At 72.1% G+C, this 57,671-nt stretch carries 40 protein-coding genes and 1 riboswitch (2 of these 41 cut by a window edge); of the genes, 13 read left to right on the forward strand and 27 right to left on the reverse strand.

Annotation, left to right across the window (positions count from 1 at the left end; translation table 11 throughout):
* Window positions 1-297: the final stretch of a Scr1 family TA system antitoxin-like transcriptional regulator gene (locus tag ACIGXO_RS23960; RefSeq protein WP_399790330.1), read on the forward strand. It extends 498 nt beyond the left edge of the window; only the last 297 of its 795 coding nucleotides appear in the window; its start codon lies beyond the left edge, outside the window; it ends in the stop codon at window positions 295-297.
* Window positions 294-482 carry a DUF397 domain-containing protein gene (locus ACIGXO_RS23965; RefSeq protein WP_399790332.1) on the forward strand — a complete coding sequence of 63 codons (189 nt, stop codon included), beginning with the start codon at window positions 294-296 and terminating at the stop codon, window positions 480-482. The genes ACIGXO_RS23960 and ACIGXO_RS23965 overlap by 4 nt, the downstream gene beginning before the upstream one ends.
* Here the strand turns inward: ACIGXO_RS23965 and ACIGXO_RS23970 are convergent, their stop codons facing one another.
* Window positions 483-1,238 (reverse strand): GNAT family N-acetyltransferase, encoded by a 756-nt coding sequence (locus ACIGXO_RS23970; protein WP_399790640.1) that lies wholly within the window; start codon window positions 1,236-1,238, stop codon window positions 483-485.
* Between the two features lie 190 nt (window positions 1,239-1,428).
* Here ACIGXO_RS23970 and ACIGXO_RS23975 point away from each other — a divergent pair, with 190 nt between their 5' ends.
* Entirely contained in the window at window positions 1,429-2,247 is an 819-nt protein-coding gene (locus ACIGXO_RS23975) for an alpha/beta fold hydrolase (protein WP_399790335.1), read from the forward strand.
* A 466-nt stretch (window positions 2,248-2,713) separates the two neighbouring features.
* A complete protein-coding gene (locus tag ACIGXO_RS23980) occupies window positions 2,714-3,067 on the forward strand; it encodes a hypothetical protein (protein ID WP_030254273.1) in 354 nt (117 codons plus the stop codon).
* A 158-nt stretch (window positions 3,068-3,225) separates the two neighbouring features.
* On the opposite strand, the gene ACIGXO_RS23985 is transcribed toward ACIGXO_RS23980, so the two are convergent.
* Window positions 3,226-4,401: an NlpC/P60 family protein gene (locus ACIGXO_RS23985; protein ID WP_399790338.1), complete on the reverse strand. Its 1,176-nt coding sequence runs from the start codon at window positions 4,399-4,401 to the stop codon at window positions 3,226-3,228.
* Window positions 4,402-4,408: 7 nt separating this feature from the next.
* Window positions 4,409-4,583, reverse strand: a riboswitch (cyclic di-AMP (ydaO/yuaA leader).
* A 288-nt stretch (window positions 4,584-4,871) separates the two neighbouring features.
* On the opposite strand from ACIGXO_RS23985, the gene pcrA reads away from it, so the two are divergent.
* Complete coding sequence (gene pcrA, locus ACIGXO_RS23990; protein WP_399790341.1) at window positions 4,872-7,340, forward strand: DNA helicase PcrA; 2,469 nt, start codon at window positions 4,872-4,874, stop codon at window positions 7,338-7,340.
* An 86-nt stretch (window positions 7,341-7,426) separates the two neighbouring features.
* Here the strand turns inward: pcrA and ACIGXO_RS23995 are convergent, their stop codons facing one another.
* Window positions 7,427-9,151, reverse strand: a complete 1,725-nt coding sequence (locus tag ACIGXO_RS23995) for a M23 family metallopeptidase (protein ID WP_399790343.1) — start codon at window positions 9,149-9,151, stop codon at window positions 7,427-7,429.
* 265 nt (window positions 9,152-9,416) lie between these two features.
* Window positions 9,417-10,571, reverse strand: coding sequence for a lipase family alpha/beta hydrolase (locus ACIGXO_RS24000; protein WP_399790346.1), 1,155 nt, complete (start codon window positions 10,569-10,571; stop codon window positions 9,417-9,419).
* A 588-nt stretch (window positions 10,572-11,159) separates the two neighbouring features.
* Here ACIGXO_RS24000 and ACIGXO_RS24005 point away from each other — a divergent pair.
* On the forward strand, window positions 11,160-11,570 hold the full coding sequence (locus tag ACIGXO_RS24005) for a cobalamin B12-binding domain-containing protein (RefSeq protein ID WP_030254259.1): 411 nt from the start codon (window positions 11,160-11,162) through the stop codon (window positions 11,568-11,570).
* A 179-nt stretch (window positions 11,571-11,749) separates the two neighbouring features.
* Here ACIGXO_RS24005 and ACIGXO_RS24010 read toward each other — a convergent pair whose 3' ends face one another.
* Both ACIGXO_RS24010 and ACIGXO_RS24015 read right to left on the reverse strand, forming a co-directional pair.
* Window positions 11,750-13,660, reverse strand: a complete 1,911-nt coding sequence (locus ACIGXO_RS24010) for a DUF5691 domain-containing protein (RefSeq protein ID WP_399790350.1) — start codon at window positions 13,658-13,660, stop codon at window positions 11,750-11,752.
* Window positions 13,661-13,875: 215 nt separating this feature from the next.
* Window positions 13,876-15,435 carry an SWIM zinc finger family protein gene (locus ACIGXO_RS24015; RefSeq protein ID WP_399790644.1) on the reverse strand — a complete coding sequence of 520 codons (1,560 nt, stop codon included), beginning with the start codon at window positions 15,433-15,435 and terminating at the stop codon, window positions 13,876-13,878.
* A gap of 174 nt (window positions 15,436-15,609) precedes the next feature.
* On the opposite strand from ACIGXO_RS24015, the gene ACIGXO_RS24020 reads away from it, so the two are divergent.
* The 5 genes from ACIGXO_RS24020 (at window position 15,610) to ACIGXO_RS24040 (ending at window position 23,362) form a co-directional block, all read left to right on the forward strand.
* Window positions 15,610-16,755 (forward strand): AAA family ATPase, encoded by a 1,146-nt coding sequence (locus ACIGXO_RS24020; RefSeq protein WP_399790647.1) that lies wholly within the window; start codon window positions 15,610-15,612, stop codon window positions 16,753-16,755.
* Window positions 16,752-19,292, forward strand: a complete 2,541-nt coding sequence (locus tag ACIGXO_RS24025; protein ID WP_399790353.1) for a DUF5682 family protein — start codon at window positions 16,752-16,754, stop codon at window positions 19,290-19,292. Before ACIGXO_RS24020 ends, ACIGXO_RS24025 begins: the two co-directional genes overlap by 4 nt.
* The gene (locus ACIGXO_RS24030) at window positions 19,289-20,599 is read left to right on the forward strand and encodes a VWA domain-containing protein (protein ID WP_399790356.1); all 1,311 of its coding nucleotides are present in this window, start codon (window positions 19,289-19,291) and stop codon (window positions 20,597-20,599) included. The genes ACIGXO_RS24025 and ACIGXO_RS24030 overlap by 4 nt, the downstream gene beginning before the upstream one ends.
* Before the next feature lie 336 nt (window positions 20,600-20,935).
* Window positions 20,936-21,805, forward strand: a complete 870-nt coding sequence (locus ACIGXO_RS24035) for a hypothetical protein (protein WP_399790358.1) — start codon at window positions 20,936-20,938, stop codon at window positions 21,803-21,805.
* A gap of 156 nt (window positions 21,806-21,961) precedes the next feature.
* Window positions 21,962-23,362 (forward strand): hypothetical protein, encoded by a 1,401-nt coding sequence (locus ACIGXO_RS24040; protein WP_399790361.1) that lies wholly within the window; start codon window positions 21,962-21,964, stop codon window positions 23,360-23,362.
* 195 nt (window positions 23,363-23,557) lie between these two features.
* Here ACIGXO_RS24040 and ACIGXO_RS24045 read toward each other — a convergent pair whose 3' ends face one another.
* The 20 genes from ACIGXO_RS24045 to ACIGXO_RS24140 all read right to left on the reverse strand — a co-directional run bounded on the left by ACIGXO_RS24045 (window position 23,558) and on the right by ACIGXO_RS24140 (window position 54,246).
* Entirely contained in the window at window positions 23,558-24,523 is a 966-nt protein-coding gene (locus ACIGXO_RS24045; protein WP_399790363.1) for a peptidoglycan-binding protein, read from the reverse strand.
* Between the two features lie 121 nt (window positions 24,524-24,644).
* Window positions 24,645-26,264: a DUF6519 domain-containing protein gene (locus ACIGXO_RS24050; RefSeq protein ID WP_399790366.1), complete on the reverse strand. Its 1,620-nt coding sequence runs from the start codon at window positions 26,262-26,264 to the stop codon at window positions 24,645-24,647.
* A gap of 73 nt (window positions 26,265-26,337) precedes the next feature.
* The gene (locus ACIGXO_RS24055; protein WP_399790369.1) at window positions 26,338-28,521 is read right to left on the reverse strand and encodes a hypothetical protein; all 2,184 of its coding nucleotides are present in this window, start codon (window positions 28,519-28,521) and stop codon (window positions 26,338-26,340) included.
* A complete protein-coding gene (locus ACIGXO_RS24060; RefSeq protein ID WP_399790371.1) occupies window positions 28,521-32,312 on the reverse strand; it encodes a putative baseplate assembly protein in 3,792 nt (1,263 codons plus the stop codon). The genes ACIGXO_RS24055 and ACIGXO_RS24060 overlap by 1 nt, the downstream gene beginning before the upstream one ends.
* The gene (locus ACIGXO_RS24065; RefSeq protein WP_399790374.1) at window positions 32,309-35,527 is read right to left on the reverse strand and encodes a putative baseplate assembly protein; all 3,219 of its coding nucleotides are present in this window, start codon (window positions 35,525-35,527) and stop codon (window positions 32,309-32,311) included. Before ACIGXO_RS24065 ends, ACIGXO_RS24060 begins: the two co-directional genes overlap by 4 nt.
* Window positions 35,524-35,910 (reverse strand): GPW/gp25 family protein, encoded by a 387-nt coding sequence (locus tag ACIGXO_RS24070; protein ID WP_399790376.1) that lies wholly within the window; start codon window positions 35,908-35,910, stop codon window positions 35,524-35,526. Before ACIGXO_RS24070 ends, ACIGXO_RS24065 begins: the two co-directional genes overlap by 4 nt.
* Window positions 35,907-36,251: a hypothetical protein gene (locus ACIGXO_RS24075; protein WP_030254228.1), complete on the reverse strand. Its 345-nt coding sequence runs from the start codon at window positions 36,249-36,251 to the stop codon at window positions 35,907-35,909. Before ACIGXO_RS24075 ends, ACIGXO_RS24070 begins: the two co-directional genes overlap by 4 nt.
* 90 nt (window positions 36,252-36,341) lie before the next feature.
* A complete protein-coding gene (locus ACIGXO_RS24080) occupies window positions 36,342-36,869 on the reverse strand; it encodes a phage baseplate assembly protein V (RefSeq protein ID WP_399790379.1) in 528 nt (175 codons plus the stop codon).
* Window positions 36,870-36,914: 45 nt separating this feature from the next.
* Entirely contained in the window at window positions 36,915-38,057 is a 1,143-nt protein-coding gene (locus tag ACIGXO_RS24085; RefSeq protein ID WP_399790382.1) for a hypothetical protein, read from the reverse strand.
* Window positions 38,050-38,430 carry a hypothetical protein gene (locus tag ACIGXO_RS24090; protein ID WP_399790384.1) on the reverse strand — a complete coding sequence of 127 codons (381 nt, stop codon included), beginning with the start codon at window positions 38,428-38,430 and terminating at the stop codon, window positions 38,050-38,052. The genes ACIGXO_RS24085 and ACIGXO_RS24090 overlap by 8 nt, the downstream gene beginning before the upstream one ends.
* Window positions 38,431-38,432: 2 nt before the next feature.
* Complete coding sequence (locus ACIGXO_RS24095; protein WP_399790387.1) at window positions 38,433-39,098, reverse strand: hypothetical protein; 666 nt, start codon at window positions 39,096-39,098, stop codon at window positions 38,433-38,435.
* Complete coding sequence (locus tag ACIGXO_RS24100) at window positions 39,095-39,793, reverse strand: hypothetical protein (RefSeq protein ID WP_399790390.1); 699 nt, start codon at window positions 39,791-39,793, stop codon at window positions 39,095-39,097. The genes ACIGXO_RS24095 and ACIGXO_RS24100 overlap by 4 nt, the downstream gene beginning before the upstream one ends.
* A gap of 5 nt (window positions 39,794-39,798) precedes the next feature.
* Complete coding sequence (locus ACIGXO_RS24105) at window positions 39,799-46,929, reverse strand: DUF4157 domain-containing protein (RefSeq protein ID WP_399790392.1); 7,131 nt, start codon at window positions 46,927-46,929, stop codon at window positions 39,799-39,801.
* The gene (locus ACIGXO_RS24110) at window positions 46,926-47,222 is read right to left on the reverse strand and encodes a hypothetical protein (RefSeq protein ID WP_399790394.1); all 297 of its coding nucleotides are present in this window, start codon (window positions 47,220-47,222) and stop codon (window positions 46,926-46,928) included. The genes ACIGXO_RS24105 and ACIGXO_RS24110 overlap by 4 nt, the downstream gene beginning before the upstream one ends.
* A complete protein-coding gene (locus ACIGXO_RS24115) occupies window positions 47,213-49,270 on the reverse strand; it encodes an ATP-binding protein (RefSeq protein WP_399790650.1) in 2,058 nt (685 codons plus the stop codon). The genes ACIGXO_RS24110 and ACIGXO_RS24115 overlap by 10 nt, the downstream gene beginning before the upstream one ends.
* 32 nt (window positions 49,271-49,302) lie before the next feature.
* Window positions 49,303-50,250 carry a DUF4255 domain-containing protein gene (locus ACIGXO_RS24120; protein ID WP_399790397.1) on the reverse strand — a complete coding sequence of 316 codons (948 nt, stop codon included), beginning with the start codon at window positions 50,248-50,250 and terminating at the stop codon, window positions 49,303-49,305.
* A 46-nt stretch (window positions 50,251-50,296) separates the two neighbouring features.
* Entirely contained in the window at window positions 50,297-51,034 is a 738-nt protein-coding gene (locus ACIGXO_RS24125; protein WP_399790400.1) for a hypothetical protein, read from the reverse strand.
* Complete coding sequence (locus ACIGXO_RS24130) at window positions 51,027-51,782, reverse strand: hypothetical protein (RefSeq protein WP_399790403.1); 756 nt, start codon at window positions 51,780-51,782, stop codon at window positions 51,027-51,029. Before ACIGXO_RS24130 ends, ACIGXO_RS24125 begins: the two co-directional genes overlap by 8 nt.
* 47 nt (window positions 51,783-51,829) lie before the next feature.
* On the reverse strand, window positions 51,830-52,354 hold the full coding sequence (locus ACIGXO_RS24135) for a phage tail protein (protein ID WP_030254205.1): 525 nt from the start codon (window positions 52,352-52,354) through the stop codon (window positions 51,830-51,832).
* Between the two features lie 44 nt (window positions 52,355-52,398).
* Complete coding sequence (locus ACIGXO_RS24140; protein WP_399790405.1) at window positions 52,399-54,246, reverse strand: phage tail sheath C-terminal domain-containing protein; 1,848 nt, start codon at window positions 54,244-54,246, stop codon at window positions 52,399-52,401.
* Window positions 54,247-54,952: 706 nt separating this feature from the next.
* Between ACIGXO_RS24140 and sucC the strand changes: the two genes are divergently transcribed.
* Both sucC and sucD read left to right on the forward strand, forming a co-directional pair.
* Window positions 54,953-56,131, forward strand: a complete 1,179-nt coding sequence (gene sucC / locus ACIGXO_RS24145) for an ADP-forming succinate--CoA ligase subunit beta (RefSeq protein ID WP_030254201.1) — start codon at window positions 54,953-54,955, stop codon at window positions 56,129-56,131.
* A 21-nt stretch (window positions 56,132-56,152) separates the two neighbouring features.
* A complete protein-coding gene (gene sucD, locus ACIGXO_RS24150) occupies window positions 56,153-57,037 on the forward strand; it encodes a succinate--CoA ligase subunit alpha (RefSeq protein WP_399790409.1) in 885 nt (294 codons plus the stop codon).
* A 143-nt stretch (window positions 57,038-57,180) separates the two neighbouring features.
* Here sucD and ACIGXO_RS24155 read toward each other — a convergent pair whose 3' ends face one another.
* Window positions 57,181-57,671, reverse strand: partial view of an RNA polymerase sigma factor gene (locus ACIGXO_RS24155; protein ID WP_399790412.1) — the 3' portion only. The gene runs 394 nt beyond the window's last position; only the last 491 of its 885 coding nucleotides appear in the window; the start codon falls outside the window, past its right edge — the gene reads right to left on this strand; its stop codon occupies window positions 57,181-57,183.

Below are 57,671 nucleotides of genomic sequence, written 5' to 3' on the forward strand. Positions count from 1 at the left end.
GACGTGATGCGGGACCAGTTGCACCACTTGCTCGAGGTCGGCAGGCTGCGGAACGTATCGATTCAGATCCTGCCGTTCGGACGTTGCGGCGGGTTGGCCCTCAACGGGTCCGTGGTGCTGCTCGAGACCTCCGAGCACGACCGCTACGCCTACGTAGAAGCGCAGGAGACGAGCGTGCTCCACGCGGACGCCGAACGGCTCAGCTCGCTGACACAGCTGCATGGCATGATCCGAATGCAGGCCCTCACCGTGGAGGAGTCGGCCGCGTTCATCGAGAAGGTGGCGAAGGAGCTATGAGCGATCGTCTTACGTGGTTCAAGTCCAGCTACAGCGACTCACAGGGCGGCAATTGCGTCGAGGTCGCCGAAGACGGGGCACGCGTACTCGTTCGGGACTCAAAGGCGGAGCCGGACGGCCCCCGTTTGGCGATAACCCCCGTCGCCTGGGCGGCGTTTGTCGGGTACGCCGCCGTACGCGGATAGTCATCGCGAGCCCCGTCTACGGAGTACCGCCGTGGTCACCGGGGAGTGGAGCTCCCAGCCCATGGCCCGGTACAGGGACAGACCGTCGTCCCGGGCCACCAGGACCCCCTGCGTCGCGCCCTGTTGCGCGGCGCGGGCGGCCAGGGCCGTCATCACGACCCGGCCCAGCCCCTGGCGGCGATGCGCAGGATCCGTCCGCACGCGGTCGAAGACCGCCACCGTGCCGGCGAGCGCGACCCGGCCGCCCGCGGCGACCTCCCCGGTCGCACTGAACGCGCGCGCGTCGACGAGGCCGCCCTGGGCGACCGTCTCGACGACGTATCCACCGGGCAGCACGGCCGGATCCGGCGGTGGCGCGGGCGCGGCGCCGGGCACCAGCCCGTCCCGCAGCCCGTCGGGTACCCCGTCGTGCATCCCGGCGCGCATGCTCAGCGCGCGCCCCAGCGGGGCGGTCATCAGGTACTCCGGGGCCTGGAATTCCCAGGACGCCGGCAGCGCGGGCTCGACGGCCGAGCGGGGCGCGCAGACCTTCAGCCACAGGCCGGGTGTGATGAGCGCGACGGACAGGCGGCGCAGCGCGGCGGGGTCGGCCGCGGGCAGGACGTACCGCGCGACCTGGTCCGTGCGGCCGACGGCTATCCGGAAGCCGCCCGGTACCGCGACCGCGCCGTCCGTGCCGCGCGAACGTACCCAGCCGTCCACCCAGGCGCGTACGACCTCCGGCCGTGCCACAGGCACGCGGTGGTGCTCGGTCATTGTGTCCACGGACCCGATCGTATTGCGAGAGCTTCGCAATAGTGACGGTGGAATTCGGCCCCCTTGCATAACGCTGCCGGGGCCACCCCAATCCTTTGAAAATCAGGCTACTTGAGAGAGGTCAAGGGCCGTGCGGGTACATATCGGTGATGGTGTTCGGCTCTACTTCGATGTGGAGGGAGCCCAACTGGTGACGGACGGCCCGGACATGGCCGAACGGCCGACGATCGTGCTGCTCCACGGGGGGCCGGGGGCGGATCACACCCTGTTCAAACCGGAGCTTTCCGCCGCGGCCGGTTTCGCTCAGGTCATCTATCTGGACCAGCGCGGAAGCGGGCGTTCCGTGCGCGGCGGGCCGCTGCACTGGACGTGGGAGCGGTGGGCGGACGACGCGATCGACTTCTGCGACGCGCTGGAGATCGAGCGGCCCGTTCTCGTCGGTACGTCCAGCGGGGGCTGGGTGGCGCTGCTGGCGGCCATCCGGCACCCGGACCGGTTCGCGGGGCTGGTGCTGGACAGCGTGATGCCCGGCGACGCGCAGGAACGGCTGGAGATGTTCGAACGGCTGGGAGGCGCGGAGGCCCGGGACGTCGCGCTGCGCTACTGGGCGGGCGACACGGGCGACGAGATGACCGACGCGTGGGAGCGGGTCTGCCTGCCGCTGTACTCGCAGCAGGCGGGCGGGGACGGGGTCGGCCGGGACCGGCTGCGCCGGGTGCGCTGGAACGACGACGTGCTGGATCACTTCCGGCTGGTACTGGCGCGGGAGTTCGACCCTTGGCGCGGGCTGGACCGGCTGGCGTGCCGGACGATGATACTGGCGGGCGAGCACGACCCGGTGGCGACCGCGTCGGCGGCCCGCCGCTTCGCGCACCGGCTGAGCCATACGGATGTGCGGCTGCACGTACTGGCCAAGGCGGGGCACGGCGTCTTCCGCGAGGCGCCGAAACGGGCGATGGACCTGCTGCGGGACTTCGTGGTGAGCGGCCATGTACCGCGGCTGCATTAGGAATTCCGACCGTAGGGTCGAATTCCGCGGCGGAATTGATTGACCGGATCGTTGACCGCTGGATCGTTTTCGTTACTGGTGTGGCACCAGTTGTCCCGCGTTCCTCCTCGCGCCAGCAAAGCACAAAGGGGGCTCCTGAGGCGGGGCGCCGCTCGCGATCCGTGCGGTACGGCGGCGGTCCGTAACAAGGGGGAGCGGGCCGCCGCCGTACCTCGGCGGGGGCGGCCGACGGCCGCCGGGGCGGAACCGACGGCGATGGGGAGCCGACCGCCTGAACGAGGACGCTAAACCTCCCGGCGGGCATTAGGCGGGGCATTGCCGGTACTTGTCTCTTCCGTTGCCGTGGACTGCTCGCTTTCGGTCACCGGGTGGCAGGTACCGATCGGTGGCGACTGGTGACGGACCGGGACAACGACGGCAGCCCTGCCCGATGGCCCGGCCGGGGGCGGGGCTACGATCGACCACTATGGACGTAGTGATCAATGTGTTCGTCGCCCTGCACATCATCGGCATCGCCTCGCTGCTCGGCGGCTTCCTCACGCAGATGAAGGCGATGGGCGCGGGCACCGCCCGCTTCGTGCCCGCGATGCTGCACGGCGCGATCACGATGCTGGTGACCGGCGTCATCCTGGTCGGCCTGAACCAGATGCAGGACTACTCGGTCAACAACATCAAGATCGGCGTCAAGCTCGCCGTCCTGATCGTGATCCTCGGGCTGGTCTACGTGAAGCGCGACGAGGAGAAGGTCGAGAAGCCGCTCTTCGGGCTCGTCGGCCTGCTCACGGTCGTCAACATCTTCATCGCCCTGCTCTGGACCTGAGCGGGCCTGAGCGGACCTGAGCCGCCCCGCACACCGGCGCGACGAACCGCGCGGCCGCCTCGTTCCCGGGGCGGCCGCGCGGTTCGTCGTTTCCGCGCCGTGCGCCGTGCGCCGTGCGCCGTGTGCCGTGCGCCGTGTACCGGGTGCCGTGCGCCGGGTCAGGCCGGCCGCACGCTCCCGTAGATCGGCATGTAGTAGATCGACTCCACGCGTACGTTCGCGCCCGGCTTCGGCGCGTGGATCATCTTGCCGTCGCCGATGTACATCCCGACGTGGCTGATGTCGTCGTAGAAGAACACCAGGTCACCGGGTTGCAGATCGCCCGTCGCGACCCGCGTGCCCACCTTCACCTGGTCCCAGGTCGTCCGCGGCAGCGAGACGCCCGCCGCCTTCCACGCCGCCTGGGTCAGCCCCGAGCAGTCGTACGACGTGGGGCCGGTCGCGCCCCATACGTACGGCTTGCCGAGCTGCGCGCGGGCGAAGGCGATCGCCTTCTCCGCCTTCGTCGCGTACGAACCGTCGGGCAGCCCGGAGCCCGTCCCCGTCCCGGACCCGGTATCACCCCCGGACCCGGACCCGTCGTTCGTACCGCCCGACCCGCCGTCCTGCTGCTCCTGCCGCTCGCGCTCGGCCTGTTCCCGTGCCAGCCGCTCGGCCTTGCGCCGCGCCTCGGCCTCCTTCCGGCGCTCCAGCTCCGCCAGCCGCGCCTTCTCCTGCGCGGTCAGCCGGGACAGCAGCTGCCGGGCCTCGGTCAGCTTGTCCTGGACGTCCCGCTTGGACGTCTTCAGCGTCTCCTGGGACTTCTGCAGCTCCTCCAGGCTCCTGATCGCCTGCGCCCGCTTGCGTCCGGCCTGCGCCTGCTGGTCCTGGTAGTCGGCGACCGCCTCCTGCTGGCGGCCGCTGAGCCGCTCCATCAGGTGGTTGCGGTCCACGAACTGCTGCGGGTCCCGGGCCAGCATCAGCTGCGCGGTCGGGCTCAGCCCGCCGGAGCGGTACTGCGCGGAGGCGAAGGTGCCCAGCTCGCGCCGGGCCTCGTTCATCTTCTCGGTCCGCCGGGCCGCGTCCTCGCGCAGCTCGTCCACCTTCTCGCGCTGCGTGCCGGCGCGCTCCTTGGCGGCGTTGTACTTCTGGGTGGCGACCTCGGCCTGCCGGTACAGGCCATCGACCTTCTTCTTGACCTCTTCTATGGAGGGCTTGGGGTTTCTGGGTGCCGCGTCCGCGCTCTGGGTGAGCAGCGTGACGGAGGCGAGCGCCGCGGTGGTGAGCCCGGCCGCCGTACGGCGGTGCGCGGGCACGGCGAGGATGCGGGTGCGCGGCTTGCGATGAGACGCCAAGGCCGGCGACTCCTTCCGTGGACCGCCTACCGGGTTAGCTGTCGGGTTCGGGCGTGTGCCGCGTGCTGCGGCGTACTACGGAAGGTGCCCTACGGCCGTACGGATCGCTCCGTAGCGGCCGATTCACCCCGGTGGTACGTGTGGGTCCCCGGCTCCGGCCGCTCTGGGGGCGGTGGTCCGGACTCGGCGGGGCGGCCCGTGCCGGCGCTTTCGCCGGGCGGTGGGGCGGGCTGCCCGGTCGGCACGGTAGCTAACTCGTGTGACTTCTGTGAAGGCTGATGTTCGTTTTGCCCGATACCTTTTCGTGATCTCGTCGTGTCCGGGGCGATGCCGGACCGGTTCTGACCACGGACTGTCCGGTGCTGTTGTCTGTCCGTGAGGGCCGGGTGGCGTGCCGTACGCTCCCCCTCCCCCCGGAATTCCACGGTCCGGACCGCGTTGTCAGTGGGGCGGCCTAGACTCGGTGGGCGATGAGCAGCCTCTTTGACGACAGCTTCCTGGCGGACCTCGATCCCAAGGACGAGGAGCCGCCGCCTCCCGAGGACGAGGACCGTCCGGCAGCGGAGGAGGTGCCGCACGACCTCTTCGGCGGCCGCTTCGACGCTCCCGTGCAGCGGGACGCGTACTACCGCGACGGCGCCGCCCGCCCCGCGGTGGACCCTGCCGCGCTCCTGGAGGGGCTGAACGACCAGCAGAAGGCCGCCGTCGTGCACAGCGGCGGCGCGCTGCTCATCGTCGCCGGCGCCGGCTCCGGCAAGACCCGCGTCCTCACGCACCGCATCGCGCATCTGCTCGGCGCGCGCGGCGTCCACCCCGGCCAGATCCTCGCGATCACGTTCACGAACAAGGCCGCGGGCGAGATGAAGGAGCGCGTCGAGGACCTGGTGGGCCCGCGCGCCAACGCCATGTGGGTGTCCACGTTCCACAGCGCCTGCGTGCGCATCCTGCGCCGCGAGTCCAAGAAGCTGGGCTTCACGTCGTCGTTCTCGATCTACGACGCCGCCGACTCCAAGCGCCTGATGGCCCTGGTCTGCCGTGACCTGGACCTCGACCCCAAGCGCTTCCCGCCCAAGTCCTTCAGCGCCAAGGTCTCCAACCTCAAGAACGAGCTCATCGATCACGAGGACTTCGCCGCGTCGGCGGCGGACGGCTTCGAGAAGACGCTGGCCGAGGCGTATGCGATGTACCAGGCACGGCTGCGCGAGGCCAACGCCCTGGACTTCGACGACATCATCATGACGACGGTGAACCTGCTCCAGGCGTTCCCGGACGTCGCGGACCACTACCGCCGCCGCTTCCGGCACGTCCTGGTCGACGAGTACCAGGACACCAACCACGCGCAGTACACCCTCGTGCGCGAGCTGGTCGGCCCCGGGACGGCCGAGGTGCCCGCCGCCGAGCTGTGCGTCGTGGGCGACGCCGACCAGTCGATCTACGCCTTCCGCGGCGCCACGATCAGGAACATCCTCCAGTTCGAGGAGGACTACCCGGACGCGACCACGATCCTGCTGGAGCAGAACTACCGCTCCACGCAGACGATCCTCTCGGCCGCCAACGCCGTCATCGAGCGCAACGAGAACCGCCGCCCGAAGAACCTCTGGACCGACGCCGGCACAGGCCCGAAGATCACCGGCTATGTCGCCGACACCGAGCACGACGAGGCGCAGTTCGTCGCCGACGAGATCGACCGGCTGACGGACGCGGGCGAGACGAAGGCCGGCGACGTCGCGATCTTCTATCGCACGAACGCCCAGTCCCGTGTCTTCGAGGAAGTCTTCATCCGGGTCGGGCTGCCGTACAAGGTCGTCGGCGGCGTGCGCTTCTATGAGCGCAAGGAGGTCCGGGACGTCCTCGCGTACCTGCGCGTGCTGGCCAACCCCGAGGACGCCGTCCCGCTCCGCCGCATTCTGAACGTGCCGAAGCGCGGCATCGGCGACCGCGCCGAAGCCATGATCGAGGCGCTCGCGCTGCGCGAGAAGATCACCTTCCCGCAGGCGCTGCGCCGCGTCGACGAGGCGTACGGCATGGCCGCGCGCTCCTCGAACGCCGTCAAGCGCTTCAACACGCTCATGGAGGAGCTGCGGACCATCGTCGAGTCCGGCGCCGGCCCCGCGACCGTCCTGGAGGCCGTCCTGGAGCGTACGGGCTATCTGGCGGAGCTCCAGGCGTCCACGGACCCGCAGGACGAGACCCGCATCGAGAACCTCCAGGAACTGGCGGCGGTCGCCCTGGAATTCGAGCAGGATCGCGACGAGGAGAACCCGGGTACGCTCTCCGACTTCCTGGAGCAGGTCGCCCTGGTCGCCGACTCCGACCAGATCCCCGACGAGGACGAGGAGGGCACGGGCGTCATCACGCTCATGACCCTGCACACCGCGAAGGGCCTGGAGTTCCCGACCGTCTTCCTGACCGGCATGGAGGACGGCGTCTTCCCGCACATGCGCGCGCTCGGCCAGACCAAGGAGCTGGAGGAGGAGCGGCGGCTGGCGTACGTCGGCATCACGCGCGCCCAGGAGCGCCTGTACCTCACCCGCTCCACGATGCGCAGCGCCTGGGGCCAGCCGCAGTACAACCCGCAGTCCCGCTTCCTGGAGGAGATCCCCGAGGAGTACGTCGAGTGGAAGCGGACCGGCCCGGCGACGCCGTCCGCGTCCATGGGCGGGCTGTCCTCCGGGCTGTCCGGCGGCGGCTTCGGGGCCTCGTCGTCCGTCTCCTCCTCGCGGAGCAAGGCGGGGCCGAGCGGCTTCGCGACCCGGCGGGCGAAGGACCGCCCGGTGGTCGCGCTGGCGATCGGCGACCGCGTCACGCACGACAGCTTCGGGCTGGGCACGGTCGTCGGCGTCAAGGGCAGCGGCGACAACGCCGAGGCCACGATCGACTTCGGCGGCGAGAAGCCGAAGCGGCTGCTGCTGCGGTACGCGCCGGTGGAGAAGCTGTAGTCGTACGCACGGATCGTACGCACGGACCGTACGCACTGATGGCGGCCCGAACCCCCAGGGGGCGGGCCGCCTTCGTGCACTGTTGCTCAGTTCGGGTTGATGCCGTGGGAGCGCAGCCAGGGCAGCGGGTCTATCGCGTCGCCGCCGTTGGGGTGCACCTCGAAGTGGAGGTGCGGGCCGGTGGAGTTGCCCGAGTTGCCGGAGTACCCGATGACGTCGCCGGCCTTGACCGAGCCCGAGCGGATCTTGGCGCTGCTCAGGTGGCAGTACCAGGTCTCGGTGCCGTCCGGCGCCGTGACCTCGATCATGTTGCCGTAGGCGGGGTTCCACTTGGTGACGACGGTGCCGTCGGTCGCCGCCATGACCGGCGTGCCGTAACTGACCGGGAAGTCGATGCCGGAGTGCAGCGACATCCAGTTCACGCCGGCCTGCCCGAAGAGCGCGCTCAGCCCGTGCTGCTTGACCGGCAGCGCGAACTTCGGCCGCAGCGCTTCCTTGCGCGCCGCTTCCTCCGCCCGCCGCTTCTTCTCGGCGGCCGCCCGGGCCTGCAGGTCGAGACGTTCCTGCGTACGACTGGCCCGGTCGGCGAAATCGCTCGCGTCCGCGCTCAGGTTGGAGAGCTGGGAGTCCAGCTTGTTGTTCGCGGCCGACGGCTTCACCGCCGAGGCGTCCGAAGCGGCCTGTACGGCGGTGTCCTCGTCCTTGTCGGTCGCGCCGGAGACGGAGGCGGCGGCCACGGCGCACACGCCCATGGCGGCCACGGACGGCACGGCGACGGTCAGCAGCGCGGACTTCTTCGGCGTACGCCGCCGGCCCCGGCCGCCGCCGCTCCCGTGCGCTTCCCGCCGGGCGGCCCGCCGGCCACCGGGGGCGGCTGCGGGAGCGGCTCCGGGAGTGCCGGAGGGAGCGTCGTCGGGCGCGGCTTCGGGGGAGAGGGTGGGGGCGGGGATGATCGCGGTGACGGAGGAGTGGAGATCCCCGTCGGCCGGGTCAACGTTGTCGTGGTCGACGGCTTCGGCTTCGGCCAGGTCGTCAACGGTGAAGACGCTGGTGGACTCGGCAGCGGTCTCGAACTGCCCGGCTTCGAAGTGGGCGGTGTCGAACTGGCCGGTCTCGAACTGCCCGGTGTCGAACTGGCCCGTGTCGAACTGGCCCGTGTCGAACTGGCCCGTGTCGAAGGGGCCGGTCCCGAACTGCGTCGCGTCGAACTGGCCACCCTGGTAAGCCTCGGCAGTCGGCCAGGCCCCGCCGGCCGTGTCGTACGTACCGGTGTCATGCGTCCCGGTGGTGTCGTACGTACCGGTGTCGTACGCACCGCTCACGTCGTACGTGCCGGTGTCGTAGGCACCGTTCATGTCGTATGTACCGGTGGTGTCGTACGTCCCCGTGGCGTCGTGCGAAGGGTAGGCATACGGGTCGTACGCACCGGTCTCGTACGTGCCCGTCTCGAACGCACCGGTCTCGTACGTACCGGTCTCGTACCCCGCGGGGTACGTACCGCCGTCGTACGTTCCGTTCGCCTCGTACGCACCGCTCACGTCGTACGTGCCGGTGTCGTACGCGGTCGCCCCGTAGGCGTCGTACGCACCACTCGCGTCGTACGCACCGGGCACGTCGTACGTGCCGGTGTCGTACGTACCGGCGGCATACGCACCGGTGTCGTACGTGCCGGTGGTGTACCCGTCGTACGCGGCGTAACCGAGCTGGGCGTCCTGCTGCTCATGCGGCTCGTAACCGGGGTAGGACCCGTACGAGGCGTCAGCAGCAGCGCCGGTCGGGTCTGGGTTCCCCGACGGGTGACGGTCGTTCACCACCAACTTCTCTTTCGCCTCGGCAGCAGGAGAATTAGCGGCGACTGTACCCGGCGGTATGCGACGGCGACAATCTTCCGTAGGTTTCGGGCCCTTCCAGACCGGGCATTTGGCCGTCTTTCGGAGGACGCCCGGCATGTTCTTGGCGCCACGTTCGATGAATGTTCGACATCGATTGGCGTAGGCGTCGTGATCGAAAAGCGGGGTCGACGCACAGGTCGGCGCGCGGATCCGACCGCGCCGCCCGACAAGTCGGGCGGCGCGGTCAGGCGACGGATGCCTGGTCGGACGCGATCTCACCGGCCGTGCCGCCGGGATTCTCCGACCGGTCCGGATTCGTCGGGTCCGCCGAGGCCAGCGCCTCGCGGATGCCGGCCGCGACCGTGCCGTTGACCGGAAATGCCAGATGTCCGACACCGGAGACATGGATGTTCCGGTGCCGGAGATCGGCATGATTGATCTGTGCCGTCTCGGTCGGAACCATCATCTGATCGAGATCGCTCCAGAAGCAGACGAAAGACGTCCGGCAATTCGGCGCGGGCCGGGCCAACTCCTTGATCACGTCGGAATCCGTCCGCATCTGGCGCACGAGCGGATGCGCGGGCAGCAGCGAGGCGAGCCGGGTGCCGCCGTGCGGGGTGCCGAGCGTGACCAGCGTCCGGATCCGCGCGTCCCCGCCCAGCCGCTGTACGTAGTACCGCGCGATCAGGCCGCCGAGGCTGTGCCCCACCAGGTCGATGCGCCGGTGACCGGTGCGCGCGCAGACGTCCTCGACATGCCGGCCGAGCAGCTCCGCTGCCTTGCGTATGTCGCAGGTGAGAGGGGAGTAGTTGAGCGCCTCGAGGTGACACCAGCCGTGCCGGCGCAGCGAGCGGCGCAGCAGTACGAAGACGGAGCGGTTGTCGATGAAGCCGTGCAGCAGAAGCACCGGGGGGTGCGACCGGCCCTCGGTCGGCAGCATGGCGGGCGCGGGCAGCGAGTCACCGGCCCCCGCTGCCGGCCGCCCCGAACCGGCGGCCCCGGCGTCCTGCGCGGTCTGTGGCCAGACATGCGATCTGCCGGCGCTCGCCCCGGCGTGCGCCCGCGTTTTCGTGCCGGTCCTGGCCGCGGTGGCCTTCGGGCCGGTCTTCGTGCTTCCGGACGGCGACCGTCCGGCATCGCGTACCGCGCCGGTGGCCGAGCCCGCGACCGAGTCGGCGGCCGAGTCCGCGGTCGGGTCGGTGGTCGAGTGGGTGGGCGAGCCCCCGGCCGGATCGGCGGCTGCGCCCGCGCGGGCTGCCGCCGCCGCGGCCTGCTCCTGCGAGACGCCCGTGGGGTACAGCAGCAGGTGCCCGGCGAGCACCGCCAGCTCCCAGACCGTGACGCGCAGCATGGCGGCGGAGGGGCGGATCAGACAGCAGAGAAAGGGCAGGGCCTTCATCGGCCGACCTCCGAACGGCACACGGAGGACGCCTCTGTCCCCCGTCATGCCCTCAAGGGGAGCCGTTGGGTGCGTACACGGCCCCCGTGCACCGTGCTCGCCGATGACGTTGAGGTACCGGCGCGGACCGCCGACGGATGTCACCCGACGCGGATCCCGCGGCTGCTGCGCCTGCCGTACGTGCCGGCCGAGCTGTCCGTTCCGTCTCTCCCGGCCGGCCTGCCCGTACGTGACGCGGTACCTCTTCCCCGCACACCGTGCGTGTGCATGGGGGCCTGTACGTACCCGGAATGCGCACTGCCGTGCCGCGCGGCTACGGCGCGGCGGTGCGGCAAACTGCTGCGGCTCCCTGCGCCGCCCCGCAGACGCCCCCGCCGCCTTGCGGCGGCGGAGGAGATGCGGCGTACGGCGCGTAGCGAACGTGTCCCACGTGTGATTTCCCCCTCCCTTCATGTCGCGAAACGGCTCTGTGCGCGATGCTGGGGATAACGTTCGTTCACGCTGGCGGCCGCCCTGGCGGCCGCATATTCGGTTGTCGGCTCGACGGCGCTGGTCAAGGCCGGTGCCGCGCTTGGCTTGGAGGCAGTGATGGGTGTGACCGGTCCGATCCGTGTGGTGGTGGCCAAGCCGGGGCTCGACGGCCACGACCGTGGTGCCAAGGTCATCGCGCGGGCCCTGCGGGACGCGGGCATGGAGGTCATCTACACCGGGCTCCACCAGACCCCGGAGCAGATCGTCGACACCGCGATCCAGGAGGACGCCGACGCGATCGGCCTCTCGATCCTCTCGGGGGCGCACAACACCCTCTTCGCGAAGGTCATCGAACTGCTCAAGGAGCGCGACGCGGAGGACATCAAGGTCTTCGGCGGCGGCATCATCCCGGAGGCCGACATCGCGCCGCTCAAGGAGCAGGGTGTCGCCGAGATCTTCACCCCGGGCGCCACGACGGCCTCCATCGTCGAGTGGGTGAACGCCAACGTCCGCCAGCTGACGGCCTGAGCGAACCGCCGCCCGTCCGGGCCGCGATCCAGGGCCGGGCCACGATCCAAGGCCGGGCCACGATCCAAGGCCGGGCTCCGATACCGGCGTCCGCCTCGAGCCGGGCGCGGGACGTCCCCGCGCCCGAGCGTCCGCCCGAGCGCCGGCCCGAGCCCCCGTCCAGGGGGCTGCCCGGGGGCTCACGGCCCCGCTCCGGCGTGCTTGGTGTCCGCCCCGGGGTGTCCCGTGTCCGCCCCGGTGGGCCTGGAGTCCGCCCCCGTGTGCCCGGCGTCCGTCCCGGCGTGCTCGGAGCCCGCCCCGGGGTGCCTGGAGTCCGCCCCCGTGTGCCCGGAGCCGGCTCCGGCGTCCGCGGTGTCCCTCTCGGTCTGTCGGGTGCACCCCTCGGTCAGTTCGGAGTGCATCGTGGCGCGGAGCCGGAGGGTGCCGACCAGGCGCTGGAACGCTTCGGACCAGTAGCCGTCCGCGCCGGGCGAGCCGTCCTCCGGTTCGCCGCCCTGCGCCGTGAGCATGTCGAGCCGGTCCGCCGCGGCCGGGTCCAGACACCGTTCGGCCAGCCCCATCACCCCGCTGAAGCTCCACGGATAGCTCCCCGCGTCCCGCGCGATGTCCAGCGCGTCGACCACCGCCCGGCCGAGCGGCTCGGCCCACGGGACGGCGCACACCCCCAGCAGCCGGAACGCGTCCGACAGCCCGTGCGACGCGATGAACCTCGCCACCCACGCCGCGCGTTCCCCCTCGGGCAGCACCCCCAGCAGCTTCGCCGCGTCCCGCGACGACCCGGCCTCTCCACCGGCGGCGTCACCGGAAGCAGCGCTGCCCGATATCCCGCTGCCGGCTGCGGTCGGGGCGCCCAGGAGGGCCCGTGCCCAGGCCGCGTTCCGCTGGCGCACCGCCGCCCGGCACCAGGCGTCGTGCACCTCGGTCCGCCGCCCGTCCGCCACCGGCAGCGCGACGATCTCCTCCGGGGTGCGGCCCCCCAGTAGCCCCGGCCACACCCCGAGCGGCGTCGCCTCGAGCAACTGGCTCATCCACCACGCCCGTTCGCCCCGCCCGGCCGGGGCCTTCGCCACCACCCCGTCCCGCTCCATCCCCGCATCGCACACCCGCGGCGGCGTCACGACGAGCACCGGGCCCGCGGCCGGACGCTCCCTGTCCGCGCCTTGGTACTCGGCAGCGCCGTCGTGCTCGGTGGCGGCCTCGTGCTCGGTGGCGCCCTCGTACTCGGCCAGGTCGCCGAGCCGGAGGCAGGCCGTGGCGCGGTCGGCCATACGGGACGCCAGGGCGGACTCCGGCAGGGCGGAGAGCAGTTCGGCGGCTGTCGCCCGGACGTTCCGGCTGCGGTCGGACAGCGCCTTCTCCAGGAACGGCTCGTCGGCCGGCGACAGCCCTTCGCGGAGCGAGTCGAGGAACATCAGCCGGTCCTCGGCCCGTTCGGTGGACCACGTGCCCGCGAGCAGCGCCAGGCCCGCCGCCGGGTCGAGGTGCCGGGTCGCCGACAGCAGCGCGACCCGCTCCGCGAACAGGCCCTCCTCCCAGAGGCGTTGGCTCGCCACGTGGTCCCGCCGCGCGGGCAGCGCCGCCGCGCCGCCGATCCCGCGCAGCGCGAACTTCCAGTCGTCGTTCAGCCGCGCCAGCCACAGCGCCCGCGGCCCGGCCAGCGCGAGCGCGGCCGGCCGCAGGTCCGTACGTGCCCGGGCCGCGTCCAGCAGGGCCGGCAACAGTGCGGCGGGCGCGCGGTACCCCTGCTCCCCGGCCGTCGCGAGCCACTGCGGCAGCAGCTCCGTCAGGTCGGGGGCCGCGCCGCGCCGGCTGCCGGCGTGCCCGCCCCGGTCGGCCAGCAGCAGCGCGAGCCTGCGCCGCGCCGCGTCCGGCAGCTCGGGACGCGGGTCCGGCGGGGCGAGCGCCGGCCGCTCCGCGGCGGGCGCGGGGCGCAGGCCCGCCCGCCGCCGTACCGTGCTCACCGCGGCCGCGTCCAGCAGCGCGGCGGCGGGCTCCCGCCCCGCCCGCACCGGCACCGGCGCGGCCCGCCGCTCCGTCCCGAGCAGCGCGGCGCTCACCAGCTCCCCCCAGGGAGCCACGCTTCCACTCACGGCTTCCCTCCCCTCTCGTCGGCCGTTCGGATCAGTTCTCACAAGGCCCTCGGATCAGTTCTCGCAAGGCCCTCGGACCAGTTCTCACAGGCACTCGGACCAGTTCTCACAGGTCCTCGGACCAGTTCTCATAGAGCCCTCGGTGCCGTCTCATAGGGCCCTCGGTGTCGTCTCGCGGGCCCTTGGTGTCGCCTCACAGCGGCTCCGGTGCCGACTCACAGCGCTACCGGTGCCGGATCCCATGTCGTCAGCGGGACGAAGCCCCGGTGGCCGCACTCGCCGAACACGGTGAGCGGGCCGCCGCCGGATATCGCGGCCAGCTGCCACAGGCCCGTACCGCCCTCGCAGCGCGGGTCCACGGGCAGCGCCGACTCGCCGTCGGCGTCCGCCAGTTGCCATCCCGTGCCCGGCCGCCCCGGCGTGGGCGGCCGGCCCGGTATCGGCACGACGTCGGCCAGCACCACCGGCCAGGCGTCCAGCCACGGGTCGTCGCGCAGCGCGTCACCGTACGCGGCGAGCGCGGCGTCCGCGCCGCACCCGGCCGGTACGCCCCCGGGCGCGGCCGGGGCGTACCGCTCGCCCACGGCGACCCGCAGCGGGCGGGCGCCCGGGTAGTACGTCAGGTCGGCGTCCAGGACGAGTCCCGGCGCCAGGGCGAGATCGTGCGTCCGCCCGGGGCCCGCGAAGGAGAGATGCAGTGCCATCCGGCCCGTCCGCTCGCCCCGCATCCATATGCGCCGCGTGGTCAGCTTGCCCTGCGGGCCTTCCTCGCGGTCCTGCTGTGCCAGCACCAGCCAGCGGTCCCGCACCGTCCGCTCGGCGGAACTCCCCCCGGAGTCGTTCCCGGAGCTCTCCCCGGAGCCGTTACGAGCAGCGTCCCCAGTGCCGCCCGTACCAGTGCCGTCTGTCCCGGTGCTGTCCGTCCCGGTGCTGTCCTTCCCAGAGCCGTCCGGGTGCGCCGGCAGGCCCACTCGGGAGCGGACCGTGGCCGCCAGCGGCTCCGGAAGCCGCTCGATACCAAGGAGCCCCTCGTCGAGAAGGTGGAGCAGCGCGCACTCCTCCAGCAGCCGGGACGGCCAGTCGGCGCCGGAGCCCGGGATGGACCCCAACTCCCGCACCCGGGCCGCCAGTCCGGGCGCCTGGGCGTCCACCATGCGGGCCGCCGTCTCGTCCCAGCTGCCGTACCCCGCGCGGTCCGCCGCGGCGAGCCCGGACCGCAGCAGGTCGGCGAGGCGCCGCTCCAATTCCTCGGCCCCCGCGCCGGCCCGCTGCGCCCGGCGCTCCGCCCGCCGGCGCGCCCCCTCCGGGTCCGCGAGCCCCTTACTGCCCTTGTCCTTGCCCCCGTCCTTGTCACCCTTGCCCGGCCGGTCCTCGCGGTGCTCGCGCCGGCCGGACAGCCACTCGGCCACCCACCGCGGCGGCTCGGTGCCCGTCACCACACCCCCGTTATCCCCGTCGTCCCCGTCGGAGCCGTCCTCGCTCGCCCACAGCAACAGCAGTCCCAGCGCGTGCTTGCACGGGAACTTCCGGCTCGGGCAACCGCACTTGAAGGCAGGGCTCGTCGTGTCCACCATCGCGCGGTACGGAGCGCTCCCGCTCCCTTTGCACACTCCCCATACCGCTCCGTCGCCCGCGCCCGCTTCCGACCACGGGCCGGGCGTCGCGAGCTTGCCGCCGGCCTTGCGCGACGCCGCGTCGGGCGCCATCGCCAGTACCTGATCGGTCGTCCAGCGTTCCCCCTGCGCTCGGGGGTTCGGGGTTTTCTCCCCGTCCATTCCCAGCATGTCGAAAACGCTAGACCCAGCCACTGACAATCGCTCTGACCAGCGCATTTGTCGCGGCGAGGCCGATTGTCAGTGGCATGGTGCAGTCTGGAATCCGCAAGCGGCCCGCGGGTTGCGGGTGGCGGGCCGTAGGGCTTGGGACAAGGGGGAGTCATGTCTTACGCGATGGCGGAGAACGGGGCGGGGAGCGGCCGGGGGACGGCGGCGGAAGCCGGGCGGCAGGACGGCGAAGCGGTGGCGCTGCGGCCGCACGCGGAAGATGCATTCGCAAACGAGCTGGCCGCGCTGGCGGCCGCGGACGACCGGCCGCGGCCCGAGCGCTGGCGCCTCTCGCCGTGGGCGGTGGCGACGTATCTGCTCGGCGGCACGCTCGCCGACGGCACGGTCATCACGCCGAAGTACGTCGGCCCGCGCCGCATCGTCGAGGTCGCGGTCACCACGCTCGCGACCGACCGCGCGCTGCTGCTCCTCGGCGTGCCCGGCACGGCCAAGACCTGGGTGTCGGAGCACCTCGCCGCGGCGGTCAGCGGCGACTCCACGCTCCTGGTCCAGGGCACGGCCGGCACGCCGGAGGAGGCGATCCGGTACGGCTGGAACTACGCGCGGCTGCTCGCGCACGGCCCCAGCCGGGACGCGCTGGTGCCCAGCCCCGTCATGCGCGCGATGGCGGAGGGCATGACCGCGCGGGTCGAGGAGCTGACGCGCATCCCGGCGGACGTCCAGGACACGCTCATCACCGTCCTGTCGGAGAAGACGCTGCCGATACCGGAGTTGGGCCAGGAGGTGCAGGCGGTCCGCGGCTTCAACCTCATCGCCACCGCCAACGACCGCGACCGCGGGGTCAATGAGCTCTCCAGCGCGCTGCGCCGCCGCTTCAACACGGTCGTGCTGCCGCTGCCGGCCACGCCGGACGAGGAGGTCGACATCGTCACACGCCGCGTCGAGCAGATCGGCCGCTCGCTGGACCTGCCGCCGGCGCCGGACGGCATGGCGGAGATCCGCCGGGTCGTGACGGTCTTCCGCGAGCTGCGGGACGGCCTGACGACGGACGGGCGTACGAAGCTCAAGTCGCCCTCCGGGACGCTGTCCACGGCGGAGGCGATCTCCGTGGTCACCAACGGGCTGGCGCTGGCGACCCACTTCGGGGACGGCGTGCTGCGGCCGTCGGACGTGGCAGCGGGCATCCAGGGCGCGGTGGTCCGGGACCCGGCGGCCGACCGCGTCGTCTGGCAGGAGTACCTGGAGTCGGTGGTCCGCGAGCGCGACGGCTGGAAGGACTTCTACCGCGCCTGCCGGGAGGTGAGCGCATGACGGCCGGGACGGCGGAGCACGGTACGGCGCGCGGTGCGGGGGAGCGGCGGGCGGCCGGACCGTGGCTGCTCGGGGTGCGGCATCACGGGCCCGGGTCGGCCCGTGCGGTCGGGGCGGCGCTGGCGCAGTGCGAGCCGAAGGCGCTGCTCATCGAGGGGCCGCCGGAGGCGGACGCGCTGGTGGCGCTGGCCGCGGACGACGAGATGCGGCCGCCGGTCGCGCTGCTCGCGCATGTGACCGACGATCCGGGGCGCGCCGCGTTCTGGCCGATGGCGGAGTTCTCCCCGGAGTGGGTGGCCCTCCGGTGGGCGCTGCGGCGCGGCGTGCCGGTGCGCTTCATCGACCTTCCGGCGGCGCATTCCCTCGCGGAGGCGGAGCCGGGGAAGGAGCCGGGGGCAGGGGCGGGGTCGGAAGCGGGGTCGGAGGCGGAGGCGGGGACGGAGCCGGCCGGATCGGCCGAGTCGGGTGGGCCCGCGGTGGACGACGCGCGCGTCGATCCCATCGGGGTGCTCGCCGAAGCCGCCGGTTACGACGACGCGGAGCGCTGGTGGGAGGACGTGGTCGAGCACCGCGGTACGGGGAGCGGTGCAGGGAGCGGCGCGGAAGGGGGCACCGGTGACGCGCTCGCCCCCTTCGAAGCACTGGCCGAGGCGATGGGCGTACTTCGGGAGGAGGGCGAGGAGGGCGGGGCCTCCCGGGACGCCGTGCGCGAAGCGCACATGCGGCTGCGATTGCGGGAGGCGCGGCGAGAGTTCGGGGATGACATCGCGGTCGTCTGCGGGGCGTGGCACGTCCCGGCGCTCGCCCGCCGGACGACCGTCACCGCCGACCGCGCCCTCCTCAAGGGCCTTCCGAAGGCGAAGGTGTCGGTCACCTGGGTCCCGTGGACACACCGCAGGCTGGCCCGGAACAGCGGTTACGGGGCGGGGATCGCCTCGCCCGGCTGGTACGGCCACCTCTTCAGCAGCCCCGACCGCCCCATAGAGCGCTGGCTGACCAAGGTCGCGGGGCTGCTCCGTGGGGAGGACTACGCGGTCTCCACCGCCCACGTCATCGAGGCGGTGCGGCTCGCCGAGTCGCTCGCGGCGATGCGGGGACGGCCGCTCGCCGGGCTCACCGAGACCGAGGACGCGGTGCGCGCCGTGCTGAGCGACGGCTCCGACGTCCCCGCCTCGCTGATCCACGACCGTCTGGTGGTCGGTGACGTGCTCGGCGAGGTGCCGCGGGCCGCGCCCGCCGTGCCGCTCCAGCGGGACATCGCGCGGCTCCAGCGCACCCTCCGCCTCAAGCCGGAGGCGAAGGAGCGCGAGCTGGAGCTGGACCTGCGCAAGGAGACCGACGCCGCGCGGAGCCGGCTGCTGCACCGGCTGCGGCTGCTGGACGTCCCGTGGGGCGCGCCGGCCCATTCCCGTACGAGCACGGGCACGTTCCGGGAGACCTGGCGGCTGCGCTGGGAGCCGGAGCTGTCGGTGCGGGTCGCGGAGGCGGGCATCTGGGGGACGACGGTGCTCGCCGCGGCCACGGCGCGGGCGGCGTCGGACGCGGCGGACGCGACCGCGCTCGCCGAGGTCACGGCGCTGGCCGAGCGCTGCCTGCTCGCCGAACTGCCGGACGCGCTGCCGGTGGTGATGCGGGTGCTGGCGGACCGGGCGGCGCTCGACGCCGACGTCGGCCACCTCGCGCAGGCGCTGCCCGCGCTGGTGCGGTCGGTGCGATACGGCGACGTGCGCGGCACGGACGCGGCGGCGCTGCGCGAGGTCGCGGTCGGCCTGGCGGAGCGGGTCTTCGTGGGCCTGCCGCCGGCCTGCGCCTCCCTGGACGCGGAGGGCGCGGCGGAGATGCGGACGCACCTCGACGCGACGCAGCAGGCCGTGGGGCTGCTGTCCCAGGGGGCGGAGGACGGGGGGCTCCGCGGGCGGTGGACCGCGGTGCTGCGTGTGCTGGCGGAGCGGGAGGCGATACCGGGGCTGATACGGGGGCGCGCGGCGCGGATTCTCGTCGACGACGGCCGGCTGGAGGACGGCGGTACGGGGGAGGACGGCCGTACTCCGGAGGACGGTGGGGCCGCTCGGCTCATGGGGCTGGCGCTCTCGCCGGGTGTGCCGCCCGCCGACGCCGCGGCCTGGATCGAGGGGTTCGTCGGGGGCGGGGCCGGCGGGGGAATGCTGCTGGTCCACGACGAGCGGCTGCTGGCGCTGCTGGACGGCTGGCTGACGCGGGTGCCGGGGGAGGCGTTCACGGACGTACTGCCGTTGCTGCGGCGGACGTTCTCGCAGTACGAGCCGGGGGTGCGGCGCACGCTCGGCGAGCTGGTACGGCGCGGGCCGGTGGCCGGCGGGTCGGCCGGCGGCGGTGCGGCGGTCGGCCACGGTGCCGCGGGCGGTGCCGAGGAGGCGGCGGCCCCCGGCTTCGGCCCGGGCCTGGACCGGGACCGGGCCGCGGCCGTCCTGCCGACCCTGCACGCCCTGTTGGGCGAGGGAACCGACGACGAGGACATTCCTACGGACGAGGACATTCCTACGGGGGAGAGCCGATGACTGCGGAGCCGGTAGCGACGGGAACGGTAGCGACGGGAACGGTAGCGACGGGGACGGTAGCGACGGAGCCGGTAACGACGGGGACGGTGGCGGCGGGAGCGCAAACCAGCACTCGCGCCGAAGAGCGCATGCGGCGTTGGCGGTTGGTGCTGGGCGGGGGAGAGGGTGACGGGACCGGGTGTGAGCTGCGCGGGCGGGACGCGGCGATGGACGGCGCGCTCGGGGCGCTGTACGGCGGCGGGCCCGGCGAGGGGCCCGGCGCCGGGAGGGCGGGAGGTCCCGGAGGGCGGGGCGGCCGGAAGGACGGCGCGTCGCGGTCCGGGGGGCTCGGGGGGTCCGCGCCCGTCGTGGCCAGGTGGCTCGGCGACATCCGCCGGTACTTCCCCACCCCCGTCGTCCAGGTGATGCAGCGGGACGCGATCGACCGGCTGGGCCTGTCCGCGCTGCTGCTGGAGCCGGAGATGCTGGAGGCGGTCGAGGCCGACGTCCACCTGGTCGGCACGCTGCTCTCGCTGCACAAGGCCATGCCCGAGACGACGAAGGAGACCGCACGGGCGGTCGTGCGCAAGGTCGTCGAGCAGCTGGAGAAGCGGCTGGCGAGCCGGACGCGGGCCACGCTGACCGGCGCGCTGGACCGTTCGGCGCGGATCAGCCGGCCCCGGCACCGCGACATCGACTGGGACCGCACGATCCGCGCGAACCTCAAGAACTACCTCCCCGAGTACGGCACGGTCGTGCCGGAGCGGCTGATCGGTTACGGGCGGGCGGCGCGGTCCGTCAAGAAGGAGGTCATCCTCTGCATCGACCAGTCCGGGTCGATGGCGGCGTCCGTCGTGTACGCCTCGGTGTTCGGGGCCGTGCTCGCGTCCATGCGCGCGCTCGCCACCCGGCTGGTTGTCTTCGACACCTCGGTCGTCGACCTCACCGATCAGATCGACGCCCCGGTGGACGTGCTCTTCGGTACGCAGCTGGGTGGTGGCACGGACATCAACCGGGCGCTGGCGTACTGCCAGTCGCGGATCACCCGGCCCGCCGAGACGGTCGTCGTGCTCATCAGCGACCTGTACGAGGGCGGGATACGGAACGAGATGCTGAAGCGGGTGGCGGCGATGAAGGCGTCCGGCGTGCAGTTCGTGACGCTGCTGGCGCTGTCGGACGAGGGGGCGCCCGCGTACGACCGGGAGCACGCGGCGGCCCTCGGGGCGCTGGGGGCACCGGCGTTCGCGTGTACGCCGGAGCTGTTTCCGGAGGTGATGGCGGCCGCGCTGGAGAAGCGGCCACTGCCGATACCGGACCCGACGGGCTGACGCGTCCGCTTCCGCCGAGCCGGCCCGCGCTGCCTCAGCGGTCCACTCGCGGCGGCGTGTTCGCAGGTCGTACAGGCTTCCGTCAGCGCTCCGTCAGTCCTGCGTCACCTTCCGATACCGGACATGACGGAGTAACAGTGACAGGTGGCACAGTGGACTTGCGCGGCACATAGCTGCTCGTGCAAGTATCTGTGCATCGCTCGATCACCCGCGACGTGCTGTGTGATGCGAAGTGCCCTGAGTGCCTCGCGCCCGGTCGCCGTCCGTACGGGAAGGTCCCCCTTGTCTGCTGTGCTCGCTCTGCCTGCCGTTGTGCGCCTGCCGCGCACTGTGGCTGTGCGGCGTGCGCTGCTGAGCGGGCTCTTCCTGATCGGCTTCGTCGTCCTCGCCGTCGCGTTCGGCGGCGGCACCGCGCACGCGGCGGACGCCGGTTCGGCAGCGGACACCGGCTTCGGGTCCGCCACGGCGAGCTCCACGTCCGGTATGCCCGGCACCTCACCCGCCGGCTCGGCGACCTCCGACCCCGCCGCCCACCCCGAAACGACCGACGGCGATGCGCCGTTCGCCGGTTCCGGTACGGCGCTGGAGCAGGAGGCCGCGGAGGGTGACGCGCGGGCCAAGGAGGCCGGCGCCCGGCTCTCCGCAGGCGCGCAGGCGACCGGGGAGCGGCTGGGCGAGACCGTACGCCCGCTGGCGGACCGCCTGCGGCCCGTCACCGACCCGGTCACCGCTCCGGTGGACCAGGTCGTGCAGGGCGTGGAGCACGCGACCGGCCTCCCGGTCCACCTCCCCGGCGTCAGCGCCGGGCAGGGCCGGGACGGCGAGCGGTCGCAGCAGAGTGCCGCGCGGGACGGCGACCGCCGGCACATGGCCGTACCCGACCGGTGCGGGGACCGCACCGGCGGCGACCCGTCGGCGGCTCCGGTGGACACCACCGGCGGTCCGGACCGTCCGGCAGCGCAGGCCGCGGCCGACGGCACCGGCGACGCGCCCGGCCAGGGTGGACTGCCCGGTCAGCTTCCGCAGGGCCCGGTCGCCCCGGCCCCGCATCTCACCGGCGACGGCAACGGCCCCCGAGGCGGGGACCAGCACGCCGTACTGCCGGGCACGGACCCGCGCTTCGGGCTGGTGCCCGGTGGCGTACGGGCAGCGAGCGGCGCGCCGACGCGCGAGCGCAGCACCGACATCCTCGAATTCCCGGGCTAGGGCAGACCTCCCGCCGGACTCCGACACAGGCGCCTCACCGACACGGTGAGTGAGCGCACGGAGCCGACGGCCGTCAGCACCCCTAGACCTGCCGCGCGGGGGCGGGACAGGTCTGCCCGTCACATCTTCCAGGAATTCGAAGGGCTCATCGCCATCATGCGCAACAACATCCGTCGTTCCATCTTCGTCGCCGCTGCCGCCACCGGTCTGTTCGCCCTGGGCACCGCGGGCGCCAGCGCCGCCGAGCTGCCCGTCGACGCCCCTGACACCGGTGCCGTCACCGGTACCCTCACCGGCACCGTCCAGAAGACGCTGCCGGCCGGCGAGCTGACCGGCACGGTCGAGGACACCGCGGGCCAGGCGACCGGCACCGTTCAGGACACCGTGGGCGGCGCGACCGACAAGGTGACCGGCGTGCTCGGCGGCGGCCTGCCCACCACGGACGGCCTGCCCACCGACCGCGTCGGCGACGCGACCGGCACGCTGAAGGACGTGCAGAAGAAGGCCGACCTGAAGAAGGTCACCAAGACCGCGAAGGACGCCACCAAGGCGGGCAAGGCCGCGGGCAAGGCCACCAAGACCGTCAAGGGCGCCGCCAAGCAGGTCCAGCAGGTCGGCAACGTCCGCCTGCCCGCCGTGCCGTTCCTGCCCGTCCAGGGCGTGCCCGCCCTCGACCTGCGCAGCCTCCCGGTCGAGGCCCCGGCCGCCCAGCTGCCCACCGAGCTGCCCGCCGGCCTCCCGGTCGACGCCCCCGCCGCTGAGCTGCCCACCCAGCTGCCCGCCGACCTCCCGGTCCAGGCCCCCAACGCCGAGCTGCCCACCGAGCTCCCCGCCGAGCTGCCCACCCAGCTCCCCAACACCCCGAGCCTGCCGGTCCAGCTCCCCAACGCCGAGCTGCCCACCCAGCTCCCCAACACCCCCGCGCTGCCCGACGCCTCCACCGCCGTCGCGGGTGTCACCTCGCTCGCCGGTACCGACCTGCGTCCCGGCACGCTGACCAACCCGGCCCAGGGTGCCCTGGCCACCGCCCGCCCGGTCGTCGACCAGACCGCCGCCGACGTGCTGCCGCCCGTCGCGCAGCGCGCGGTCGGCAAGGTCGTGCCGGTCGCCCAGGACGCGGTGGGCGGTGCGGGCCTGCTCGCCGGTGACGCGGCCGGCCAGGCCACCCCGTTCGCGCAGGGCGTCGTCGCCGACACCCAGCTGTTCGCCGAGGGCGCGGCCGCCGACGCCGTGCCGTTCGCGCAGGGCACGGCCGCCGACGCGCAGGGCTTCGTCCAGGGCGCCGCCGCCACCGCGATCCCCTTCGCGCAGGGCGCCGTCGCCAACGCGGTGCCGTTCGCGCAGGGTGTGGCCGCCGACGCGCAGCCGTTCGCGCAGGGTGTCGCGGCCGACGCCGTGCCGTTCTCCCAGGGCATCGCCACCACCGTGGCCGCCGACGGCCAGGAGACCGCGGGCAACGCCGCCGCCGGTGTGCAGCGCATCATCCCCGTCGACATCGCGCAGGCCGACCTGACCAGCCCCGCGAACATCCCGGCGCTGCCGGTCCTGGCGGGCTGAACCCCGGACTCCCGGGCCGGCGCCCGGGTGCCCGCCGGCCGGCGTTTTGGGGACGCCGCCCGCACGGCCCCCGGTGACCACCGCCGGTAATGAGCAGTACGAGCAGTACCAAAAAGCCGCTGGACGGCCCTCGTTGGGGAGGGGGCCGTCCAGCGGCTTTTCCGCTGCGGGAAACCGCAGTCGATCAACCGGCTCTCAGGACTTCGGCACCTTCAGCCGCTCCCAGCTCACCTTCCCCGGTATGCCGTCCGCGTCCTTGCCGCCGAAGCCGAGCTTGCGCTGCCACGCCGCGTAGGACTTGCGGTCGGCCTCCGTCCAGTACGGTCCGGGCCCGTCCTCGTAGTGCGAGCAGCCCTCCGCGACCAGCCGCTTGCCCATCGCCGTGATGATCGGGCTGTGCGCGCCGGCCTGGAAGAAGCCGCCGCCGGGGAAGCGTTCGTACCGGGCCGGGCGCGGCCGGCCGCCCTCGGGCCGGTCAGGCGCGGGCTTCTCCGGAGCGGGCTTCTCGGGCGCCGGCTTCTCGTCCGTGCCACCGCCCCCGCCCCCGCCCCCGCCGCTCCCGCTCGGCTTGCCGGCGAGTCTCTTCTTGATGCGTTCCCGCATCCCGTCCATCGTGAAGCCGCGCGGGTCCGTCTTGCCCGGCTGCCACTCCTTGTGGCCGATGACGGACTTCTCGGTCCAGCCGTGCGCCCGGCAGATCGCCGCCGACACCTTCTCGATCGCGGCCTTCTGCTCCTCGGGCCAGGGGTCGTCGCCGTCGCCGAGGTTGATGCACTCGAAGCCGTAGAAGTGGCGGTTGCCGTCGGTGTTGGCCGCGTTGTCGCGCGGCAGCCTCGACTCGTTGACCACCGCGCGCAGCACGTCGGAGTCGCCGAGCCCGGCGTGGTTGGCGCGGCCGTTGCCGACCAGCCAGACCTCGCCCTTCTTGTCGATGACGCCGTGGCACAGCGGGCCGGGCAGTCCGGAGCGGCCCTCGTAGCAGAGCTCGACGGAGCTGTCGGTGCCCTTGGTGACGGTGTGGTGGATCATCACACCGTTCAGCGGCCCCCAGGGGCCCTTGCTGTTCCTGTTGTGCCGGCGCCAGTTGCGGACTTCGTGGACGGTCAGGCCCTCCTTGCGCAGGACCTCCACCAGGCGCGACGCGCTCAGCGGCTCGGCCATCGTTGTGCTCCTTCCTCGGCCCGCCCGGGCGGGCCGGTCCCCCGGTCGCGGCGCGCGGTATCACCCGCGCGCCGCCTCATGCGTACGTGGTGGCGCGTCCCCGTGGCGCCACCCGCCGGTGTCACTCCTCCGTGAGCGCCTCCGCCTCGGCCGTCGTCTGCGAGCGCAGCGCCGCGCCGTGCGCCGGGCCGGCGGAGGCCACGTCGGCGGGCTCGTTCTCGGCGTCCGCCGCGGCGTCGGCGGCCCGCGCCTCCTCCTCGGCCGCCAGTTCCTCGTCGCTGGCTGCGGCGATCTCCCCGGCCAGCGGCTTGAACGCCAGCCGCAGGTCGGACACGGTCTTCTCGCCCATCACCCAGCCCAGCGGCGCGTAGTGCACCTGCGGCCCGAGCGGCGCCTGGAGGAGCGGCCGGCGCGCGGCGTCCGTCGGCCACTCCACGCTGCCGGTGGCCGTGCGGGCCGGTACCAGCCAGAAGTCGCCGCTGCGGTAGGTGCTGCCGGCCGCGAAGTACACCTCGACGCCGTCCTCCAGCGGCAGCCAGGCGCCTTCCTCGACGCGCACCGCGCCGTGCCTCAGCTGCCCCGCCGCGCCCTTCCTCGTCGTACGTTCCTGGGCCCGGCCGCCCTCGCGGTGGTCCCAGCGGCGCAGGTACGGGCTCCGCTCGGGCAGCCGCCCGACGCCCTGCGCGGGCTCGTCCGACAGCCGCACCCGGCGGCCCGGCAGGTCCAGCTCCTCCACCCGCAGCAGCGGGTGGGCGTCGAGCCGCGAGGCGACCGCGGAGTCCATGAACTCCACGTAGTCGCCGACATCGAGGTCCAGCTTGTCGTCGTTGCCCAGCGTGGCCAGCTCGACCCAGGTGCCGTCCAGGCCGTCGACCGGGAAGGTCACCGAGCCGTTCTCGCGGGACCACTTGAAGGTGGCGTCCTTGGCCGCGCCGCCGTCGTGGATCTCGATCCGGTACAGCTGGTTCTCCGGGCCGCGGTACCGGGCGTCCGGCTTGACCAGGCACGGGTCGTCGTCGGCGTGGTCGGGGCGCTCGCTGCGCACGGCGAGCCGCGCGGTGGCCTTGCGCTGCTCGGCGACCCACTTGCGGAACGCCTCGCGGACCGGGGCCTTCTTCGTCTCGTCGCCCTCGATGTCCAGCTCGCCGCCGGGCAGCGGCAGCACCTGCCAGACGACCTTGAGCCGGGCCGCGGTGTCCGGCAGCGCCGCGCCGAGCGCGACCTCGCGCAGTGCCGGGTCCTCGGCCGCGGTGACCGAGCGCTCCCACACCTTGAGGTAGGCCAGGTACGGGAATTGGGTGGGCAGCCGGTCCTCGGGGCGCTCGGCGTCGCGGTACGCGTCGGGCTGGTCCCAGTACGTCCAGGTGGCGGGCGGCTCGGCGGCCGCGCCCGCGCCGTCCTTGGCGTCGCCGTCCTCGGCAGCGGCCGGATCCGGCACCGGAACGCCCGGCTGCGGCCGGTACGCCTCGACCAGGATGCCGTCGACGTAGTACCGGCCGGGGCTGATCGACAGGTCGTCCAGCTCGCGGGCGCCGCCGGTCATGTCGATCTTGAAGCCGGCGTCGCCGGCCGGGCCGCCGTGCTGCCCGATCAGGTCGGTGGCGGTCACCCGGGCCTGGTAGAGCTGGATCGCGGTCTGCTCGTTGGCGTCCGCGTCCAGCTGGACGCGGCCCTGCTGGGCGAGGACGGCGGAGTACCGGGCGTCCGGCCGGAAGGTGATACGGGAGAGATCTGCGTGCATGTGAAGGGTTCCCCCTCGTGATGAAGCTCGTGAAGAAGCTCGTGGTGGTCGGCTGGCGGGTGGGCGGATCGGGTCAGGTCACGAAGAAGATCCCCGCATCCGTTCCGGCCGGTGTGTACTCCGCGAGCCGCGCCCGCAGGCTGTCCTCGCGCTGCGGCTGGTACAGGTCGTGGAAGGCGCCCAGTTCGGCACCGTCCTCGGCGGCGCGCCGGCAGCCCTCGCCGGCCGGGCCGTCCGCGCGGTCCGCCGCCAACTGGCCGTAAGCGGGCGTGCCGTACCGCTCGCTGCGCAGCAACGGCCTTACTGAGGCGGCGTCCTCGGGCGCCACCAGGTCCGGCAGGCAGCGGTACCGGCGCGGCGTCCGGGAGCCCGGCGTGACGTAGGAGTACCGGATGCAGCCGAGCTGCCGCCGGGCGACGTGCAGCCGCCCGGTGAAGAGCGAGTTCTCGGCGATCTGCACGGCGTGCACGTGGACTTCGCCGATGACCGTGGTGCGGTGCGCGTGCAGGACCGCGTGCGCGTGCCGGCAGTCCGGCGCGGAGAGCGCCTCGCGGTCGTGCCCGGTGGCGTCCAGGATGCTGTCCCGGATGTGGATCGGCAGCGGGTCGGTGGACACCTCGTCGCCGATGACCTCGATCGTGCCGAGGATCGTCCGGTCGATCTCCACACACGCGGTCGTCCGGTCCAGGACGAGGCTGGGCTCCTCGGGGGAGTGCGGCTCGCACTCCGGCTCCAGCGACCAGCCCGGGACGAGCGTGCAGTGCCGCAGCGCGAGCGCGCCGACCGGGCCCTGGACGTGGAGCCCGCGGCCGGCAATGAGCAGCCCGTCCAGCACCATCCGCGGCCGGTCACCCGCCGCGCAATCGGACTCGCGCGCCCGGATGTTCAGCGCGTCGGGCCGGTTGCTGTACCAGTCCAGCAGCCGGATCACCGGCCGCGTGCCCTCCGCGGCGCGCACCTCCAGCCGGTCGCCCGGGTCCAGGTCGAAGTCCAGCTGCTCCTGGTAGGCGCCGCTGTGTGTGATCTCGATGATCCCGTCGGGGCCGCAGCGCCCCGCCCGGCGGTCGTTCCCCCACTCTCGGTAGGCGTCCATGATCCGCTGGTACGTCTGGCCGGGCCCGACCCGGTACACGGCCGCGTCCGCGGGCGTCTGCCGCTCGCGGAGGTACTCGCCGCCGCCCAGGTCGTCCCCGAAGGCGTAGTGGTACGTCACCCACACGCCCTGGCGCGGGGCCGAGCGCGAGCCGAAGGCGATGCGGCCCAGCTCCGGGTCGACCGCGACCTGGCCGTGCCTGGGCCGGTAGCGCCAGTCGCTGAGGTCGGCGACCACGATGTCGGACGGGTCGACCGGCTCGCGCTGCCCGTCCCGCCAGATCGTGAAGGACTTGCCGGGCCCGTAGTAGTCCGCGAGCCGGTCGTGCAGCTGCCGGCGGCGGACGTACGCCGGGACGTTGTCGATGGTCGCGATGTGGGTGGCCGACGGCTCCGGCTCGGGCTTGGTGACCAGCGGGGTGTCGTTGCCGAGGATGGAGAAGGTGTACAGGTTGCGGGCCCGGTCGATGCAGTACGCGGGCGCCCGCGTCACCGAGTACGGCTTCAGCCGCCACACGTACAGGCCCACTCCGGCGGGGGAGAGGCCGCCCTGGCGGCGGCGCGAGTCGGCCCGGCGGACGTCCGCGGTGCGGGCCGTCGCGCCGAACGGGCCGCCCGCGAGGTCCAGGGCCGCGGAATCCCGCACGTCGACCGACCGGCCGCGCGCGGCCCGCCGCCCGTTGACGGCGGTGGTTCCCGAGCCGTACAGCTTCACCGGCTGGTCGTGCGAGAGCAGCCGGGAGAACTCCACGGCCCGCGCGGGCCAGTTCGCCACCTCGGCGGACAGCTCCTCCAGCAGCGCGAGGGTGCCCTTGCGGCGCCGGTTGGCGACCGTGGACGCCACGTCGCGGCGCGGGGCCAGTGCCTCGGCGAGGCGCCGGCGCGAGGAGTCCGGCAGCCCGCCGTCCTTCAGGCCGGTGGCCAGCACCCGCTCGTATCCGGGCAGCGGCTTGTAGCCCACCAGGTCACCGAGGTACGGCAGCACCCACTCCGCCGCCGTCTCCACGAACCAGTCGTCGTACTGCTGCTCGACCCCGTCGCGTACGAGGTCCACCTGCTCGGCGATCACCGCGAGCAGCGCCCGCAGCGGCTCGCCGTTCTCGGCGTCCCGCAGCCGGTGCCACTGGGGGAGCAGCTCCGCGAGCCCGTCCGGCTCCCTGGACATCACTTGACCTCCGTCAGAATCATGGTGTCGGCGACCTGCGGCGAGAACAGCGCGAGCTGGGCGGGCCGGATGCCGCGGAAGACGCACACCGAACGGCCCTTCGCCAGCGGCCGGGTATCGGTGATGTCCGGGTTCAGGCGCAGCAGTTCGGCGAGCGGGATGCCGTTGCGGGCCGCGACCGAGGAGAGCGATTCGCCCTTCTCGTCGGTGACCCGGTACAGCTGCTCGTCGTAGGTGGCCCGGCGGGCCGGGACCGTGGTCTGCGGGGCCGTCAGCCGCTCGCCGAGCCCGGCCAGGTCGGCGGGCGAGGCGGAGGCCGGTACGCCGGTGAAGGCGTCCACGTCCACGTAGTCCACGCCGGGCACGGACTGGGCGGTGGCCAGCACCTCCGACAGCCGTGCGGGCTGCCCCAGTTCGCGGCCTTCGTAGCCGAGGGTGCGCAGCAGGGCGGCGCGTACCCGCGGTTGGACCGCCGCCCAGGAGTGGTCCGGCGCGACCTTGACCTTGGCGACCAGGAGCAGCAGGACCAGCTCCCGCACGTCGACGCGCACGGGCAGCGCGGCGTCCCCGTACTCGGCGAGTGAGGACCGCAGCGCCTGAAGGACCTCGGCGTCGGCCGCGACCGGGTTGTCGTCCACCCCGGCCACGGTCAGGTGCAGCACCTGCCGCCGCCCGTCGTACAGTTCGGCCGCCGCGGCCCGGCCGATGCCGGCCCGGGAGCGCGCGAAGTCCTCGTAGTCGGGGAGCGAGACCAGCCGGTCCAGGGCCGAGACCGCGAGCGGGACCGTGCGGCGGGTGAGCCCGGGGCCGTCGGCGTCCGCGCCGCCCGTGGCGGGCTGCGGGTTGGTGACGCCGGTGACGCCCAGCGGGCGGGTGATCGCCTGGGTGATGCGGCCGGCCTTGACGTTGGCGGCGCGCCCGGTGCCGAAGCGGTAGCGGGCCCGGACGTTCTCGTGGCCGGTGGGCAGCCGCGCGCCGTGCACGCCGTCGCCGAAGGTCACCGTCGTCCGGCCGTCCCCGGCCGCGCCCAGCACGTACACCCGCTCGCGCGGCCCGCGCCCGGCGAGGCTGTCGACCCGGTGCCACAGCAGCCCGTCCACCCGGATCTCCAGCTCGGGCACCGCGCCCAGCGGATTGTCGTCGGGCAGCCAGGTGAGCGGGGACTGCCACAGCGCGAACGTCTGGTTCGCCTGCTCCGCGTTCCCGCTGCCCAGCGGCTCGTCCCGGCTCTCGCCGTGGGTGGCCGGCACGACGTTGCCCTGGATGCGGACGGTGTCGCGGCGGTACCGGTAGGCGAGGTCGGCGGTGAGCGTGAGGACCGTGTGGACGTGGTCGCCCGGCAGGTTCTCGTCCAGCCGCTGGTCGACCGCGGCGATCACCGCCAGCTCCGTGCCGCGCACCCCGGCCGAGCCGGGGATGTCGGTCCGCTCGCCGGAGACGACGATGTACCGGCCGGGGCGCAGCCCCTCGTACAGGTCGGCCAGCTCCAGCTCGTTGCCGTGCACGTCCTCGCCCAGCGGCTCGTCCGCGCTGCGCAGCGGCTCGCCGCCCGCGTGCACGGTCGTGTCCCGGATCGCCGACAGCACGACGTCGTGCTCGTCCAGCCACGGATCGGCGAGCGTCAGTTCCGTACCGCGCCCGGTGATCCCGAAGTTGGTGTACGCGGCGGTGCGGACGGCCGTCACACGGGTGGTGACGAACGCCAGCTTCTTGTCGCCGGGGATGCCGTCCGGGCCTTCGGCGCCCTTGCGGGGCCGCTGGACGGCGACCCAGCTGCCGACCGTGATGCCGTCCTGCACCGACTCCAGCGGCAGGACGTAGCGGTTGGCGGGCTCGGGGACGGTGGCGATGCCGATCTCCACGGCGGGCGGCTCGCTGCCCGGCGTGCGCCGCACGGTCACCTCGTACTCGCCGTGCCGGACCTGGTGCTTGTCGCCCGGCGCGAGATCCCAGGTCTTGGTGTCGCCGTTGTTGACGGCGACCTCGATCTTCCCGTCCTCGTCGGGGCGGGCCACGAACAGGGAGCGCTCGGGCAGCCCGGCGAGCAGCCGGACGGTGACCCCGGGCTCCTGGGACTCGGTCGGGCGGCGGCCCAGCCAGCTCAGGTCGCGGTCCTGCCCGGTACGGGTGGACACCTGGACCCGCCCGGGACCCAGGTCGAAGGAGTTCTCGGACGGCAGATTCTCCGTGTACTGCACCGAGCTGCCGGTCTCGACGTGCTGGAACTCCGCCTTCACCGGCACCTTGCCGGCCGTGTCGAAGACGATCCGCACGCTGGTCAACACGCCGCCGGTGAGCGGCCAGTCCGCGGTGCGGATCACCCGGCCCGCCTTGTCCTGCACGGGCTTGAGCGGTGCGGTGGCCCCGAAGGGCGCGGACGTCACCCGCATCGCCAGCAGCGCGCGCAGCGCGGCGGGCGTCGCGGGCGCGGCCTGCCGCCACGCCGTGTACATCCCGTCGGACAGCCTCGGGTCCAGCGCGGACAGCAGCCGCGCGGTGAGGTCCGAGCCGGGCGCGAAGAGGCGTCCGGGGTCGCGCGAGACGGCCCGCGCGCCGGACGGGGGACGCACGACACTCGTACGGAGGGCGGGCAGCACGGCGTCCAGGGCCCGCAGCGCGGGCGTGGGCTGCGCGGCCCCGGCCCCGGCTTTCTTGGGCTGCGGCTCCGACGGCGGCACGGTCCGCGCGGGCTCCAAGTCCCCGGCCCGCTCCCGGATTTCCCCGATCACCGCTTCGAGCTGCTCGAACCAGGCCGCGACGTCCTCGTACGGCGCGGCGAGCACCTGCGCCTCGGCCAGCCGCTCGTGCGGCCCGGCCAGCCGCTCGGCGAACGCGGCAGGGGTCTTGGCCGCCTCGCCCTCCAGGTCCTTGCGCAACGGCGCCAGCACCTGCGTGTCGAAGGTCTCGATCAGCTTGCTGACCGGCCGCGGGTTCGGCGTCTCCGCGGTCGGTGGTCCGGGCTCGTCCGGGTCGTCGGGGTCGCCGCCGTCCTCCGGCTCGGTGATCCACTGCTTCAGTTCGCCGACCAGCTCCTTGAGCGTGGGCGGCGCGGACTGCTGCAGCCCGATCGCGGTGACGTCCTCCTCCCGGTCGATGCGCACCCTGGCGACCGGCAGCAGCTGCTGCTCCCTGCCGCCGAAGTCGAAGAGGAGCTGGTCGCCGGTCTGCAAGGAGGTGTTCGTGCCCGAGACGTACAGCTCGGACCGCTTCTTCAGGTCCTCGGCGACCAGCAGCGCGGGCCGTCGCCTGCGGACCTTCAGCTCGTTCCACGCCCAGCGCGCGGTGAGGTCCTCGCTCGTCTCGAAGGTCTGCGACTCCTCGCCGGTGGCCGCCGGCACGCTGTGGCTGCGCGCCCCGCGCGGGATGACGACCGGCAGGTCCTCGGCGCGCGGGTCCTTGTCCAGGGTGTACGCGAGGTGGGTGTCGGCCGCGACGCCGGGCCGCGGCCGGTGCCCGACCAGCCGCCCGAGCAGCGCGAGCGACCGGTGCTCGTTGGCGGTACGCAGGTACCCCTCGTCCGCGATCCGCTCGCTGTGGAAGGTCAGCACGTCACCGAGTACCGCCCAGGCGTCCAGCAGCCCGATCGCGGGATCGTCGGTGGTGCGGACGGTCAGGCCGCGCAGCGCCGGGTAGGCGGGCGAGGCGAGCCGGTCCAGCATGCCGGCCAGGAACGTGCCGTACGTACCGACGCGGTAGTCCAGGGCCGTCCGGGCCGGCGGGTTGTACAGGGCGTCCGGGGCGCGCCGCTCGTCGCTGCCGCCCCCGCAGCCGCAGCCGCACGTGGCGCTCATCGGGTACCCCCGGGCTCTCCGAGGCGGATGGCCAGGCGGCCGTTCTCCGGGCGCTCGGGGTCGTTGTCGCACACGGCGATCTCCAGCGGGCCGAGCCGCAGCACACCGTCCTCCAGTGCTCTGTTGTCGATGGTTCCCTGCGGTGAGAGCCGCTGCAGGCGGGTCACCCGTACGCTCTCCACGCCCGGTACGGCCGCGGCGACCGCGGTGAGACGGCTCAGCCGCACCGGCTCGCCGAACGTCAGCGCGTCCGGGTGGAAGAAGCCGAGGCGCCCGCCGGACAGCCGCCGGCTGCCGAGTACGCGCGTCAACTCCGCGAGAATCCGGCCGTGTTGATGACCGGGCGCCGCGCAGACCTCGATCTCTATGTCCAGCGGCACCGTGCGGGCCGGCTCGACGACCAGGTCGTGCCCGATCCGCCGGTAGCTCTCCAGCGCGTACGCGACGGAGTCCAGCAGCTGGGGCGTGGGCTCGCCGGTGCGCGCCGCGTCGATCGCGATGTGCGCCTCCTGCACGCTGCCGGTCCAGCGGATCTCGGCCGCGGCCCGCTGCACACCGGGCAGCGCGGACGCCAGCTCCGCGTAATCGGCGGCGGTGACGGCTCGTTGGCGGGTGCGCTTGAGGTCGAGCGGCGCGAGCTGCCGTACCTGGTCGACGGGCTCGGGCGCGGCGCCGCCGATCGCGGGCAGCGGATTGCGCACGCCCGCCACCGGCATCGGCTCGCCCCCGTCCGACTCTCCCCCAGTCTCCGACCGGGAGGTGCCCCCAGCATTCGGGCTGAGTACAAGATGGTTGATGGCCTCGGCGCCCACATTGCCCGCCGTGCCGCCGCCCAGCCGGTAGTGCAGCGTGAGCCGGCTGCCGGGCTCCGGGCGCGCGCCGTACCGGCCGTCCCCGAAGCGCAGCGCGATCCGCCCGTCGTCCTCCAGCTCACCCACGAAGTGCCGGTCGCGCGGCCCGCTGTCCAGCAGGTCGCGGCGCGGCTCCCAGGTGTGCTCGCCGTCCTCGATCCGTACGGCGGGGAGCGCGGCCCGGGGATCGGGCGCCAGGCTCGCCGCCGGGCCGTGCAGCACCGGCTCGTCGGGGTGCAGCCCCGCCGCGTACGCCGGGCCCCAGCTGTGCGCGATCTCCCAGGCGATCCGCGCGTCCAGCACCGCGCCGGCCCGCGCCCGCGCGCTCAGCACGTCCAGGCGGCGCAGCTTGGGCGCGAGGAGCCGGTCGGCGCGGTGCAGCAGCTCGCGCAGCGCCCGTACGGGATGCCGGTGCAGCTCGAGGTGGTCCAGCGTCCGCAGCCCGAACAGGACGGTCAGCTCGGAGATCTCCGCCTCCGCCAGCCCGTCGTGGTCCCGGGCGCTGCGCCACAGCTCCACCAGCCGCGCCCGCACCCGCTCCCGTATCCCGGCGAGCCGCTCCGCCTGCCCCGCCGCCACCAGCTCGGGCCGCGGGAACGGCACGGTCTGCGCGACGGGGGAGCGGTGCAGCAGCGGCCGGAAGCGCGGCCGGATGCCCGGGTACACGGACTGCGCGAGCAGCGTGCGCAACGCCTCGGCCTGCGCGTACACCGTCCCCGGCACCACCTTTTCGCGCCGTTGCCCGGCCAGCTCCAGGCCGAGCCCGGCCCGTACGGTCGCCTCCTCGCCGACCACCTCGAACAGCTCACGGATGTCGTCGGCGGTCAGCGCCCGGTGGTGCTTCGTCTTGTCCATCAGGTGCTGGATGGTGCGCGCCGTGACGTTCCCACTGTCCTTGTGGTCGGCGCACCCAAAGGCGGGCGGCTCGCAGGACCCGGTCACGGCCGGTACGGGCGGCACGGTCACCGTCTCCGGCACGCCCTCCGGGCACTCCCCGAAGGTCAGCGACCGCCCGTGGTCGACGAGTACGACATTGCCGCGCGCCACGCTCACGTCGTCCACCGGCGCGCAGTCCGTCCCGCCCCGCGTGGACAGGCACAGCGGGAACGTCAGCGCGTCCTCCTGCGCCCAGGTCACCTCCAGCACCGGCTGCCCGTCGAGCTGGTCGACGGCCGGGGTGACGGAGGTCAGCCGGACGGCCTGCCGGTGAGCCGGGTCCTGGTCGCCGGGCGTGCCCGTGCGCGGACCCTTGACCTCCTCGAAGAGCAGCAGGTCGCCGGGGGAGAGGCGTAGCGAGCGGGTTTCGCAGGCATCGTCCGCCCACTCGTCCCGCAGCGTCGCCGACGTCGCGCCCTTCGGCAGTGCGCACACCTCGTCGCCCCAGGTCCACAGCCGGATGGCGTTGTGCTCCGGACGCAGCCGCAGCGGCGCGTCACCGACCGGCTCGAAGACCTCCACGGACCCGCGCTCGTCCAGTACGGCCAGGTCCCGGTCGTCGATGACGGTCCCGATCTCCGGCCGGTCGCGCGGCCCGTACGTACGGAAGTCCACCGCCGCGAAGCGGAACGTACCGGGCAGCAGCACCTGCTCCCGCACCGTCTCGACGGACACGAACGCCCGCGCGCTGCATCCGTCGTGCATCGGGTAGTCGATCAGCCGCACATGCCGCCGGACGGAGACCCGCCGCCGCGCGGTGTCCAGGTACGCCTCGGTGGCCACGGCATCCTGCTGGTAACTGATCTGATCAGCCGTGTACGCCAGCATCTCGACCAGCGTCATCCCCAGGTCGGCGGGGTTGCGCTCGACCCAGTCCGGCGTGGTCAGCCGCAGCCGGTCCAGGACGAGCCGGCGCAGCGTCTCGTAGTCGCGCGCGGTGTAGTCGATGACGGGGGCGGGCTTGAAGGTGTCCGGGCAGTCCGGCTCTTCCTCGACGCAGTCGAAGGGGCTCGGGCAGTCCGTCCGGAACCGGAAGTCGGCGGCGAAATACCGCTGGTCGAAGCCCTCGTACGGCTCCGTCCCCGGCCGCCCGTACGGATCGGTCTCCACGACCGACAGCCGGTACCGGGACGTGTCCCCGGTGCGGTCGAGGGTGACATGCACGCGATCGTCGAGCTCGGGGTCGTCATCCCGCTCGACGGAGACCTCCAGCGCCTCGATCCCCGTGATCCGCCGCCCGCCGTCGATCCGGAAGTTCTCCGGGCACAGCCCGTGCGGCGCCTTCCCGAGGAACGTGACGGTCAGCGTCACGCCGTCGTCCGCGACCTCCACCCCGTCGATGCCGTTCAGCCGCGCCGCTCTGATCCGCCCGCGCCGCTGGTCGGTACGGCACACCAGCTCACCGCTGATGAGCTGCTGCTCACTCATATCTCGCCCCGCCCCTCGAACACTTCGTCGCGCCTGCTCGCGGTGGAGCGCACCACATAGCGCAGATACACCCGTACGACGTTCTCCTCGTTCACCACGTCGAGCGACTCGACCTCGATCAGATCGCCCAGCCACCGCTGCAACGACGCCTGCACGGAAAGCTCGACGGCGGACGCCAACTCCGGACTGTTGGGCGTAAAAACAAGATCCAGCAGTCCGCAGCCGAAGTCCGGCCGCATGACCCGCTCACCAGGGCTGGTGAACAGCAACTGCTCGATCAGATCCCGCACATGCTCGTCGTGGTCCGAGTGCGCGGTCCGCCCCCGCCGGTCCGTCCGGAACGGAAAAGCGATCTCACTCCGCACTTTCTTCACAGCCCTCATCGGCTGGACACCCCCTGATGGACGGGCGCCACGACCGGCGGGCCCTGCGGCACCAGCCCGGCGCTGAAACACATCGCCGCCGAGGTGTCCAGCAGTACCGGCACCCCGTCGATCCGTACCTCGTCACCGCCGCCGGCCGGCATCCAGCGCACGCTGGTGCACGGCTGCGGGCGGCCGCCGACGGAGTGCGGGCAGCCGCTGACCGTGAAAAGGTCGGCGGCGGTGACGGCGGGCAGGCCGTCGATGCGCACGCCCGTACCGGCGGCCGCGGTGGACACCGCACGGCCGCCGTGCGGGCAGCTGATCACCGCGCCGCCGTGCACGAGATTCCCGTTCCCCACGTCTTCTCGCTCCCCCGTCGTCTCGCTGTCGCTTCCTGATGCATGGCTTCTCGGGTCATCGCTTCTTGGGCACGGTCGTCGCTTCTCGGGTCATCGCTTCTTCGGCACGGTCAGCCGGCCCTCGTTGATGTCGACCTGGTCGCCCTGGAGCAGGATCGACGCTCCCGCCCCGTTGTTGATCTGCACGCCCGCCGCATTGATCCGCACATACGCACCACCCGGCGCCTGCAGCAGAATCCCTTCCTCCGGGACATCGGACAGCACGATCTTGTGATGCCCCTGCGTCTCGATGACCACCGGCTCGGCCCCGGCCCGCGCCCCGGCCTGCGCGTCGACCGGCATCTCCGCCTCCGACCCGTACCAACACCCCGTCCACACCGGGAAGCTGGGATCCCCCTGCTCGAACTCGATCCACACCCCGGCGCCTTCACTCGGGATCACGTACTGCCCCGCCTGCGCACCCGTGAACGGAAAACAGGGCATGGCCCACGTCGACGCCTCGTCCCCGAGCACGTCGGGCACATGGGCGGTGATCCGGCCCATCCGCAAGGGATCGTTGTTGCTCGCCACCCGGCCCCGGAACTTGCCGAGGAAGCGATTGTTCGATGCTGGCGCCATGGTGGCTGCTCCTGGTCGGTCTCTCTGTGGTGATTCGCTGCGGAATTACGGGCGTACGCGGTCGCTGCGGGCGATCAGCCCCTCGCGCGACAGGGTGAAGTTCTGCTGGTAAGACCCCGGCCGGAGGTTATGAGTGACGCTCTTGACGTAGTAATCCCCGTCGTACGTGACCCCCGCGCCTCGCACCCCCACCAACTCCCTGGGCCGGAGCACATATCCGTGCCGATTCACGTCCAACTGGCCCGACCCGCTGATGGCGTCAGCACTCGTGGCGGCCCGCCCCAACGCCTCCGCCTTCGCCAGCGCCTCGTCCTTCTTCGCGGTCCCGCTGAGGGTCTTCCGCTTCAACGCGGGCGAGGCGCGCCGCCCCAACGGCGGCCGCAGCGGACTGATATCGGGCTGGGCGAGCAAGGGCGCGCGCCGCGTCACAGGGTCCTGCACACGCGCCTGCGGCTCTTCCCTCGCCGTCCCGTCATAGGCGAACGTCAACTGATCCACAGTCGAGTTCACATCCATATTCACGTTCAAGGCATGCTGCCGCTGCCCGAGCCGCTGCTCGGGCCCCCAGAAGGCAGTCGACCGCCCCGGCACCGGCCCCGGATCCAGGTAGAACGTGTAGCCGTTCGCCCGCGCCAGCTCATTCACATACTGCAGATCGGTGCCGGTCTGGTAGTCGACGCGCGCTTGCTCCCGCGGCGGCTGCGGCACCTGCTCCCGAATGATCCGCGCATCGATCCCGTAATCCGCGTACTTCCCCAGAATCCTCTCCACCCGCTGCGACGGTGCCAGATTCGGATACCGATCCGTCCGCTCCTCAAGGTCCATGAGCAGCGTCAGATCCTCCCCCGTGACCGTCAGGGTGGTCTGCCCGGGCTGGTTACTGGCCCCGACCTCCTGCCGCACGATGAGCCCGTCCAGCAGCACCACGGGCGTCCCCTTGACCGCAACGGTCAAAATCACCCGAGTCTTAGGATCAAAAAACCCCTCGGGCAGCAGCCGCTGAATAATGGCGCCCTTCTTGGTGAGGTCGAACGCAAGCTGAAACCCGCTCCTCTCACCCGCCGTACTGGTGATCTGCGCGGACAGCAGCGCCTCCGTCACCTCCTGCGGCACCAGCCGGGCCAACTTGGGCCCCATGTACAGCGACACATGAATGGGCCCGCCCCCGACGGGCAGATCATCAGCCATTCCGCACCCCCGGCCCGCCCATGCCCCCGGGGAACCCACCGGGCAACGGCACGGCTATCTGTTCTCCCGGTTCATCGGTCAACTCGTCCGGCGCCAGCACGGGATTGGCATCGGCAACCCGCCACCACTGCCCCGAATCCCCGAAATACCGCTGCCCGAGCTGATCGGCCCGCTCCCCGGCACTGACGGTATGCGGCGAGGTCTCGTCCGCGTCGTGGTCGAGCGGCGGCAACAACCGCCGCTTGGCATACTTCACTTCGGTACCGTCCGCGGCCCGATGCACCCCGATCTCCACATCGTGATACCGACTGCTCCGGGGATACGGATGAGCCCCCGGCACATCGTCCAACGCACTCTCATACGGCTCGATCACGTTCAGATCCCTCCCCCGAGCCCAAGCTGCGCCAAGCTCCCGGCCCGCGCCCGCCGCGCCAACTGCTCCTTCTGCGCGAGGTGAGCCAGGTACAACTCAGCCCCCCGATGCCCGGCCGGCAGATCACTCACCGTCAAAATCTTCATCCCAATGGACAGCGAAGCCCGAATCGGATTCAGATTCACATCAAACGCCGACTCATTGACGGACAACTCCGTCAACCTGACCGGCATCACCCGCTTGCTCCCCCAAGTGAAAAGCGTCAACGGCATCTCAATGGGACTGATCTCAATAGTCCCCTTCTTGCTGAGCTTGGAGGCGGCACGCAGCTGCGCAGTGGTCGGCTGCACCAGCATCTCCAACACGGCCAACTGCGGATGAATCCCATCGGGCGCAGCCACATCCAACTGATCCGTGGCATCAATCTCCGCAGTAAACTTCCACGTCTCCTGCGCCGGCCCCTTGAGCCGCAACGCCTCATTCCGATCCCCACCACTGTCCCCGCCACCCCCACCGCCTTCCCCACCGGCAGCCTGAGGCGCGACGGAGCGCTCGAGCGTGTCCGGGTTGAACTGCAGGACGATGATCCGCTGGGGGGTGCCACGCTCGGGGTCGACGATGACTATTCCGGAGCGAATGGGCTTGGGTATGTCGGCGTAGGTGGTCATGCGCGCTCCTCGAGGCGGGCCCGAAGGTCCGAGTAGTCGTAATCAGGAAAGAGTCGCGGAAAGACCTCCAGCATCTCTTTGAGGCCGTTCACAAGAGGCGTGAATCCTGGATGGCCGTATCCCGCGTCGCAGAACAAGTACTGCCATCCGATCGTTCCTTTGGTGACGAGGAGCGTGTCCAGATAGGTTCCATAATCCAGGTCCATCTCCATGGCTCCGTCGCGCATGTCGAAGAACCAGATCTCGGGGTCCGTGGTTCCGGGGGTGGCACGCAGGGCCGCCAGCCGGCCGGAGCCGCTGCGGGGCGTGTCGTCGAAGATCCTCAGCTCGCTGTGGAGTTCGCGTTCCTCGTCGTCCTTGCCCTCCCAGATGACGTCCAATTGTTTCTCGACCACGCTGCGGTACACATGAGTCAGGCAGAACTCGCCGACGAGTTCTGATTCGGGATTCGAGGATTGCCAGAATGCTTCGATCTCGTTGTGCCGAAAGAACTTCTCTCGGATTTTGTCGGAGAGCGGGAGTTCGTGCCGGCGAGTCATGTTTCTGAAGACGCGATCCACGTCGTCCAAAGGCGTGGAAATGACTCCGAATTCGGCCGTCAGTACCTCAAGTTCTGAGCACTGTGCGATCTCTTCCATGGCTTTTGCGCACAGGCCCTCGTAGGCGAACTCGACACTGTCTTCGTTCTTTGTCACGACTTTTAGCTCCAGTCGACTTTAAGATCGTCGTCCAGCTTTTTGAGGCTCCTGAGCAGGAGGCCGAGCTCTGGCATGGCGCCCTTTTTCTTGCTGTCCTTGAGGTCCCACATCAGATCCTCGACCTGGGTGTAGCTGGTGAATGTTTCGCCCTTCTCCTTCAGCGCTCCGCGCACGTCGATGAGGTGGTCGGCAATGCTCCTCTTGACGCCTAGCATGTCCTCCAGGTTCTGATGGCCGGCGTGATTGATTGCCAGCATGCCTTCTTCGTCCTCGGACGGCGGTTTGGGGGACTGGTTGTACTGCTTCTCTGCAGTTTTTCTCGGTGTCCAGTCGCCCTTGTTCTTTCCGGAGGTGCCGGGAGTCGGGTCGTATCCTCCGTACTTCGCCTGTATGTGGCTGGGGAAATTGGGGAAGTTCGCGTGATTGAACTCCACCTTGGTCTCGTACCAGATGATTCTGTGCGATTTCGGGATGGCGTGATAGGCGATGTCCTCGATGTTGTTCAAGAACGCGATATTGGTCGAGGGGCCACGGGCGGGGACCAGGTTGTTCCCCGTTGCCTTGCCTCCCAGGCGCTCCGGGAGCAGGTGCATCTTCACCCAGGCGGCGCCTTGGCTCAGCTTTTTTGACGTGACATAGTTCCATCCGGGCGGCTGCCCGTTCGGGCCCTTCTTCGCCTTGCTGGCGTCCTCTCCCTGGCCGCCGAAGATGGTTTTGGAGGGCGTCCCGAGGAAGTCCGAGCGATACTCTTCTGTCCCGCGTTTGGTTGTTGCAGGGTTGCTGAAGTCCTGGAAACCCGGGGATTTATGGTATTCCGCGGGCGTGGGAATGTCGTAGTACTTTCGCTGGCTGGCGGCATTGCTGAACTTCTGCATCTCCTCCCGGAGTTTCGCCAGCCGGTCCGCCCTTTCTTTCTTCTTGGTTTCGCTTTCCTTCGCCTGCGTCCTCGTCGGGATTCCCTTCTGGGTCGTTTTCGCCTTCGTGTACCAGTTATTGGCTTCCGCGAGGAGCTTCTGCTGCTTCTTTGTGTCAGGGTCGTCCGCCGCCTCCCCTATGTCCCGCTGCCAGTCGGCGGTGAACGCCGGCACCTCTTGCGGCGTGCTGTGGATATAGAGGGGCGCATGCGGTCCCCGGCCGTGGAACGACAGCGTGTGTGCTTCGCCGTCCTCCACGTCGCGGAACCGCACCTTCGGCAGGTCGACTTCCTTTGTGCTGTTGTCCTCGCGTTTGCGGTCGCGCCGGCGGTTTCGCCGGCGACTGCGATCGCGCCGCAGCCGGTCGCGGCGGCGGCGCCACTGGTCGCGCAGGCGGTGTGTGCGGTTGTTGAGTTTGCGGCCCAGTTTGCGGCCCTTGCCGAAGAGGCGGCGGGCGGCGCGGCGGGCTCTGTTCACCGCGGACTTGATGGTCTGGCGTGCTCGGCGGAGCTTGCGGCGGGTGCGGGACTCGGGCTTGCGCGGCCGCTTCTTGGTGCTGACCTTTTTCTTGCCGTCCTTGTCGCGGTCCTTGTCGTGGCCCTTGTCGTCGTGCTTCTGCTTCTTCTTGCGAAGCAGGTCCTCGGTCCTGTCCTTGTCGCGGTCCCGCTTCCTGTCCAGGTGGCGGCCATCGGGGCGGCGCTTCTTGCGGAGGGTGTCGCGAGCCGGGCCGCGACGGGGCTTGCCGGGGCGTGCCTTGTCTTCGTCGTGCTGCTTGCGCTTCGCGTCGTTCGCGCGGCGGCGGGCCGCGTTGACCTCACGTCCGTCGTCGCGGCGCTCGTGCTCGTCCGGCTTCTTTTTCGACTTCGGCTTGGACTGCTGAGTGGGGTGCGGCTTCTTTTCGGGGGAGGGACGCTTCCCCGGTCGCGGGCCCTGCTCCGGACGGGAGGTCTTGTCCGGGGAGGGCTTGCGGGGGGCCGGGCGCTGGCCCGGCTTGTCGGTCTGGCCGGGCTCGCCCGGCTTCTCGGCCTGGCGGGGCCGAGCGGGCTGGGCAGTCTGCCCCGGCCGGTCGGCCGGTCCGTGCTGGTTGTTGTGCCCGGGGCCCTCGTTCTGCCCGGGACGGTTGTTCTGGGCGGGTGCGCCGGGCGTGCCGGGCCCGTCGGAGCCGCCGTCGGGCCGCTTCTTCTTGCGCAGGTTCTTGAGCATGTCGCCGAGCTTGCGGGTCACACCGCCCATGAACCTGCTGACGCCCTCGATCAGGAACTGGTAGATGAGCTCCAGGAGGGCGACGACACCGGCCGCGACGGCCTTTGCGAAGGGGCGTGCGCCGTTGCCGCTCTTGACGGACTTGAGGAAGTCCATGAAGAGACCGAAGGCGGCGAGGATCTCGCTCAGCGCTCCCCAGGCCGTCTGGAGGGCGTCGATGATGGTCATGACCCATCCCGCACCCGGGATCAGCTTGGCGACGACCTTCTCCATCACCATCACGCCGATGATGACGGGGAGTTGGGGGAGCGCCTCGTCCCAGGCCATCTGGCCCATCTCCTTGGCGCTCACCCCGCCGCTGATCAGTTCCTGGAAATCCTCCATCGGGATGCCGATGATTTCCTGGACCTTCTGGTTGAACCACTCCTTGACGGCGGCCTTGATCTCGTCGAAGAGATATTCCTTGGCGCCCGTCTCGGCGGCGGCTCCGGCCTTGCTGATCCAGCCGCCCGGGTCGGAGACGATGTCGTTGAAGATGGCGGCCCACTCGCCGAGCCCCGCGACCACCGCCTGCCCGAATTCCACCGCCTTGACCGTGACGGTCTCCGCGACCTCGACGGCGGCGTTCAGCCCGGTCTCCAGCATGTCCAGCCCGGCGATCAGGGCGCTGCACAGGCCGTCGAGCAGCTTGCCGGCGACATCCTTGAGCGCGTCGGCGGCCTCGTTGACCTTCTTGACGGCATAGTCACGGCCGGCGTTGATGGTGTTGCGCCACTTGTCGCGCATCGCCGGGTATTCGGCGAGCATTTCGTCGCCGAAGGCGATCAGCGCGTCGGCGAAGTCATTGATCTGCTTGACGACCCAGTTGCGCACGTCGTCAATGAGTTTGAAGACCTCGCGCTTGAACTTGTCGATCAGATCGGTGACGGCCTTGCGCGCCCGCTCGAAGAAGTTCTTGATGTCGTTCTTGAGGTTCTCCCACCACTGCTTGAGGCTGTCGAGGAACCCGCCGTCCCCCTTCTCGGCCTCCTTCTTCTTGTCCTCCTGCTTCTTCTCCGCGTCCTTCTCCGCACGGTCCTGCTCGTCGTCGACCTTCTTGTTGTCGTCCTCGGTGCGCTTGTCGACGTCCTTGTCGGTCTGCTCGTTCTTGTCGTCGATGTCCTTACGGACCTTGTCGTACTTCTTGCCCTTCTTGTCGTCGATCTCCGCGACCTTGTCGTCCTGCTCCTTACGCCACTTGCCGCGTGCGTCGGCGATGGTGGACCGGCCCTTTTCGCGCTCGCCCGCCTGCTTCTTGCTGCTGGCGTCGACCTCGCGCTTCAGGTCCTGGTCGTGCTTCTGCTTGTCGTCCTTGGCCCGCTTGTCCTTGTCCTTGCGCTCCTGGCCCATCTTCTGATGGCCCTCGGTGAAACCGGCCTGGATCTGCGGACCGCGATCGTGCTCGGCCACGGCGGAGGCGGACTCGACCGGCACGCCGCCACCGGGCCCCTTGCCCGCACCGCCGCCCTTCTGCCCGGCCTTCTTCTTCCCGCCGGGGACCTTGCCGGTCAGCGTCTCCGAAGGGACGTCCGGATAGATCTGGTCCTCGCCCATCGGCCGGGCCGCGTCCTCGCGGCCGGCCTGGTGCAGCTCGGTCTTCCGCTCGTCGAGTTTCTGCCCCTGCTCGTCCGTACGCGCCGGGTCCGAGTCGTCCTGGAGCGGCACGCCGGGCGCGTCGCCCACCTTCGCGCCCTTGAGGCCGTCGTCCGACTTGGGCAGATCCATGATCGAGTCGATCAAGTCGTCGAACGGGAAGATCTTCTTGAGCAGCGCGCCGCCGATTGTCAGGAGGATGTCCCACCAGCTCGGCTCCGGTACGTCGGCGCCGGGCGGCTTCCCCTCCGGCCGCTGCTCGCCGTTGATCTCGGGCGTCTTGCCCTTGGCCGCGTCGGTACGGGCGACCTTGGCGTTGGTGTATGTCCCCGGAGCTGCGGGCGTGGGACCGCCCGGCACCGTCCGCGGTGACCCGGTCGGGCGCTCCGTCTTCGGCGGGCCCTTGTGCAGCGCCGCCCGTTCCTTGCCGACCGAGTTGCTCACCGCGCTGTTGACGCCCTTGAAAGTTTCGAGCATCTGGTACGGCTTGAGCTTCGCCACCGTGGCCAGCCCGGCCTCGGGCGTGCTCTTGGAAACGTCGGGCGCCGGCGCGTCCTTCTTGGGCTTCGCCGCACCGGACGTGGCCCGGCCGCCCCCGCGGCCACCGCCCCGGGCGGGTGCCGGGGCCGTGCGGCCACCACTCCCGCCACCACCGCGCCGGACGTTCTTGGCCGCCTGCCGGGCCGTCTGGCGCTGCTTGGGGGTGGCCGCTGCCTTCGGCCGCGCGGCCGGCTTTCCCGGCCCGGGCTTCGCGGCCTGCCCGGCCGCGGGGGTGCCGCCCTGCGCGGCGCCGCCCTTGGCTCCCGCCGCGGCCGACGGAGCGGCCGTCCCCTTGCCCGGTGAGAGCTTCGGCGCGAACGCGGGACCCGCCGCCGAGACCTTGTCCGGACCGGCGTCCGGACCCGGTACGGTCGCGGGCCCCTTCCCTTCGGTAACGGCCTTCCCCTGAGCGGCGTCCGTGGAGCCGGCCGCGGCCTTGTCCTCCGAGGCACCCTTCGTACCGGCGGTCTGCTCCGCGGACGTCTCGTCCTGGGACTTCTCGCCCGTGTCCGAGGCCGCGCCGCCCGACGCCTTGTCCTCGTCCTTGCCGGCGGCCGGCCCGCTCGTCGATCCGCCCGCCGGGGCGGCCTCCGCGGCGGACCCGGCGCCCGAGCCCGTACCGGTATCCGTACCGGACTTCTCGCCGGATCCGCTCGACGGCTTCGTGTCCTTGTCCGCCGAGCCGCTCGTGCTCTTCCCGTCACCGGAACCCGCGGCAGTACCCGAATCCGACCCCGCGGCGGCCCCCGTAGCGGACTCCGAAGACGAACCGGCCGCCTGCTTGCGCGCGTCCTCGTCGGCCTTCGACAGCCGGTCCGGTGCCGTGGTGTCGCCGCCGGTTCCGGACGCCGACCCGCCCGTACCGCCCTCGGTGTGACGGGCCTCCTGGTCCCGCCGCTTCGCCTCGGCGTCTTCCTTCCGTTCCGCGGCGAGCTGCTTCTCCTCTTCGGCGTCCTCGGGGTCCGCCGGGTCCGAACTCTGCTCGCCGGACTCCTCGCCGACCTTGTCCTCGGCTTTCTCGTCAGGCTCGGGCCCGATCTCCTGCTCGATCGACTTATCGGTCTCCAGGTCGGCAGCGAGCCGGTCGTCGGCCTCCTGCTTCTCCTCGGGGGAGCGGCTCCCGGACCCGCCGGGCCCGTCCGCCGCCCGTCGCGCGGCTTCGTCCGTCTGGTCCTTGTCGACCGGGGAATCGAGCACGCCGGGCGGGCCGGACCGCTTGCCGGCGGCCGAGTCGTTCTGGCGCTGCTGCTTCGCGTCGGACGCGGCGGATCCGTTCAGGCCGTCCTCGGAAGGATCACCCTCGGCGCCCGAGGAGTCGGCCTCCTCCTCGTCCGCCAAGTCCGGATCGTCGGCCGCGTCTTCCTCGTCCTCCGCGCCGTCCTCATCGTCCTCGTCGAGCTCCGCCGAGTCCTCCTCGAGGCCCAACGGCTCGTCGTCGGCGTCCTCTTCGTTCTCGGGGTCGCCCTTGCCGCGCCGCTCGTCGGGGTCGGCAGCGGTCCGCTCCTTCTCGCCGGGCTCCGCCGCGCTCTTGTCCAGTGCCTCCGGGTCGGAACTGCTGTCCTTGGCGGCCGCGTCCTCGCGCTCCTCCCCGGCACCCCGCGACTCCGCGTCCGCGGCAGCGGGCCCGTCCTCCGTCTGCTCCGGGGCGTCCTCTTCCTGGCCCCGGGCCGCGCTCTCCTCGTCCTTCTGGGCGGCCTGCTGGGCGGCGTCCTTGTCCTGCTGGTTCGCCTGGGCCTGCTCCGTCTGCCGGGCCGAAGCCGCTCCGGTGTCCTGCCCGGCGGGCCGCTCCGCCGACGACCTGGCCCCCGCAGCGGAAGCCTTCCCCGTGCCGGTGCCTCCTGCTGCCGACTGCCCGCCCCGTTCCGGCGCACCGTCCCCCGCGGGATCGGCGTCCTTGCGCTGCTGGGCCCGCTTGCGGCGGCCGTCGCTCTCCTTCTCGTCCTTCTTGCGCTTGTCGCGCGCGGCGGCAGCCGCGCTCGCCCGTTCCTGCCCGATGACCTCCATCTCATCGGGAACGGGCTCGGGTGCCACGGCCGGCTCCAGCGGGAGCGGTCCCTCCTCGACTTCCTCGACCAGGTCCAGCAACCGGTCGAGATCGGGGGTGGACAGCCGTACCTCCAGGCGGTCCAGCACGGACTCCTGCACCTGCGGCGCCATCCGCGCCAGCTGCAGGCGCACGCGGCGCGAACGGTCCTCCGGGTCGCCTCGGAGCGAGCGGAGCAGACCGTTGGCCAGCCGGTCCACCAGCGTGGCCGGGTCGACCTGCTCCATACGGGAACGATCCGCGTCCACCGTCGCGTACCGGAGCCAGCCCGGCGTGGCCCGGCCCTCCTCGATTTCGGCGGCGGGCTCTTCCGTCCGTACGGAATCCTGCAGCGCACCCAGTACGGAGGACTGCGCCGCGGACTCCGCCTCCCGCTCGATCGTCTCCTGGGGGAGGGATACGGAGCCCAGGTCGCGGCCGGCGCGGAGGGCGCCCAGGCCGTGCGGGTTCTGGACCGTGTGCAGGAGCTCATGGGCCAGCAGGCGTTGGCCGTCGGCCGTGCCCGGGCGGTAGGCGCCCTCGCGGAAGAAGATGTCCTGGCCCACGGCGAAGGCGTCGGCGCCCATCAGCTCCGCCAGCTGCCCGGACTCGCGGTCCGTGTGCAGGCGGACCTGGCTGAAGTCGTGGCCGAGCTGCTCTTCGAGCTCGCGGCGGACGCTCAGGTCGAGCGGCTGACCGGCGCCGCTGACGATGTCCTTCGGCTCCGGGGTGCGGGACTTGGCGTTGCGTTCCCTGCGCTTGCGGCGCTTTTCGGCGGCGGTGGACTGGCTGGTGTCCTGGGACGAGGAGTGCGTACTCATCGGGGTTCACCTCGTCCGGTCAGGCCCGCGTGGACCGAGCGGGCCAGGGCCTCGCCCAGGCGGGCGGGGGACGTTGTACGGGGGAGGGGCGGTAGGCCGGCGAGGGCGTCGAGGTGTACGGGTGTGCCGTCGGAGGCCAGGGGCACACCGCGGTCCCCCACCAGCCGCGTGAGTTCGCGCTGGAAGGACGTCATGAGACGGTCCGGGTCGACGCGAGAGTCGAAGCCGTCCAGGACCAGTTCCCCGATGTCGATCCGGAAAGAAGGTTGCGGCTCGTGCTCGTTCAGACCCATCCGTGGACCTCCGACGGGGTCAAGGAGCGTTCCAGCTTCAGGTATTCGGTGCGGGCCGCCGCCAGCATGTGGCGCATCTGGAGGTGGTCGCCCTCCTCGGCGGCGAGGAAGGCCCCGGAGAGGGCGATGTTGCGGATCGAGCCGCCGGCGACCGTCAGCTGTGCGAGCAGCGCCGGGTCGATGCCCTTCGTGGGGGCCTGGGGCGGCAGGACGCGGCGCCAGATTTCGGCGCGCTCGCGCTCGCCCGGGAAGGGGAAGTCGACGACGAAGCGGATGCGGCGCATGAAGGCCGAGTCGAGGGCCTTCTTCATGTTGGTGGTGAGGACGGCGAGGCCCCGGTATGCCTCCATGCGCATGAGGAGGTAGCTGACTTCGAGGTTGGCGTAGCGGTCGTGGCTGTCTTTTACCTCGCTGCGCTTGCCGAAGAGGGCGTCCGCCTCGTCGAAGAGCAGCAGGGCGCCGCCCCGCTCCGCCGCGTCGAAGACCCGGCTGAGGTTCTTCTCGGTTTCGCCGATGTATTTGCTGACGACCTGGGACAGGTCGATGATGAAGAGGTCGAGGCCCAGTTCCTTGGCCATGACTTCGGCGGCCAGGGTCTTGCCGGTGCCGGAGCCGCCCGCGAAGAGAGCGGTGACGCCGAGGCCGCTGCGCAGGGCCTTGGCGAAGCCCCAGTCCTGGTAGACCGTGCTGCGCCGGCGTACGTGCGCGACGATCTCCTGGAGGATGCGCAGCTGGCGGTCGGCGAGTACCAGGTCGTCCCAGCCGGCGCGCGGTTCGATGCGGCGGCCCAGTTCGTCCAGGCCCATCCGGGCCTCGGTGAGGCCGGCCTGCCAGGCGAGTTCCGCGCCGTCCAGCACGTCGGAGTGCGGCAGGTCGCGGCGTACGGTCGCGGCGGCCTGGCGCACGACGTGCGGGGGGAGCTGGAACTGTGCGACGAGGGACTGGAGGTGGCGGTCGGTCACCTCGGGGACGTCGGCGAAGGCGTCCGTCCAGAGGGTGAGGTGTTCCTCGTCGGAGAGTTTGGGGACGGTGACGCGTTCGCCGCGGGGGCGGCCGGTCCGGCGCGGGTCCTGGCTGGAGACGACCAGCGGTACGGCGGCGCCCGCGATGAACGCGTCGGCGGCCGCGTGCTGTTCGCGGTCCAGCTCGCCGGCCTCGATCAGGAGGGCGGCGGGGAGCAGGATCGCCTCGCGCTGCCAGAGCCGGGCGAGGCGGTCGCGTTCGGCGGCGTCGGTGGGGATGTCGTCGGCCGCCATGGAGTACAGGCCGAGGCCGGACCGGCGGGCCGCGGTGGCCGCGATGTCGGCGCGGGTGCGCAGGTCGGCGCCGACCAGCTCTACGCGGAGGGGCGCTTCGGGGCCCGCGCCGGACCAGCCTGCCGCGACGCGGTCGGCGGCCGCGTCGTACGAGGGAGGGAGGGACGCGGGCGCGGTGGTGCGGCTGAGCAGGCCGTGCAGCCTGGCGTCCAGGTACGGCGTGCCGACCAGGAAGTGCAGGATGCGCTCGTCCAGGCGGAGCCGGCTGGTGGTCAGCCGCGTCTCGTCGTCCAGCTCGATCAGGCGCCAGCGGCGGAGCGGCGCCACGGGCGTGAGGGCGCTCCAGTGCGGGTCGCCGAGGGCGGCCAGGGCGAGGGAGAACGTCGGGTACGTACGGGTGGGGTCGCCGCTCGCCGCGGCGCAGCGGGCAGCGGTGGTGGGGTCGAGCTCGGCCGCGGCGGCGAGCAGGACGAGCTCCTGCTCGAAGGCGCTGAGGCCGAAGCAGGTGGCGAGTGCGTCGAGGGTGGCGACGCCGGGGTGGGTGGCGACGCCGGGGCTGGTGGGAGCGGGCTCGACGGCCGTACCGGGCACGCGTACGGCACCGGCGCCCGCCTCGCCCTCGGCTCCCGCCTCGTCCCCGGCTCCCGCCTCGCCCCCGGCTCCCGCCCCCTCGGCCGTTGCCGCCGCTCCCCGGACCCGCGCGGCATGGGCGTCCACGCGCGCCAGTACGGACCGTACGGCCGCCGCCAGCGCGCCGCCGTCCGCCGTACCGGTTCCCTTGCGCTCGCCCATGTCCTCGGTTCCCCCCGCTTCGCGCACCCGCCTCAGCTCTCCTTGCCGTCGTCCGTACGTGTGGCGCCCTTGGCGCCGCCGGTCGCCTTGCGGGTCCGGGTGCGCGAACGTGCGGGCGTGGTACCGGACTTCGCGTCGCTCTGGGCGTCCGCCCGCCTGGCCGGAGCGGGAGCGGGCGCCGCCGCCTTCTTCGCGGGCTTCCCGGCCGCCTCGGAAGGCGCCTCGGAACGCGTCTCCGCACGCGTCTCGGAAGCCGCCTCCGTAGGCGTCCCCGAACGCGCCTCGGAAGGCGCCTCGCGCCGAGCCGGCGCATCCCCCCGTACCGACGCCTCCGGCGGCACCGGCGGCGCAGGCGGCACAGGCGCCCCCGGCGCCCCGAACGGCAGCACCCGTACCTCCGGCCTCCGGACCGGCTTGGCCGCTGCCGGCTTCTCGTGGCCGTCCAGCAGGACCAGCGACGCCTGGTACACCACCGACAGGGCGTACGGCGTGTTGTGCAGCATCCCCCACAGCTTCGAGGTCTCGTCGACGTCCATCTGGGTGGGCGTGAAGCGGACCTTCTGCAGGGACTCCGCGAGGTCGCTGCCGTCCAGGTACGGGCGCTGCGCCGCCTCCGCGATCAGCTCCTTGGGCAGGACGGGGATCTCGTGCAGCGTGCGTACGACGCTGCCGATCAGGCGCTGCCCGACCAGCTCCGTCTCCTCGCCGTACGCGCTGATCACGTAGTGCAGGTCCAGCGCCGCCGCCGACCGCTTCAGCAGCGTGCCGTCGGGGGCGCGGGTGACCAGGTCGTTGTTGCGCATGGAGGGGTTGTGCGTGACCTGGTAGCAGAAGACGGTGAGCGTCGGGTCCGTCGGCGGGTCGGCCGGCGGCTTGCGGGTCTCCACCGAGACGGCCATGTCGATCTCGGGGTGCAGATTGTGTTCGATCAGCAGCGCAAGGGCCTGGGTGACCGTCGCGACGGCGAGTGCGTTGCTCATGAGTTCAGTCCCGGTGAAGTCCGTGAAGTCGTCGTGGCCATGCGCGTCAGCTCGTCCTCTCCCCGCGAGCCAGGTAGTCGGCGAGGCTCAGGGCCGGCCCCCGGCGGTCGGCGCGGCCCGCCCGTGCGCCCGTCGCCGGCCGGTCCGGGCCGGCCGCGCTGACCTCCAGCCGCCCGATCTGTACGTGCACGACGCGCTCGGCCGGCCGCTGCCCGCGCCGCCCGGCGGCCGCGGCGCGTGCCGTGTCGCGGGCCGCGGGCACCTCCGTACGGGGGCGCAGCGCGGGCGCCACGGCGCGCCGGGCGGCGTCCGTTTCCGCGCGCACCGGCGTGGCCGCGGGCCGGGGCGCCCCCGGCTCCTCCGGACGGCCGCCCGCACGCCGCGTACCGGTGCGCTGCCCCTCGGGTGCGGCGGGCCGCGGGCCCGCTTCCGGCCGGGCGGCGGGCCGCAGCAGCGGGGCCGTCGGCGGTACGGGCCGCTCGGCGGGCTCCACGGCGGACGGGCGCGCGGGTTCGGGCCGCAGCACGGTCGTCTCCCGTTCGGTGGTTCTCAACACGCGTTCAACAACGCCCCGTTCGGGGGGAGCGGCCGGCGGGGCGGCGTGCGGGTACCGCGCGGCCGGGGCGTGCGGCTCGGCGGGCGCGCCGCCCAGTGCCTCGATGCGCTCGAAGGGGCCGGGGAGCCTCGGCTGTACGCGCGTGCGCCGGGCCGCCCCCGTACCACCGCCGGGCGCGCCCGGCACCGCGTACCGCGCCACCAGCCGCCCCAAGTAGTCGTCAGACATCTGCGCACAGCTCCAGGTAGTAGCGGCGCCGCAGCGGGCTGAGCGCCAGGATCTCGGGCTCGCTCCAGCCGTAGGCGGAGGCGAGCAGGTGGACGTCCAGGAGCACGTCACGCGCCCAGGCGTCCAGTTCGGTCCACAGGTACGCGGCGATGTCCAGCTCGGCCGGGGTGGCCGCGCCGCACTCGGGGCAGGCGATGTTCAGCGTCACCTCGGCGCCGGGGTCGGCCTGCTCGACCGCCTCGGCGAACCGTTTCAGTACCGCCTCCGGCAGCCGGGCGCACTCCTCCTCCGTCGCCGTACGGCCGTTCCGTACCGCCGTGAGCACGCAGCGCGCGCCCAGCAGCCGCCGGGCGTCCGCCGCGTCCGTGGCGGCGGCCGCGGCCTCGGTGAGGTCGGCGACGGCGGGCAGCCGGAACGTCACCGACCAGCCGTCCTCGGCGACCCGCAGGCCGTCCTCGGGCGGCGCGGGCCGGACCGCGCCCAGCTCGGCCGCGTCCAGCTCGAACTCCAGCACCTCGCCGCACTCCGGGTCCGCGCACGCCAGCTTGACCTGCATGCGGTCGCCGAAGAGCGCGCGGCGCAGCGCGAACAGGTCGGCGGCCCGTTCCCCGGCCGGCACCGACAGCAGTGCGTCGGTGCCGGCCTCGGGGCGGGCGGCGCGGTGCAGCAGCAGGGCACGGCCGCTGTCCTGGAGGGCCAGCCCGGCCTCCCAGGTGGCCAGCAGCTCAGCGGGCCCGGTGACCGCCATTCCTCACCTCGTCCGGTGGTGCTCGTTCTTCTCGGGTACGGGGTGACTCAGGCGGGGTGCGTGAACGAGGGCTCCTGCGGCTCCTCGACCTCGTAGTCCCGCTCCCAGCCCTCGCACTCCAGCTTCAGGCTCTGGATCGCCACCGCGTTGGCGTTGGCGTCCATCTCGCCGAGCACCTGGTACTCGCTCGGCCAGGCCCGGTAGATCTTGTGCGAGACGGCGACCTGGCCGGCCTCGTTCAGGACCTGGATGACGATGTCCTTGCGGAAGTCCGCGAGCGACACCTCCGAGCCCAGGCCCGCGCCGACCTGCCAGACCTTGTTGGCCCAGCGGTCGAACTCGGGGTCGTGGGTGACCCCGCGCTCCAGGGTGATGCCCTCGAACTCCGAGCGCCCGGGCGACTTCCGCGGCGAGCTGGGGTCGCCGCCGTGCCGGTGCTTGACGACTTCGGTGGTGCGCTTGAGCGGGGATATCTTGCTGATGCCCGCGACCGTCCGACCGTCCCACAGGACCAGGAACTTGAAGTTCTTGTACGGGTCGAAGCGATGGGCGTTGATGGTGAACTCAGCCATCGTTTTCCTTCGTTGCCTAGGTTCCTTCGCTGACGGGTGCGTGGCTAGAGCTCGAACTGCCCGGCCATCTGCTGGATCTTGACGATCACGAACTCCGCGGGCTTGACCGGCGCGATGCCGACGACGACGTTGACGATGCCGTTGTCGATGTCCTCGGCGGTCGTGGTGTCCTTGTCGCACTTGACGAAGTACGCCTCGCGCGGCGTGCCGCCCTTGAACGCGCCCTGCTGGAAGAGGCCGTGCAGGTACGACGAGGCGTTGAGCCGGATCTGCTGCCACAGCTGCTCGTTGTTGGGCTCGAAGACCACCCACTGCAGGCCGCGCAGCAGGGACTCCTCGACGTGCAGCGCGAGGCGGCGGACCGGTACGTACTTCCACTCGCTGTCCAGCGCGTCCGCGCCCTGCAGCGTGCGGGCGCCCCAGACCACCGGGCCGACCATCGGGAAGGTGCGCAGGCAGTTGATGCCGAGCGGGTTGAGCAGGCCGTTCTCCCGGTCGGTGAGCTTGACCGAGAGGGAGTGCACGCCCGCGAGGCGCGCCTCGGTGCCCGCCGGCGCCTTCCACACGCCGCGCTCGCCGTCCGTACGGGCGATCACGCCCGCGATGGCGCCGGACGGCGGGAAGGTGCGCAGCCGGCCGGTGAGCGGGTCGGTGAGCTGGAGGTGCGGGAAGTACAGCCCGGAGTGGTTGCCGCGGACCGAGTCCAGCGCGCCGATGCCGGCCCGCGCGGAGTCCACGGAGACCCAGGTCGAGGGCGCGTCCACGAGGTGGAAGATGCGCCGCTCCTGGCAGAGCCGCTCGGCGGCGGAGAGCACCGTGACCATGTCCTCGGTGTTCTCGTACGCGGAGAGCTCCGGCAGCGACAGCAGGTTCACGTCGTCGACGTCGCGCAACGCCTGGAGACCGGTCTTGCGGGCCTCGCTGCCGATGATGTCGCGCGGGCCCGGCGCGTCGCCGTCCACGCCGCCGGAGAGCGGGAAGACCGGCGGGTTGACCGATGCCTCCAGGCCCAGGTCGTTGGCGCACTCGCCGACGAACCGGACCACGTCCTCGGGGTCGGCCGACCCGGCGACCACCTGGAGGCGGCGGCCGAAGGCGGTGACCTGGGCGCCCGCGAAGGCGTGCTTGCCCGGGGCGTCCGGCAGCGCGCGCAGCTTGCGCTCCAGGAGGAGGGCGAGCTCGGTGACGGTGCAGGGGGCCTCGCCGTCCTGGTCCGGGTCGTAGAGCGTGAACTCGCGCTCCACCTCGCCGATCTTGACGGTGAGGTCCACGGCCAGGTCGGGCAGGTCGTGCGCGAACGGCTTGGAGACCGTGCCGGAGGGGTCGGGGCGCCCCTCGTCGAGGACCTTGACGCGGATCAGCTGGGAGCCGGCGTTGATCACGGTCTCGGCGTACCGGCCGCTCTCGGGGTCCATGGACAGGTTGCCGTAGGACTCGCGGGCCGTGCCCTTGGCGTCGAGGACCTGGAGGTTGAAGGTCTCCTCACAGGCCGTGGTGTCGTGGTCGACGGCGACGCGCAGGCCGTCGCCCCAGACGCCGGGCTCCTTGGCGTGCACCTCCAGCACCGGGCACTCGCTGTGCCCCTCGGTGGACTCCAGGGTGGTGCATGCCTCTTCGCCGGTGCCCGCCTTGACGGCCCGGACGATCACGGCGACGGTGCCGCCGTTGCCGAAGAACTGGTGTACCGCGTAGCTCAGCGGGCTCTTCGATGTCAGGCCGCCGAAGCGGCGCTCGAAGTCGGCGAAGCTGGTGACGCGCACCGGGTGGTTGAGCGGGCCCCGGCGAGTGTGACCCACGAAGGCGGTCACCGAGGTGGTGACGGTGGCGATGGTACGGACGCTGCTGGGAAGCTCTTCGACGTAGACGCCGGGATAGGTCGCGTTTGTCGGCATTCCCCCTCCAATCCCTTCAGGCACCGAGTAAGAGGGCACCAAGAGGGAGGTGGGGAGGAGGTGGCCAAGCCGACGCCACCGCGCCCCTACGCGGCCGCGCACTGCTCATCAGTCTCCCCCGTCCGCCCCGGTGAGTTTCGGTCTTCCGGGACCAGGCCGCCGCTTGTGACAGCGGCCTGTGACTCCTGATGCGTAAGTGCACAACGCAGTCTCCAGCGCGGTGAGTTGAGGGGTCAAGGATGCGTTCCGGTCGGCTTTTGCGGAGGAGTTGTGTGGGCCGGAACGGCGCGGTGAGCGGGCGGCTGCGGTGCGTGTCCGGGCCGTACCGCCCGTGAGCGGGGCGCCCCGGTGCATACCGGGCGCGGGTTGCCCGCCGTGCGGGGAGGTCCGGCAGCGGAGGGGTGTACTCCGTGTGAGGAGGCGGTGCGGGCCACCGTCGAGATCCGGCCGGGTCCGGCCGGCCGGTGTGACGCGCGCCTCCGTCCGCGTGATCTGTGACGGTAATCACCGCCGCAGTGTGATCTGCGATTTAGGAGGGCCGGTGCAGCGGGGATAACCTGCGAGACGGACATGCCGCGTACCGGCTGACGATGTACGCCCTTGCTGTGACTGCGTTGTCACCCTGCCCTCGCGGCACGCCCGCGCAGACAACGAACCGCGATCACCACGACTCGTGGCTATTTGAGAAGCAAAGGGACGGACGCGCGTGGACCTGTTCGAGTACCAGGCGAGGGACCTCTTCGCCAAGCACGGTGTACCGGTGCTGGCCGGTGAAGTCATTGACACGCCTGAGGCAGCCCGCGAGGCGACCGAGCGGCTGGGCGGCAAGTCTGTCGTCAAGGCCCAGGTGAAGGTCGGCGGCCGCGGCAAGGCCGGCGGTGTGAAGCTGGCCGCCACCCCGGACGAGGCCGTCGCTCGCGCGACGGACATCCTCGGGATGGACATCAAGGGCCACACGGTCCACAAGGTGATGATCGCGGAGACCGCTCCGGAAATCCTCGAGGAGTACTACGTCTCGTACCTCCTCGACCGCACCAACCGCACCTTCCTGGCCATGGCCTCGGTGCAGGGCGGCATGGACATCGAGGAGGTCGCGGAGAAGACCCCCGAGGCCCTCGCGAAGGTTCCGGTCGACTCCATCGAGGGTGTGACCATCGAGAAGGCCCGCGAGATCGTCGCCCAGGCGAAGTTCCCGGCCGAGGTCGCCGAGAAGGTCGCCGAGGTCATGGTGACCCTGTGGGACACCTTCGTGGCCGAGGACGCCCTCCTCGTCGAGGTCAACCCGCTCGCCAAGGTCGCCTCCGGTGACATCCTGGCGCTGGACGGCAAGGTGTCCCTGGACGCCAACGCCGAGTTCCGCCAGCCGGAGCACGAGGCCCTCGAGGACAAGGCCGCAGCCAACCCGCTCGAGGCTGCCGCCAAGGCCAAGGGCCTGAACTACGTCAAGCTCGACGGCCAGGTCGGCATCATCGGCAACGGCGCGGGTCTCGTCATGAGCACCCTGGACGTCGTCGCGTACGCCGGTGAGAAGCACTCCGGCGTCAAGCCCGCCAACTTCCTCGACATCGGTGGCGGCGCCTCCGCCGAGGTCATGGCGAACGGCCTGGAGATCATCCTCGGCGACCCGGACGTCAAGTCCGTGTTCGTCAACGTCTTCGGTGGCATCACCGCGTGCGACGAGGTCGCCAACGGCATCGTGCAGGCCCTGGAGCTGCTGAAGTCCAAGGGCGAGGACGTCAACAAGCCGCTGGTCGTCCGCCTGGACGGCAACAACGCGGAGCTGGGTCGCAAGATCCTGTCGGACGCGAACCACCCGCTCGTGCAGCGCGTGGACACCATGGACGGCGCGGCCGACAAGGCCGCCGAGCTCGCGGCTGCGAAGTAAGGGAAGAGGGACTCCAGAACAATGGCTATCTTCCTCAACAAGGACAGCAAGGTCATCGTCCAGGGCATGACCGGTGCCACGGGCATGAAGCACACCAAGCTCATGCTGGGTGACGGCACGAACATCGTCGGCGGCGTGAACCCGCGCAAGGCCGGCACCGAGGTCGACTTCGACGGCACCTCCGTACCGGTCTTCGGCTCGGTCAAGGAGGCCATGGAGAAGACGGGCGCCAACGTCTCCGTCCTCTTCGTGCCGCCGGCCTTCTCCAAGGCCGCCGTCATCGAGGCCATCGACGCCGAGATCCCGCTCGCCGTGGTGATCACCGAGGGCATCGCCGTCCACGACTCCGCCGCCTTCTGGGCGTACGCGAAGGCCAAGGGCAACAAGACCCGCATCATCGGCCCGAACTGCCCCGGTCTCATCACCCCGGGCCAGTCCAACGCCGGCATCATCCCGGGCGACATCACGAAGCCGGGCCGCATCGGCCTGGTCTCGAAGTCCGGCACGCTGACGTACCAGATGATGTACGAGCTCCGTGACATCGGCTTCTCGTCGGCCGTCGGCATCGGTGGCGACCCGGTCATCGGCACCACCCACATCGACGCCCTCGAGGCGTTCGAGGCGGACCCCGACACCGACCTGATCGTCATGATCGGTGAGATCGGCGGCGACGCCGAGGAGCGTGCGGCCGACTACATCAAGGCCAACGTCACCAAGCCGGTCGTCGGCTACGTCGCGGGCTTCACCGCGCCCGAGGGCAAGACCATGGGCCACGCCGGCGCCATCGTCTCCGGCTCCTCCGGCACCGCCCAGGCGAAGAAGGAGGCCCTCGAGGCCGCCGGTGTCAAGGTCGGCAAGACCCCGACCGAGACCGCCCAGCTCGCCCGTGAGCTGCTCGCCGGCTGAATCCGGCGCGGCGCGGCACTGCGTCCCTGACGTGGCGCGCGCGTAGCTTTTCCGAGCGCGGACCCGTACTCCCTTGGGGGGTGTACGGGTCCGCGTTCGTCTGTACGGGCCCGCGTTTTACGGGCGGTGCCGCGGGCCGCGCGTCAGGGGCGGTGCTGCGGGTCGTGCTCGGCGTGCGCGTCGCCGGCCTGGCCCGCGGGCGCGCCGGGCGGCGCGGGCGGCTGGACGTACCGTTCGCCGGTCCCCGCCCACAACGAGGCGGCCGTGACCGCCACGATCAGCCCGGTCAGCCCGATCGCGCTGCGTGTCATCCGCCGGGTGCTGCGCTCGCTGCCGGTCCGTACGGCACGGGCCGCCGCCGTCCGTACCGGGTGGGCCGCCGCCAGCCGCGCCAGCCGCTCGCACAGGATCTCCCGCTGCCGGGCCGGCGGCTCCCCGGCCAGCCCCAGCTCCGGCAGCCGCCCGGCCAGCGCCTCGCGGGCGTGCGTGAGCCGCCCGTGCGCGGCCGGCGTGCTCGCCTCGATCTCGGCCGCGGTCTCGGGCAGCTCCAGGCCGACGGCGTCGTGCAGCAGCAGGGCGCGGCGGTAGGGCGCGGGCAGCCGCAGCAGGGCGGTCAGCAGCGGATCGGGCCGGC

The organism is Streptomyces sp. NPDC053542 (assembly GCF_044544685.1).
In the GTDB taxonomy this organism is placed as follows: Bacteria; Actinomycetota; Actinomycetes; order Streptomycetales; family Streptomycetaceae; genus Streptomyces.

What these genes read in the sequence shown, in the direction of transcription:
- ACIGXO_RS23965 (WP_399790332.1), top strand. Translation starts at nt 294, where the DNA reads ATGAGCGATCGTCTTACGTGGTTCAAGTCCAGCTACAGCGACTCACAG.
- ACIGXO_RS23970 (WP_399790640.1), bottom strand. Translation starts at nt 1,238, where the DNA reads ATGACCGAGCACCACCGCGTGCCTGTGGCACGGCCGGAGGTCGTACGC.
- ACIGXO_RS23980 (WP_030254273.1), top strand. Translation starts at nt 2,714, where the DNA reads ATGGACGTAGTGATCAATGTGTTCGTCGCCCTGCACATCATCGGCATC.
- pcrA (WP_399790341.1), top strand. Translation starts at nt 4,872, where the DNA reads ATGAGCAGCCTCTTTGACGACAGCTTCCTGGCGGACCTCGATCCCAAG.
- ACIGXO_RS24000 (WP_399790346.1), bottom strand. Translation starts at nt 10,571, where the DNA reads ATGAAGGCCCTGCCCTTTCTCTGCTGTCTGATCCGCCCCTCCGCCGCC.
- ACIGXO_RS24005 (WP_030254259.1), top strand. Translation starts at nt 11,160, where the DNA reads ATGGGTGTGACCGGTCCGATCCGTGTGGTGGTGGCCAAGCCGGGGCTC.
- ACIGXO_RS24015 (WP_399790644.1), bottom strand. Translation starts at nt 15,435, where the DNA reads ATGGACGGGGAGAAAACCCCGAACCCCCGAGCGCAGGGGGAACGCTGG.
- ACIGXO_RS24020 (WP_399790647.1), top strand. Translation starts at nt 15,610, where the DNA reads ATGGCGGAGAACGGGGCGGGGAGCGGCCGGGGGACGGCGGCGGAAGCC.
- ACIGXO_RS24025 (WP_399790353.1), top strand. Translation starts at nt 16,752, where the DNA reads ATGACGGCCGGGACGGCGGAGCACGGTACGGCGCGCGGTGCGGGGGAG.
- ACIGXO_RS24030 (WP_399790356.1), top strand. Translation starts at nt 19,289, where the DNA reads ATGACTGCGGAGCCGGTAGCGACGGGAACGGTAGCGACGGGAACGGTA.
- ACIGXO_RS24040 (WP_399790361.1), top strand. Translation starts at nt 21,962, where the DNA reads ATGCGCAACAACATCCGTCGTTCCATCTTCGTCGCCGCTGCCGCCACC.
- ACIGXO_RS24045 (WP_399790363.1), bottom strand. Translation starts at nt 24,523, where the DNA reads ATGGCCGAGCCGCTGAGCGCGTCGCGCCTGGTGGAGGTCCTGCGCAAG.
- ACIGXO_RS24050 (WP_399790366.1), bottom strand. Translation starts at nt 26,264, where the DNA reads ATGCACGCAGATCTCTCCCGTATCACCTTCCGGCCGGACGCCCGGTAC.
- ACIGXO_RS24055 (WP_399790369.1), bottom strand. Translation starts at nt 28,521, where the DNA reads ATGTCCAGGGAGCCGGACGGGCTCGCGGAGCTGCTCCCCCAGTGGCAC.
- ACIGXO_RS24060 (WP_399790371.1), bottom strand. Translation starts at nt 32,312, where the DNA reads ATGAGCGCCACGTGCGGCTGCGGCTGCGGGGGCGGCAGCGACGAGCGG.
- ACIGXO_RS24065 (WP_399790374.1), bottom strand. Translation starts at nt 35,527, where the DNA reads ATGAGTGAGCAGCAGCTCATCAGCGGTGAGCTGGTGTGCCGTACCGAC.
- ACIGXO_RS24070 (WP_399790376.1), bottom strand. Translation starts at nt 35,910, where the DNA reads ATGAGGGCTGTGAAGAAAGTGCGGAGTGAGATCGCTTTTCCGTTCCGG.
- ACIGXO_RS24080 (WP_399790379.1), bottom strand. Translation starts at nt 36,869, where the DNA reads ATGGCGCCAGCATCGAACAATCGCTTCCTCGGCAAGTTCCGGGGCCGG.
- ACIGXO_RS24085 (WP_399790382.1), bottom strand. Translation starts at nt 38,057, where the DNA reads ATGGCTGATGATCTGCCCGTCGGGGGCGGGCCCATTCATGTGTCGCTG.
- ACIGXO_RS24095 (WP_399790387.1), bottom strand. Translation starts at nt 39,098, where the DNA reads ATGACCACCTACGCCGACATACCCAAGCCCATTCGCTCCGGAATAGTC.
- ACIGXO_RS24105 (WP_399790392.1), bottom strand. Translation starts at nt 46,929, where the DNA reads ATGAGTACGCACTCCTCGTCCCAGGACACCAGCCAGTCCACCGCCGCC.
- ACIGXO_RS24110 (WP_399790394.1), bottom strand. Translation starts at nt 47,222, where the DNA reads ATGGGTCTGAACGAGCACGAGCCGCAACCTTCTTTCCGGATCGACATC.
- ACIGXO_RS24115 (WP_399790650.1), bottom strand. Translation starts at nt 49,270, where the DNA reads ATGGGCGAGCGCAAGGGAACCGGTACGGCGGACGGCGGCGCGCTGGCG.
- ACIGXO_RS24120 (WP_399790397.1), bottom strand. Translation starts at nt 50,250, where the DNA reads ATGAGCAACGCACTCGCCGTCGCGACGGTCACCCAGGCCCTTGCGCTG.
- ACIGXO_RS24125 (WP_399790400.1), bottom strand. Translation starts at nt 51,034, where the DNA reads ATGTCTGACGACTACTTGGGGCGGCTGGTGGCGCGGTACGCGGTGCCG.
- ACIGXO_RS24130 (WP_399790403.1), bottom strand. Translation starts at nt 51,782, where the DNA reads ATGGCGGTCACCGGGCCCGCTGAGCTGCTGGCCACCTGGGAGGCCGGG.
- ACIGXO_RS24135 (WP_030254205.1), bottom strand. Translation starts at nt 52,354, where the DNA reads ATGGCTGAGTTCACCATCAACGCCCATCGCTTCGACCCGTACAAGAAC.
- ACIGXO_RS24140 (WP_399790405.1), bottom strand. Translation starts at nt 54,246, where the DNA reads ATGCCGACAAACGCGACCTATCCCGGCGTCTACGTCGAAGAGCTTCCC.
- sucD (WP_399790409.1), top strand. Translation starts at nt 56,153, where the DNA reads ATGGCTATCTTCCTCAACAAGGACAGCAAGGTCATCGTCCAGGGCATG.